The sequence below is a fragment of the Pseudarthrobacter sp. NPDC058196 genome (genome assembly GCF_042882685.1).
GTDB lineage: Bacteria > Actinomycetota > Actinomycetes > Actinomycetales > Micrococcaceae > Arthrobacter.
On record NZ_JBHVVN010000016.1, the window covers coordinates 1 to 57671 of the forward strand.

51 protein-coding genes (1 of these 51 running past the window's edge) are annotated in these 57671 nt (G+C 65.9%); 18 read left to right on the plus strand and 33 right to left on the minus strand.

The genetic code is table 11. The features are described from left to right. Positions 1-50 precede the first annotated feature (50 nt). The 21 genes from ACFVVC_RS19660 to ACFVVC_RS19760 form a co-directional block, all read right to left on the minus strand. Positions 51-1517, minus strand: a complete 1467-nt coding sequence (locus ACFVVC_RS19660; RefSeq protein WP_387457176.1) for an NAD(P)/FAD-dependent oxidoreductase — start codon at positions 1515-1517, stop codon at positions 51-53. A 34-nt stretch (positions 1518-1551) separates the two neighbouring features. Next, positions 1552-2967 carry a S8 family serine peptidase gene (locus tag ACFVVC_RS19665; protein ID WP_387457179.1) on the minus strand — a complete coding sequence of 472 codons (1416 nt, stop codon included), beginning with the start codon at positions 2965-2967 and terminating at the stop codon, positions 1552-1554. Between the two features lie 4 nt (positions 2968-2971). Next, positions 2972-3919, minus strand: a complete 948-nt coding sequence (locus tag ACFVVC_RS19670; RefSeq protein WP_387457182.1) for an exopolyphosphatase — start codon at positions 3917-3919, stop codon at positions 2972-2974. Next, positions 3916-4587 (minus strand): DUF501 domain-containing protein, encoded by a 672-nt coding sequence (locus ACFVVC_RS19675; RefSeq protein WP_387457185.1) that lies wholly within the window; start codon positions 4585-4587, stop codon positions 3916-3918. Before ACFVVC_RS19675 ends, ACFVVC_RS19670 begins: the two co-directional genes overlap by 4 nt. Positions 4588-4614: 27 nt before the next feature. Then, positions 4615-5295, minus strand: a complete 681-nt coding sequence (locus tag ACFVVC_RS19680) for a septum formation initiator family protein (RefSeq protein WP_387457188.1) — start codon at positions 5293-5295, stop codon at positions 4615-4617. Positions 5296-5432: 137 nt separating this feature from the next. Next, entirely contained in the window at positions 5433-6713 is a 1281-nt protein-coding gene (gene eno / locus ACFVVC_RS19685) for a phosphopyruvate hydratase (RefSeq protein WP_387457191.1), read from the minus strand. Positions 6714-6831: 118 nt separating this feature from the next. Then, positions 6832-7404, minus strand: a complete 573-nt coding sequence (locus tag ACFVVC_RS19690) for a MazG nucleotide pyrophosphohydrolase domain-containing protein (RefSeq protein WP_387457417.1) — start codon at positions 7402-7404, stop codon at positions 6832-6834. Positions 7405-7483: 79 nt separating this feature from the next. Next, complete coding sequence (locus ACFVVC_RS19695; RefSeq protein WP_387457194.1) at positions 7484-8620, minus strand: adenosine deaminase; 1137 nt, start codon at positions 8618-8620, stop codon at positions 7484-7486. Between the two features lie 39 nt (positions 8621-8659). Next, positions 8660-9391 (minus strand): DedA family protein, encoded by a 732-nt coding sequence (locus tag ACFVVC_RS19700; protein ID WP_387457197.1) that lies wholly within the window; start codon positions 9389-9391, stop codon positions 8660-8662. A gap of 133 nt (positions 9392-9524) precedes the next feature. Then, complete coding sequence (locus ACFVVC_RS19705) at positions 9525-10154, minus strand: DedA family protein (protein WP_387457200.1); 630 nt, start codon at positions 10152-10154, stop codon at positions 9525-9527. A 6-nt stretch (positions 10155-10160) separates the two neighbouring features. Next, positions 10161-11477: a thymidine phosphorylase gene (locus ACFVVC_RS19710; RefSeq protein WP_387457203.1), complete on the minus strand. Its 1317-nt coding sequence runs from the start codon at positions 11475-11477 to the stop codon at positions 10161-10163. Beyond that, positions 11474-11881 (minus strand): cytidine deaminase, encoded by a 408-nt coding sequence (locus ACFVVC_RS19715; protein ID WP_387457206.1) that lies wholly within the window; start codon positions 11879-11881, stop codon positions 11474-11476. The genes ACFVVC_RS19710 and ACFVVC_RS19715 overlap by 4 nt, the downstream gene beginning before the upstream one ends. 5 nt (positions 11882-11886) lie before the next feature. After that, positions 11887-13395 (minus strand): ABC transporter permease, encoded by a 1509-nt coding sequence (locus tag ACFVVC_RS19720; protein WP_387457209.1) that lies wholly within the window; start codon positions 13393-13395, stop codon positions 11887-11889. After that, positions 13392-14786 (minus strand): ABC transporter permease, encoded by a 1395-nt coding sequence (locus ACFVVC_RS19725; RefSeq protein WP_387457212.1) that lies wholly within the window; start codon positions 14784-14786, stop codon positions 13392-13394. The genes ACFVVC_RS19720 and ACFVVC_RS19725 overlap by 4 nt, the downstream gene beginning before the upstream one ends. After that, positions 14779-16374: an ABC transporter ATP-binding protein gene (locus tag ACFVVC_RS19730; protein WP_387457215.1), complete on the minus strand. Its 1596-nt coding sequence runs from the start codon at positions 16372-16374 to the stop codon at positions 14779-14781. The genes ACFVVC_RS19725 and ACFVVC_RS19730 overlap by 8 nt, the downstream gene beginning before the upstream one ends. A 227-nt stretch (positions 16375-16601) precedes the next feature. Continuing rightward, positions 16602-17714, minus strand: coding sequence for a BMP family protein (locus ACFVVC_RS19735; protein WP_387457218.1), 1113 nt, complete (start codon positions 17712-17714; stop codon positions 16602-16604). 246 nt (positions 17715-17960) lie between these two features. Beyond that, positions 17961-18995, minus strand: coding sequence for an NADP-dependent oxidoreductase (locus ACFVVC_RS19740; RefSeq protein ID WP_387457221.1), 1035 nt, complete (start codon positions 18993-18995; stop codon positions 17961-17963). Next, on the minus strand, positions 18992-19423 hold the full coding sequence (locus ACFVVC_RS19745; protein ID WP_387457224.1) for an organic hydroperoxide resistance protein: 432 nt from the start codon (positions 19421-19423) through the stop codon (positions 18992-18994). Before ACFVVC_RS19745 ends, ACFVVC_RS19740 begins: the two co-directional genes overlap by 4 nt. Positions 19424-19468: 45 nt before the next feature. Continuing rightward, on the minus strand, positions 19469-19903 hold the full coding sequence (locus ACFVVC_RS19750) for a MarR family winged helix-turn-helix transcriptional regulator (protein WP_387457227.1): 435 nt from the start codon (positions 19901-19903) through the stop codon (positions 19469-19471). A 155-nt stretch (positions 19904-20058) separates the two neighbouring features. Beyond that, the gene (locus ACFVVC_RS19755; RefSeq protein WP_387457230.1) at positions 20059-21276 is read right to left on the minus strand and encodes an amidohydrolase; all 1218 of its coding nucleotides are present in this window, start codon (positions 21274-21276) and stop codon (positions 20059-20061) included. A gap of 99 nt (positions 21277-21375) precedes the next feature. After that, positions 21376-22509, minus strand: coding sequence for a mannose-1-phosphate guanylyltransferase (locus tag ACFVVC_RS19760; protein WP_387457233.1), 1134 nt, complete (start codon positions 22507-22509; stop codon positions 21376-21378). A gap of 282 nt (positions 22510-22791) precedes the next feature. Between ACFVVC_RS19760 and sdhC the strand changes: the two genes are divergently transcribed. The 5 genes from sdhC (at position 22792) to ACFVVC_RS19785 (ending at position 27255) form a co-directional block, all read left to right on the plus strand. Beyond that, entirely contained in the window at positions 22792-23172 is a 381-nt protein-coding gene (gene sdhC, locus ACFVVC_RS19765) for a succinate dehydrogenase, cytochrome b556 subunit (RefSeq protein ID WP_387457236.1), read from the plus strand. Positions 23173-23175: 3 nt separating this feature from the next. Continuing rightward, positions 23176-23637 carry a succinate dehydrogenase hydrophobic membrane anchor subunit gene (locus ACFVVC_RS19770; protein ID WP_018761927.1) on the plus strand — a complete coding sequence of 154 codons (462 nt, stop codon included), beginning with the start codon at positions 23176-23178 and terminating at the stop codon, positions 23635-23637. A 108-nt stretch (positions 23638-23745) separates the two neighbouring features. Further along, positions 23746-25545: a succinate dehydrogenase flavoprotein subunit gene (gene sdhA / locus ACFVVC_RS19775; RefSeq protein WP_387457239.1), complete on the plus strand. Its 1800-nt coding sequence runs from the start codon at positions 23746-23748 to the stop codon at positions 25543-25545. Position 25546: 1 nt separating this feature from the next. Next, positions 25547-26329 (plus strand): succinate dehydrogenase iron-sulfur subunit, encoded by a 783-nt coding sequence (locus tag ACFVVC_RS19780; protein ID WP_018761929.1) that lies wholly within the window; start codon positions 25547-25549, stop codon positions 26327-26329. Between the two features lie 161 nt (positions 26330-26490). Then, positions 26491-27255 carry an alpha/beta hydrolase family protein gene (locus ACFVVC_RS19785; RefSeq protein WP_387457242.1) on the plus strand — a complete coding sequence of 255 codons (765 nt, stop codon included), beginning with the start codon at positions 26491-26493 and terminating at the stop codon, positions 27253-27255. A 33-nt stretch (positions 27256-27288) separates the two neighbouring features. Here the strand turns inward: ACFVVC_RS19785 and ACFVVC_RS19790 are convergent, their stop codons facing one another. Then, entirely contained in the window at positions 27289-28590 is a 1302-nt protein-coding gene (locus ACFVVC_RS19790) for an ABC transporter substrate-binding protein (RefSeq protein WP_387457245.1), read from the minus strand. 293 nt (positions 28591-28883) lie between these two features. Between ACFVVC_RS19790 and ACFVVC_RS19795 the strand changes: the two genes are divergently transcribed. Next, positions 28884-31145, plus strand: coding sequence for a hypothetical protein (locus tag ACFVVC_RS19795; RefSeq protein ID WP_387457248.1), 2262 nt, complete (start codon positions 28884-28886; stop codon positions 31143-31145). 17 nt (positions 31146-31162) lie between these two features. Here ACFVVC_RS19795 and ACFVVC_RS19800 read toward each other — a convergent pair whose 3' ends face one another. The 7 genes from ACFVVC_RS19800 to glyA all read right to left on the minus strand — a co-directional run bounded on the left by ACFVVC_RS19800 (position 31163) and on the right by glyA (position 37778). Then, on the minus strand, positions 31163-32071 hold the full coding sequence (locus ACFVVC_RS19800) for a YihY/virulence factor BrkB family protein (RefSeq protein ID WP_387457419.1): 909 nt from the start codon (positions 32069-32071) through the stop codon (positions 31163-31165). Between the two features lie 121 nt (positions 32072-32192). After that, a complete protein-coding gene (locus tag ACFVVC_RS19805; protein WP_387457251.1) occupies positions 32193-32897 on the minus strand; it encodes a 2'-5' RNA ligase family protein in 705 nt (234 codons plus the stop codon). Positions 32898-32901: 4 nt separating this feature from the next. After that, entirely contained in the window at positions 32902-33945 is a 1044-nt protein-coding gene (gene trpS, locus ACFVVC_RS19810) for a tryptophan--tRNA ligase (protein WP_387457254.1), read from the minus strand. 16 nt (positions 33946-33961) lie between these two features. Further along, positions 33962-34795 (minus strand): exodeoxyribonuclease III, encoded by an 834-nt coding sequence (locus ACFVVC_RS19815; protein ID WP_387457257.1) that lies wholly within the window; start codon positions 34793-34795, stop codon positions 33962-33964. 10 nt (positions 34796-34805) lie between these two features. Further along, positions 34806-35369 (minus strand): hypothetical protein, encoded by a 564-nt coding sequence (locus tag ACFVVC_RS19820; protein WP_387457260.1) that lies wholly within the window; start codon positions 35367-35369, stop codon positions 34806-34808. 204 nt (positions 35370-35573) lie between these two features. Then, on the minus strand, positions 35574-36476 hold the full coding sequence (locus ACFVVC_RS19825) for a bifunctional methylenetetrahydrofolate dehydrogenase/methenyltetrahydrofolate cyclohydrolase (protein WP_387457263.1): 903 nt from the start codon (positions 36474-36476) through the stop codon (positions 35574-35576). Between the two features lie 3 nt (positions 36477-36479). Next, positions 36480-37778: a serine hydroxymethyltransferase gene (gene glyA, locus ACFVVC_RS19830; RefSeq protein WP_387457266.1), complete on the minus strand. Its 1299-nt coding sequence runs from the start codon at positions 37776-37778 to the stop codon at positions 36480-36482. Between the two features lie 277 nt (positions 37779-38055). Between glyA and purU the strand changes: the two genes are divergently transcribed. Together purU and ACFVVC_RS19840 are read left to right on the plus strand one after the other, a co-directional pair. Further along, entirely contained in the window at positions 38056-38916 is an 861-nt protein-coding gene (purU, locus tag ACFVVC_RS19835; RefSeq protein WP_018761944.1) for a formyltetrahydrofolate deformylase, read from the plus strand. A gap of 82 nt (positions 38917-38998) precedes the next feature. Continuing rightward, positions 38999-39517, plus strand: coding sequence for a gamma carbonic anhydrase family protein (locus tag ACFVVC_RS19840; protein WP_387457269.1), 519 nt, complete (start codon positions 38999-39001; stop codon positions 39515-39517). 22 nt (positions 39518-39539) lie between these two features. On the opposite strand, the gene ACFVVC_RS19845 is transcribed toward ACFVVC_RS19840, so the two are convergent. Next, the gene (locus ACFVVC_RS19845; RefSeq protein ID WP_387457272.1) at positions 39540-41273 is read right to left on the minus strand and encodes a flavin monoamine oxidase family protein; all 1734 of its coding nucleotides are present in this window, start codon (positions 41271-41273) and stop codon (positions 39540-39542) included. Further along, entirely contained in the window at positions 41270-42700 is a 1431-nt protein-coding gene (locus ACFVVC_RS19850; RefSeq protein WP_387457422.1) for an amino acid permease, read from the minus strand. The genes ACFVVC_RS19845 and ACFVVC_RS19850 overlap by 4 nt, the downstream gene beginning before the upstream one ends. Positions 42701-42968: 268 nt before the next feature. Here ACFVVC_RS19850 and ACFVVC_RS19855 point away from each other — a divergent pair, with 268 nt between their 5' ends. Next, positions 42969-44585: a PucR family transcriptional regulator gene (locus tag ACFVVC_RS19855; RefSeq protein WP_387457275.1), complete on the plus strand. Its 1617-nt coding sequence runs from the start codon at positions 42969-42971 to the stop codon at positions 44583-44585. Here ACFVVC_RS19855 and ACFVVC_RS19860 read toward each other — a convergent pair. Then, positions 44582-45472 (minus strand): nitrilase-related carbon-nitrogen hydrolase, encoded by an 891-nt coding sequence (locus tag ACFVVC_RS19860; RefSeq protein ID WP_387457278.1) that lies wholly within the window; start codon positions 45470-45472, stop codon positions 44582-44584. The two genes, ACFVVC_RS19855 and ACFVVC_RS19860, sit on opposite strands and share 4 nt — an antisense overlap. Positions 45473-45708: 236 nt before the next feature. On the opposite strand from ACFVVC_RS19860, the gene ACFVVC_RS19865 reads away from it, so the two are divergent. The 4 genes from ACFVVC_RS19865 to ACFVVC_RS19880 all read left to right on the plus strand — a co-directional run bounded on the left by ACFVVC_RS19865 (position 45709) and on the right by ACFVVC_RS19880 (position 51063). Continuing rightward, positions 45709-46899, plus strand: coding sequence for an ROK family transcriptional regulator (locus tag ACFVVC_RS19865; RefSeq protein WP_285248329.1), 1191 nt, complete (start codon positions 45709-45711; stop codon positions 46897-46899). A gap of 131 nt (positions 46900-47030) precedes the next feature. Further along, on the plus strand, positions 47031-48590 hold the full coding sequence (gene mmsA, locus ACFVVC_RS19870) for a multiple monosaccharide ABC transporter ATP-binding protein (protein ID WP_387457281.1): 1560 nt from the start codon (positions 47031-47033) through the stop codon (positions 48588-48590). A 45-nt stretch (positions 48591-48635) separates the two neighbouring features. Next, positions 48636-49919, plus strand: coding sequence for a multiple monosaccharide ABC transporter permease (gene mmsB, locus ACFVVC_RS19875; RefSeq protein ID WP_018761952.1), 1284 nt, complete (start codon positions 48636-48638; stop codon positions 49917-49919). Positions 49920-49968: 49 nt separating this feature from the next. Continuing rightward, the gene (locus tag ACFVVC_RS19880) at positions 49969-51063 is read left to right on the plus strand and encodes a substrate-binding domain-containing protein (RefSeq protein WP_387457284.1); all 1095 of its coding nucleotides are present in this window, start codon (positions 49969-49971) and stop codon (positions 51061-51063) included. Between the two features lie 77 nt (positions 51064-51140). Here the strand turns inward: ACFVVC_RS19880 and ACFVVC_RS19885 are convergent, their stop codons facing one another. Then, positions 51141-52634: a polysaccharide lyase family 1 protein gene (locus ACFVVC_RS19885; protein ID WP_387457287.1), complete on the minus strand. Its 1494-nt coding sequence runs from the start codon at positions 52632-52634 to the stop codon at positions 51141-51143. 243 nt (positions 52635-52877) lie between these two features. Here ACFVVC_RS19885 and ACFVVC_RS19890 point away from each other — a divergent pair, with 243 nt between their 5' ends. From ACFVVC_RS19890 to ACFVVC_RS19910, 5 genes are all read left to right on the plus strand, one after another. Next, on the plus strand, positions 52878-54314 hold the full coding sequence (locus ACFVVC_RS19890; protein WP_387457290.1) for an ABC transporter permease: 1437 nt from the start codon (positions 52878-52880) through the stop codon (positions 54312-54314). A 2-nt stretch (positions 54315-54316) separates the two neighbouring features. Then, a complete protein-coding gene (locus tag ACFVVC_RS19895) occupies positions 54317-55024 on the plus strand; it encodes an ABC transporter ATP-binding protein (protein WP_387457293.1) in 708 nt (235 codons plus the stop codon). 120 nt (positions 55025-55144) lie between these two features. Beyond that, positions 55145-56215 (plus strand): Gfo/Idh/MocA family protein, encoded by a 1071-nt coding sequence (locus ACFVVC_RS19900; protein ID WP_387457296.1) that lies wholly within the window; start codon positions 55145-55147, stop codon positions 56213-56215. Between the two features lie 111 nt (positions 56216-56326). After that, positions 56327-57286 (plus strand): hypothetical protein, encoded by a 960-nt coding sequence (locus tag ACFVVC_RS19905; RefSeq protein WP_387457298.1) that lies wholly within the window; start codon positions 56327-56329, stop codon positions 57284-57286. A gap of 89 nt (positions 57287-57375) precedes the next feature. Further along, a protein-coding gene (locus tag ACFVVC_RS19910) for a hypothetical protein (RefSeq protein WP_387457301.1) crosses the window boundary here: on the plus strand, positions 57376-57671 show its beginning. The gene runs 721 nt beyond the window's last position; only the first 296 of its 1017 coding nucleotides appear in the window; the start codon lies at positions 57376-57378; the stop codon falls past the right edge of the window.

Consider the following 57671-nt stretch of genomic DNA (forward strand, 5'->3'; position numbering starts at 1 on the left):
CCCCGCAACGGGGCCGGCCGCCGTCGGACGTGATGAAGCGTGCGGACGCGCTACTTGGCGTTGGCCGCTACCGTTTCCTTGGGAGCGGGCGTGGCCGATGAACCGGAGCCGGCGGCCGGAACGGCTGCCGGTGCTGCCGCAGGCTTGGGGGCCGGGGTGGCCGCAGCAACGAAGGCGCCGCGCGGGTTGTCAAGGTCCAGCAGCTGCGTGGTGTCGCGGCCGGCAAAGAAGCTGATGATCCAGTTCAGGATCACGCGGAACTTGCGCTCGAAGGTGGGCATGGCCAGGCCGTGGTAGCCGCGGTGTGCCAGCCAGGCGAGACCGCCCTTGAGGCCGATCCGGCCCAGGAGGTTGATGTTGGCAACACCCTTCCATTCGCCGAAGCCGGCCACAGCACCGAGGTTCTTGTGCTTGTAGTCCCCCAACGGCTTTTCCCACCGCGAAGCCCAGAGGTTCTTCGCGAGGCGCTTGGCCTGGCGGAGGGCATGCTGGGCGTTCGGGACGCAGGTGCCGTCCGGGAGGCCCTTGCCGGTGAGGTCCGGAACAGCGGCGATGTCACCGGCTGCCCAGGCGTTCTCCACGATGCCTTCGTCGCCGGCGATGCGCAGGTCCGGCAGGACGCGGACGCGGCCGCGCGGCTCGAGGGGGAAGTCGGTGGAACGGACCATGGGGTTCGCCTGAACCCCTGCAGTCCACACCAGGGTGTCGGCTTCGAATTCCTGCGCGGGGGTCTTGTCCGGCAGGTTGATGAGCTTCAGGCTGCCCTCGGCGCTGTCCAGCGACGTGTTCAGCAGGACCTCGATGCCACGGCTGCGGAGGTGCTCCACCACCCAGTCGGCCTGCTTGGCGGTGACCTCGGGCATAATGCGGCCCATGGCTTCGACCAGGACGAAGCGGACTTCCTCCTGCTTGACGCGCGGGTTGTTACGAACGGCGGCGCGGGCGAGGTCTTCCATTTCGGTGATGCACTCGATCCCGGCGAAGCCGCCGCCAACCACCACGAAGGTGAGGGCCTTGGCGCGCGCAGCGGGGTCCGTCATGGTGGAGGCAACTTCGATGCGCTCCAACAGCTTGTTGCGCAGGGCAACGGCTTCTTCGATGGTCTTCAGGCCGATGCCCTTGTCCGCCAGGCCCTTGATGGGGAACGTGCGGGTGATGGCGCCGGCTGCCAGGACGACGTCGAAGTAGGGAATTTCAAAGTTCTCGCCGCCGTCGGCAGGTGCCACCACGGCCGTCCGGTTGACGTGGTCGATCGAGGTGACGCGGCCCTGGATCAGTTCGGTCTGCTTGAGGTGCTGGCGGTGGGAAACCACCGCGTGGCGGGCTTCAATGTTGCCGCCGGCCACTTCGGGAAGGAAGGGCTGGTAAGTCATGTAGGGCAGGGGATCAACGACGGTGACGATGCCACCGGCATTCGCGATCTTCTTCTGCAGTTTCAGTGCTACGTACAGGCCGACGTACCCGCCGCCGACGACGAGTACCCTGGGACGGTCCTGGAGCTGTGGGGTGGTTGCCATAGTTTAAGGATAGCGCAGTTTGTGAAAATCTTCACTAACTTGGTCGCCGGTCCGTAACGTGGGATTCCCGGGGCAGATTGACCCGTTCCACCACCCCGGTGTCCGGGTCTTCCCTGGCCAGGGCCGGGTTGCGGGAAGCCCTCCTGAGCTGGAAGGCGGCTGCCGCGATAATTGCCAGAAACAGGGCGGAGAAACCGATCACGACGGCGGCTCCGATGGCACTGTCGCGCTGCGAGGGAGCCTTGGCGGCGGGGACGGTTGCCTCCGGAAGGGTTGGTGCGGCGCTGGGCACCGGGGTGGCGGTGGGAACCGGGGTTGCCGGTGCTGCGTTCCCGCGCCGGTGGACCCGGATCCATTCGGCAATGGTGCCCAGCGGGTTCACCGACACTTCCGGGACGTCGGCCTTGAGCGCCGCCTCCGCGTTGAGGATTCCATAGCCGTACAGCGGATCCTTGCCGGGCGGCCCGGCATCCTTCGCCGTCGAGACAATCCTGTTGATCACCTGCTCGGCACTCATGTCCGGCCACTTGGACCGGATCAGGGCGGCCACCCCGGCAACGATCGGTGTGGAGCCGGACGTTCCGGCCCACTCCGCGTAGCTCCCGCCGGGGAGTCCGCCCACCAGGTTCTCCGCCGGCGCGGCCACACCGATGCTGATCCCCTGTGAGGATGCATCCACGCTGGCCGTGTTCTTGCGGTCCAGGCCTGCGACGGTTAGGACGCCCGGGATGGTTGCGGGGGCGCCCACCTGGGTGTTGCCGCCCACGCGGTTACCGGCGGCGGCCACGATGACCACGTCCTTTTGTTCGGCGTACAGGAATGCCGCGTCCCAGCTTTGCGGCCACTGGGGTGTTGTGCTGCCGAGCGAAATGTTGATCACCTTGGCACCGTTGTCCACTGCCCAGCGGACGGCTTCGGGAATCTGGTCCTGGTCGCTCTTGCCGGAGGGATTTGGTGAACCCAGCCAGGTGGAAACGGAGAGGAGCTGCGCTTCCGGCGCCACTCCCATGATGCCGTCCGGCGGCGTGCCCGCTGGCCCGGGGCTGGGGCTGGGGCTCGGTGAGGCAGTGGCCGGCTGGTGCCCGCGGCCTGCCAGCATGGTGGCCACCAGCGTGCCGTGTTCGGGCTTGGAGCCGACGCTCTTCTGGCCGTCTGGCTGGCCCGAGCCGGACGCGTCGTAGCCGCCGGTGACCGCACCCTTGAGGTCCGGGTGCTGGGCATCGATGCCGCTGTCGATGACGGCCACCTTGACCCCGGCGCCCTTGGAAACCTCCCAGGCCTTGGTGATGCCGGAATCTGCCAGCCAGTATTCTTTGTCGCGCCAATCGTCGGCCTTGGCTTCGGGGGCGGTAAAGAGGCCGGCACACAGGCAGCACGCTGCCAGCAGGACAGCGACGAGGGCGGCGGCGGCCCGGCGTGCAGGCGGGGTCGGAGCGGGGGTGGACTGCATGGGACTAGCCGATGCTCAGGGCGATGCCGTCAAGGATGTCGTGCTCGCTCGCGGTGGCGGAGGTGATCCTGCCGCCGGTCAGCGTCCCCATCCGTTCCAGGATGCGGCGCCACACCAGTCCCCCGGCGCCAATGACATCCACCCGACCCGGGTGCATGTAAGGCAGCTCCGCGCGTCGGGCCCGGGTCATCTCGAGCAGGTCGCCGGCAGCAGCCCTGACATCCGCGATGGGCAGCTCAACGCCGTGGATGGCGTCCGGCGAGTATTCGGGAAGGCGGAGGGCATGCGCGGTGATGGTGGTGACAGATCCGGCCACCCCGACGACGGCGGTGGCGCGTTCCAGCGGCACGTCGTGTCCGGCGCGGGCGATGGCGGCGTCGACGTCGGCTTCGGCGGCCGCCACCTGTTCGGCGGTGGGCGGATCGTCACGCAGGTGCCGCTCCGTGAGGCGAACGCAGCCGATGTCCACGGATTTGCCGGCAGTGACCCCTGAGGCGGTACCGAGGACAAATTCGGTGCTTCCGCCGCCGAGGTCGACCACGAGGACTTCGTGGCCGTCAAGGATGGGCAGCACGCTGCTGGCGCCGGCGAAGGACAAGGCCGCTTCCTCGTCGCCGGAAATGACCTCCGGTTCGACTCCCAGCAGGTCCCGGATGCCGTCCACGAAGACAGCCCGGTTGCGGGCGTCGCGGCTTGCCGACGTCGCGACGAACCGGGTCCGCTCCGCCCCGTGCTCACGGATCAGGCGGGCATAGTCAGCGGCGGCGGCAAATGTGCGTTCCAGCGCTTCCGGAGCCAGTTCGCCAGTGGCGTCCACGCCTTCACCGAGCCGGACCACGCGCATTTCCCGGACGACGTCGGTCAGGGCCGCGCCGGCGTTGCTGCGGTCGATATCCGCGATCAGGAGCCGGATGGAGTTGGTGCCGCAGTCGATGGCGGCGACGCGCGTCATTCCGCCACCCCGGCGTCGCGGGCAGGCTTTCGGACGGGCGCGGGGCGGCCAACAATGTCCGGCAGGCCCTGGGGGCCGTGGCGGCTGAGATCCCGGGACGGCGCTGCCCCGGTGCTGTCCCAGGCGCCATCGCAGTAGCACTTGTCCGCCGTCCACCACTCGCTGATCAGTCCAAGGGCCTGGTCGCCGAGCGGGTTGACGCCTGGACCGGACGCCAGGGAGTGGCCCACCAGGACGTGCAGGCACTTGACGCGTACGGGCATGCCTCCGGCCGAGACGCCGTCAATTTCCGGCACCGGGCCGATGCCGGAACGCTCGCCGATCGCATTCCGGGCGGCCAGGTATTCGTCATGGGCCAAGCGGTAGGCTGCCGCGAGTCCGGGGTCCCCGGCGAGCTGGTCATTCATCTCATTCATGACACCTGCGGCTTCCAGCCTGGAAACCGCGGAGGTGATCACCGGGTGCGTCAGGTAGAAGGTAGTGGGGAACGGGGTTCCGTTGCTGAGCCGGGGGGCGGTCGCGGCAACGAGCGGGTTGCCACAGACGCACCGCGCCGGAATTTCCACGACGTCCCGAACAGGACGTCCCAGCTGCCTGCTCAGTACGTCAAGGTCGTGTGCTGTCGGTTGGCGGGATTCGTCCCGGGCGGCTGCCGTGCTGTGTTCCATTGTCGCGGGCCGTCCTTCCTGTGCGGTTCAGTCTGTGGCCGCGCGCCTGATGGACTCCCACAGGGAATCCACCCACGGCAGATCGGCGGGGTCTTGTGCTGTTGCGCCGGCGGGGCTACTGCTTTCTCCGGCCGGCTCATCGCTGCCAAAAACCCAGTAGCCGGTTTCGCCCGGCATAACCATGTTAATGCGGTCGCGGGCCTGCTGCTTGACGTAGTTGGGGTCCTGCCACCTTGACACCTGTTGCCGAAGGGCGTCGCCTTCCGCCTGACGGGCGGCGATATCGGCGTTCAGCGCATCAATTTCGGCCTTTTTGTCGAAGAAGATCTTCACGGTCGGCGCCAGCATGATGGTGATGGCCACCATCACCACAGCCAGGGCGAGCATGCGGCCGGAGAAGGCTTTCGCGGGGACGGGATGCTGCTCGTCGTCGGGGGCGTGGGCGCTGCTGCCGTCAGCGGCACTGCTGCCCTTGCGCCCGGCGGACGTCTTGGCCGTGGTGGCCTCCCCCGGCTTCCCGCCCGCCCGGCCTGCAGTTGCGCGGCTGACGTTTCCATGCCCCGGTGACGCGCCTGTTGCGGGAGCGGCCTTGGCCGGGCGGAAATCCGCCCGGATGACCTCGGCCCCGCCGGAGGTACCGTCGTCGGCCGTATCCTTTGCCGGACGGGCGGGGGCGACCTTGGGAACTTTGGGGCGGCGGGTAGCCATGACACTCCTGAAACGCAGCCTCCCTGGGCCGCCACTATCTGTGCTGGACAAACACTGCTGGGACCATTGCTGCGGAAAACAACAGCGGTGGCTATGGTCTTCCAACCATAGCCACCGCCGCTGGGTTTAGCCGGTTACTAGCCCTTGAAACGCGGGAAGGCGCTTCGGCCGGCGTAGCGTGCGGCGTCGTCGAGTTCCTCTTCGATGCGCAGCAGCTGGTTGTACTTGGCAACGCGTTCGGAACGCGCAGGTGCGCCGGTCTTGATCTGGCCGGCGTTCGTGGCCACCGCGATGTCGGCGATGGTGGTGTCCTCGGTTTCGCCGGAGCGGTGCGAGGTGATGGTGGTGTAGCCGGCGCGCTGGGCCAGGCTGACGGCGTCCAGGGTCTCGGTCAGGGAACCGATCTGGTTGACCTTGACCAGCAGGGAGTTGGCCGTCTTGGTGTCGATGCCGCGCTGCAGGATGGACGGGTTGGTGACGAAGAGGTCGTCGCCCACCAGCTGGACCTTGTCACCGATGGCGTCGGTGAGGGTCTTCCAGCCTTCCCAGTCGTTCTCGTCCAGCGGGTCCTCGATGGACACCAGCGGGTAGTCGGCAACGAGTTCGGCGTAGTAGGCGCTCATCTCGCTGGCGGACAGGGCCTTGCCTTCGAACTGGTAGGCGCCGTCCTTGAAGAACTCGGAGGATGCGACATCCAGGGCCAGGGCGATGTCCTTGCCCGGGGTGTAGCCGGCGTTCTTGATGGCTTCCTGGATCAGGTCCAGTGCCGCGCGGTTGGACGGCAGGTTCGGGGCGAAGCCGCCCTCGTCGCCCAGGCCGGTGGACAGGCCTTTGGCCTGCAGGACGGACTTGAGGTTGTGGTACACCTCAACGCCCCAGCGCAGGCCCTCGGAAAAGGTTTCGGCGCCGATGGGGACGATCATGAATTCCTGGATGTCGACGTCTGAGTCGGCGTGGGACCCACCGTTGAGGATGTTCATCAGCGGCACGGGCAGGACGTGGGCGTTCGGGCCGCCCAGGTACTTGTAGAGGGGCAGGTCGGCGGACGCTGCGGCAGCGTTGGCGACGGCCAGGGAGACGCCCAGGATGGCGTTGGCGCCGAGCTTTCCCTTGTTGGGGGTGCCGTCCAGGTCCAGCATGGCCTGGTCGATGCTGCGCTGGTCGGTGGCGTCGAAGCCGGTCAGGGCGGGGGCGATCTGGTCGATCACGGCGTCGACGGCCTTCTGCACGCCCTTGCCGAGGTAGCGGCCCTTGTCGCCGTCGCGCAGTTCAACGGCTTCGTGCTCACCGGTGGATGCACCGGAGGGAACTGCGGCGCGGCCGATCTGGCCGTCCGACAGCAGGACTTCAACTTCAACGGTGGGGTTGCCGCGGGAATCAAGGATCTCGCGGGCGTGGATGGCATCGATAAGCGCCATGAATTTGCTCCTTATGGGCGATTAACGGGGGGAATCAGGCAGAAAACTCGACGTACTCGTCAGGGACTAGCGTAGTCGAGAGTGCTCCGGGTTACTCAAACCGGTCAAGGCCCGGACGTCATGATGCCGCTTGGTCGCCGTGGTAGCGGCGTACGGCGGTACGGAGGGCGCGCTCGGCGTCCATGCCGCGGTCCCGGGCGGAACGCACGACGGCGAGCAACAGGGTTCCCAGTTCTTCCTCGCTTTCGGGAACCGGAACCCCGTCGGGCAGTCCGAGGCCGGCCCGGGCTGCACGGTCCAGCGATTTTTGCGCCTTGGCCAGCGCCGGGAGGGCAGCAGGGATTCCCTCGAAGGCATGGCGCCGCTCCGGGCGTTCGGCCCGTTTGACCGCGTCCCACGTCTGCTCGATTTCCGCCACGGTGGCAGGGAAGCTGTCCTGCAGCGAACCGTCGGGCCGGAAGACGTGCGGGTTCCGGCGGACCATTTTGGCAGCCAGTCCGCGCGCGACGTCGTCGAACGTGAACGCCCCGCGTTCCTCCGCAAGGCGGGCGTGCAGCACCACCTGGAGGAGGACGTCACCGAGCTCGCCTTGGAGTTCGGCGTCTGGATGGCCTTCCTCGATGGTCTCAGCCACTTCGTAGGCCTCCTCGAGGAGGTACTCCACCAGCGAGGCGTGCGTCAGGGCCCCCATCCAAGGGCAGTGCACGCGCAACCGGGCAATCGTTTCCAGCAGCTCCGCGGTGGCGGAGCTGCCGGCAGGAGGATCCTGTTCAGCCAAGGTTGGCGTAGGCGTCGTTGATGTACTCCACCAGCGCTTCCTTCTCCTCCAGGGGCAGGAAGGATGCCTCGGCGGCGTTCAGGGTCAGCTCCAGCAGGTCGTCGAGGTCGTAGTCGAACGTCTCAACCAGCAGGTTGAACTCGTCCGTCAGCGTGACGCCGCTCATCAGCCGGTTGTCGGTGTTGATGGTGACGTTGAAGCCCAGCTGGTACAGCATGTCCAGCGGGTGGCTCTCGATGCCCTCGCCGAATTCGGCGATCGCTCCGGTCTGGAGGTTGGAGGACGGGCAGATTTCCAGGGCAATGCCGCGGTCACGGACCCAGCTGGAGAGGTCACCGAGGGTAACCAGTCCGACGGTGTCGCCGGCCTCGTCGTCATCGTCGAATTCCACCATGATGTCCTCGGCGATCCGGACGCCGTGTCCCAGTCGGAGCGCCCGCCCGTCCACCAGTGCGGACTGGATGCTTTCCAGCCCCGCAGCCTCGCCGGCGTGCACCGTGACGGGGAAGTTGTGCTGGGCCAGGTAGGTGAAGGCGTCCTTGAAGCGGCTGGGCAGGAAGCCGTCCTCCGCACCTGCGATGTCAAAGCCGACTGCGCCCTGGTTGCGATGGCGCACGGCGAGTTCGGCAATTTCCTGGCCGCGGTCGGCGTGGCGCATGGCGGTGATCAGCTGGCCCACCTGGATCTCCCGGCCGGTCTCCGACACGGCTTCGACGCCGGCTTCCAGGCCGTCCTGGACCGCTTCCACGGCTTCATCCAGGCTGAGCCCCTTCTGCAGGTGCTGCTCCGGCGCCCACCGGACCTCGCCGTAAACCACGCCGTCGTCCGCCAGGTCCTCGACGAACTCCTTGGCCACGCGGAACAGGCCGTCGTAGGTCTGCATCACGGCCACGGTGTGGTCGAAAGTTTCCAGGTAGCGGACCAGGGAACCGGAGTCGGCGGATTCGCGGAACCACTCGCCCAGGGCAACCGGGTCCGTCGAGGGGAGGGTGTGCCCCACGGCTTCCGCCAGTTCGATAATCGTGGCCGGACGGAGTCCCCCGTCCAAATGGTCGTGAAGGGAAACCTTGGGCAGGCTCTTCAGGTCGAAATCAATGGCAGGGGCAGCGTCAAGAATGGGCTCAGTCACGTTCCCACCTTAGGGTGGGGCGGGGTTCAAAGCCAGCCGCTACTTGGCTGCGGGACCCGCATCCGCCGATGGCACCGTAAGGGGCCGGGTCCCGGGCCGTCCTTCCTGGCCGGAGGCGTTTTCGGCCCATCCGTCCACCTCGGCGTCAGCCTCGGGCGCATCGTGGCGCCCCAGCCGTTTGTGCCACCATCGGAGGGCATGGTCGATCACGACGCCCAGGACAATCGCGAACACGACGGCGATGCCGGCGCTCAGGAGCGGGTTGTGGTGCAGCCAGGGGAACGAGCTGGCCAGCAGCCCGATGCCCAGGGAGTAGCCCACCCACGTCACGCAGGCAAAGGCGTCGAAGACGAAGAACCTGCGGTGCGAGAACCCGGTGCTGCCGGCCACATAGTTGACGGCCACCCGGCCCCAGGGGATGTAGCGGGCGGTGAAGATGAGTACCGCTCCGCGCTTTTCGAGCTCGTAACGGGCCCAGGCGAAGACTTTCCGCACCTTGGGCCGGCGCATCCACGCCCACCGGTCCAGTCCGATCTTTCGGCCGAGCATGTAGGCCATGTTGTCGCCGCAGATCGCGCCGACCAGGGCCGTCAGGCCAAGGATCCAGAGATTGGGTTCGCCGCTGTGCCGCGAGAAAGCTGCCAGTGCCACGATGAGCGTCTCACTGGGGACCACCATGGCGAAGCCGTCCACGAAGAAGAACACCAGCAGCACGGGGTAGATCCACCACTGACCCGCTGCATGGAGCACGGCCTCATTAATAAACTCCACGCGGTGTGGCTCCTGTAAAAAAATGGCACGGCCAAAGCGCCGCAGCCATAGCGGAAATCGTTCCTAAGTGTCCCATGGCGGGGACGCAGTCCGCTACGCCCCCGTGCCGGAATTATCCGTTTAAACGCGGGGCTCAGGTCCCGGGTTCCCGGATCCGTTCCACCACGTTGGGCTTACCGCGTAATTTGTTGATCACCAGGTCCACCAGGATGCCCAGGGCTACGGCACAAATGATGGCGATCGCAGCGCCCAGGACGTGGTTGTTCTCGAACCATTGGCCGAAAAACAGCCCGATCGTCACGGAGTATCCGGCCCACAGGCTTGCGGAGAGAACTGTCAGGCCAACAAACCGCAGGTGCGGATAGTGGGTAACACCGGCCGTCAGGTTGACCGCCACCCGGCCGATGGGAACGAACCGGGCCACCAGGATCAGCGAGGCCGGCCGCTTGCGCAGTTCACGGCCCGCCCAGCGGAAGGCGGCCTGCATCCGCGGTCCGCGCATCCAGGCCCAGCGGGTGGTGCCCACCCGCCGGCCCAGGAGGTAGGCAATATTGTCGCCTACGAAAGCGCCCGCGGCAGCCACCCCCGCCAGAAGCAGGGGATTGGGAACATCCGCGGTGGCGGCGACGGCGGCGAGGCCCACCACCACGGATTCGCTGGGCACGGGCGGGAAGAAGCCGTCAATGATGCAGCACGCCAGCACCAGGACCAGCACCCAGGGCTGTCCGGCTGCGGCGAGGATGAAGTCGTTGATGGCCTGCATGGGTCCCTATGCTATGCGGTCGATGATCAACTGCTGGGCGGGCCGCGAACCATCCGGTGCGACGACCACCGCGTGTTCGAGTGCTTCCCGGGCGCGGGCGAACCGGTCCGGAGTGTCCGTGAGCAGGGTCATCAAGGGCTCCCCGGCCCGGACGGTGGCACCGGGTTTGGCGTGCATCCGCACCCCCGCCCCGGCCTGGACGGCATCCTCCTTGCGGGCACGGCCTGCCCCCAGCCGCCAGGCGGCGACACCGACGGCCAGGGCGTCGAGCTCCACCAGCACCCCGTCCGCGGGGGCGTAGACGACGTCGGATTCAGTGGCCACCGGCAGGGCGGCATGCGGATCGCCTCCCTGGGCGGAGATCATCCGGTTCCAGACATCCATGGCGCGGCCATCCCTGAGCGCGGCGGCGGGGTCGGCGTCGTGCACTCCTGCAGCGGCGAGCATCTCTTCGGCGAGCCGGACGGTCAACTCCACCACGTCTTCCGGGCCGCCGCCGGCGAGGACCTCCACGGACTCCTCGACCTCGATAGCGTTGCCGGCTGTGAGGCCCAGCGGCGTGTTCATGTTGGTCAGCAGCGCCACCGTGTTGACCCCGGCGTCCTTGCCCAGGGCCACCATGGTCTCGGCCAGTTCCCGGGCCCGGGACTCATCCTTCATGAACGCTCCGCTGCCCACCTTGACATCCAGTACCAGCGAGCCCGTGCCCTCGGCGATCTTCTTGCTCATGATGGACGAGGCGATGAGCGGGATGGCTTCCACGGTGCCGGTCACGTCACGCAGCGCGTAAAGCTTCTTGTCCGCGGGGGCCAGGCCTGCACCGGCTGCGCAGATCACTGCCCCGACGTCCTGGAGCTGGGCCAGGATCTCACTGTTGGTCAGGTTGGCGCGCCACCCTGGAATCGACTCGAGCTTGTCCAGGGTGCCGCCGGTGTGGCCCAGGCCGCGGCCGGAAAGCTGCGGGACGGCGACGCCGAACACTGCCACGAGCGGGGCCAGCGGCAAGGTGATCTTGTCCCCCACGCCGCCGGTGGAGTGCTTGTCCGTGGTGTACTTCAGGCCGCCGTCCGCGCGCCTGAGGCTGGAGAAGTCCATTCGCTCCCCTGAGGCGATCATGGCGGCGGTCCAGCGGGCAATTTCCGCCCGGTCCATGCCGTTGAGCAGGATGGCCATGTTCAGTGCCGCCATCTGTTCATCGGCAATGGCTCCGCGCGTGTAGGCGTCGATGGTCCAATCGATCTGGTCGGGGCTCAGGGTGCCTTTGTCCCGCTTGATGCGGATGATATCCACGGCGTCGAATGCTTCGGCTTTGGTGTCGGTCACCGGGTCTCCTCGAGGTGTTGGGGACCAAAGGCGTCGGGCAGCACCTGGTCCATGGTTCTGATGCCTTGGCCGGTCATCAATTGCATGCCGTGGGCGCTGAATTCGTACAGCAGCTGCCGGCACCGGCCGCAGGGCATGAGGACGGTGCCCTCCCCGTCCACACAGTAGAAAGCCCTCAGCAGCCCGCCGCCGGTCATCTGCAGTTCTCCCACCAGGACGCACTCCGCGCAGAGGGTCAGCCCGTAACTGGCGTTCTCAACGTTGCAGCCGCTGACAATCCGGCCGTCATCCGTCAGGGCCGCGGCGCCCACCGGAAACTTTGAATACGGGGCGTAGGCATTCTTCATGGCGGCGGCCGCGGCGGCCTCAAGGGCTGCCCAGTCCACAGGCGGTGTATTGTCCACGGCGATCATCCCTTGACGTACGGGATGCCGTCGGCCGCGGGCGGCCTGGACCGTCCCACCAGGCCCGCCACGGCGATGACGGTCAGGGCGTAGGGCAGCATCGCCATGAACTGGCTGGGCACGGGCGAGCCAATGATCGTGATGATGCTCTGAAGGTTGTCGGCGAACCCGAAGAGCAGGGCGGCAAGGAAGGCCCCGATGGGATTCCAGCGCCCGAAGATCATGGCGGCAAGGGCGATGTAGCCGCGGCCGCCGGACATGTCCTTGCTGAACGCGTCTACCGACACCAGGGTGAAGAACGAACCGCCGATTCCGGCGATCGCGCCGCCCATCAGGACGTTGATGAAACGTGTCCGGTTCACGTTGATGCCCACGGTGTCCGCCGCCTGGGGGTGTTCGCCGACGGCACGCACCCGAAGGCCCCATTTGGTGTGGAACAGCCCGACGTAGACCACGATCACGGCCACGTACATGAGGTAGCCCACCACGGACTGCCGGAACAGGATGGGTCCGATGATCGGGATGTCGGCGAGGAACGGGATATCCACTGCCTGGAGCCGGCCGGGCTTGTTCAGGTGTTCCGGGTCCGCCGTGAGCAGGGTGGAGAACAGGAAGCTGGTGAGGCCGCTGATCAGGACGTTGAGGACCACTCCGACGATGATCTGGTTGACGAGGTACTTGATGCTCACCACGGCCAGGACCAGGGACACGAGTGCACCGGCAACGGCCGCGGAGATGAGCCCCACGTAGACATTGCCGGTCACGGTTGCGACGACGGCGGCGGAGAACGCACCAAGCAGGAGCTGGCCTTCGATGGCGATGTTGACCACGCCGGCCCGTTCGCACAGCACGCCGGACAATGAGCCGAACACCAGGGGTACGGCGAGCGTCACCGCACCTGCCATCAGGCCGCCGAGGGAAATGGAGGGTTCGGGGTCACGGCCGCCGGCGACGATCCAGATCATGAACCCAACCAGGAAGACGACGGCGAAGAGTCCGCCCAGCCATCCGGGAGTGCGCCGCCGCTGCACGGTCAGCAGGATGGCGTACCCTGCCAGGGCAAGCAGCAGGACCGCGCAGATCCAGCCGAAGACCATCGAGGGAACGGTGATCTTCTCCACCTGGGCAACGCCGAGTGCCGCGAGGCCCAGGACGACGACGACAGCGATGGTGGTTGCGGGAATCCACCGGTCCACTCCCCCGCCCTCGCGGCGCTGGCTGATCCAGCGGTAGCCGACATAGGCGGCGGCCGCCAGCGCCACGGCCAGGGTGATCCATGCTGCGGTGGAGGAGGCGTTCGGCTCCCGGGCTTCGGCGATCCGGAACCCGGCAGATTTGGTGTTGGCCAGGAACCCGAACAGCACGGTGCCCAGGATGGCGAGGAGGCCCAGGCCGACGCCGGCCTTCCAGCTCACAAGTTCCGTTGTCCCTGCCCCGCCTCCGGCACGGTTGGCTCCGGCGGCCTTCCCGGTGCCGGGTTGTTTGTTGGCAGGAGATTGTGTGGTGGCGCTCATGCTGCCGCTCCGCTCTTGACGCCGCCGGTACGCGAACCGGCGGTCCCACTTGTGGTGGTGTTCTTCTTATGGGGGTTGAGTCCGAATATCGCACGGACCAGCGGCGGTGCTGCGATGAACAGCACGATCAGGGACTGGATGACGAGCACAATATCGATGGGGGTCTGTGTCTGCGCCTGCATTGCCACACCGCCGGCGCGGAAGGCGCCGAACAGCAGGCCCGCAAAGAAGGTTCCCCACGGCGTGGAGCGTCCCAGCAGTGCGACAGTGATGGCGTCAAAACCGATGGAGGCAGCGACACCGCCGGAAAGGTACTTTTCCGTGCCGGACACCTGCGCCACGCCGGCCAGGCCGGCCAGCGCACCGGCGATCGCCATCACCAGGATGGTGCTGCGGGCTACGTTGATGCCGGCGGTACGGGCCGCGCTCGGGTTCGCCCCAACGGCGCGGAACTCAAAACCGATCGTGGAGCGGTTCAGCAGCCACCAGACGAAGGCGGTGGCCGCTATGGCGACCAGGAAGCCGGCGTGCAGGCGGAACTGTGGACCGAGCAGTTCGGGGAACAACGCGGTGGAGTCAAGGAACGGGGAGATCGGGTTGGTGGAACCCTTGCGCTGGAAAGCAGGGGTGGTGAGCAGGAAGAGCAGCAGGAAGTTGGCGATGTAGTTGAGCATGATGGTCACGATCACCTCGTGCGCGCCGGTCCGCGCCTTCAGCAGGCCCACGACGCCGCCCCAGACCGCGCCGCCAATAAGGCCGGCGAGGATGACGACCAGCAGGTGCAGGCCGATGGGCAGGTGCCATGCGAAGCCGACGTAGGCGCCGAAGAGCGCGCCGAAGATGATCTGCCCCTGGGCACCGATGTTGAACAGGCCGGCGCGGAACGCCAGCGCGACGCCGAGCCCGGCACAGACCAGCGGAGTTGCGACCGTGAGGGTCTCGGTGATCGGGTACAGCTGGGCGGCCAGGTCGGCGCCGGCCCAGTTGAAGATGGACCCCTGCACCAGGGCGGTATAGGGACGGATCACCTCGGTCAGGAGGTCTCCGGGCTGCGCGAAGAAGTAGCCGGCCGTGACGGCGACCTTGGGGTTGGTCACCGCCATCAGGATGCCGCCGAGCACGATGGCCAGCAGCACGGAGAGGAAGGAGACCATGGCGTTGCCGGTGAAGACCTGGTGCAGGACGGATCCGCCGCCGTCCCGGTGGTCCCGGCCGCGAAGCTGGGTGGCCGCCGGAACGGCGGACGGAGGCATCTGGCCGCCGGCGGTGTCCAGCACGACGTCGGAGGCGACGGCCTCGGAGGTGGTGCCGCCGGGCACCTGGGCCGGGGCGGGCTCCTGGCCGCCGTTGTGGCCTGTGGCCTGCGGTTCCGGGGTTGTCTTCTCAGACATGGGATTCTCCTTCGTGGCCGGCAGGCTCCGATACCGTCGGTGCGGCCGTTGCGCCGGAAGCATGGGCGGAGGCGTTGACTTCGGCTTCCGCGGCCGGCACACCGGCCATCATCAGGCCCAGTACGTCGCGGGAGGTGGTGGCCGGTACGATCCCCACCAGCCGGCCGCGGTAGAGCACCGCGATCCGGTCTGCCAGCTGTAGTACTTCGTCAAGTTCCGTGGACACGATCATGACCGGCGTTCCGTGGTCACGTTCGGCGATGACGCGCTTGTGGACGAATTCGATCGAGCCGACGTCAAGCCCACGCGTGGGCTGCGAAGCGATAAACAGGCGGAGCGGCCGGGAGAGCTCACGGGCCAGGACGACCTTCTGCTGGTTGCCGCCGGAGAGGGTGCCCACCGCGGCCGATACGGAAGGCGTGCGGACATCGAATTCCTCGACCTTCCTGGCGGCGTTCTCCGCGATGACGCCCGGCTTCATCCCCACGCCGCGGGCGAAGGGTGCCTTGTCGTAAAGGTCCAGGATCATGTTCTCGGAGATGGTGAATGTGCCCACCAGGCCGTCAAGGGTGCGGTCCTCGGGGACGAAGCCCACGCCCGCGCCGAGCACATGCTTGACGCTCTTGCCCAACAATTCCTCGCCGTCGAGCGTGATGGACCCGGCCACGTGCGGCTGCACGCCGAGGATCGCCTCGGTCAGCTCCGTCTGGCCGTTGCCTTGCACTCCCGCGATGGCAAGCACTTCGCCCTTGGCGATGTCGAATGACAGGTTATCGACCACGTGCTGGCCGTTGTGGTCCGTCACGGTCAGGTTGCGGACCTTGAAGGTCACCTCGCCGGTCTCCGCCGGTGCCTTGTCGAGTGTCAGGCTCACGGTGCGGCCCACCATGGCGGACGCCAGTTCGGTGGGGGAAGCACTGGGGTCCGCCTGCCCCACCACCTTGCCGCGGCGGATGACCGTGATGGTGTCGGAGATGGCTTTGACTTCACGCAGTTTGTGGGAGATGAAGACGATCGACTTACCGTCGCGCTTCAACTGCCGGATGATGTCCAGGAGTTCATCGGTCTCCTGCGGCGTCAACACGGCGGTGGGCTCGTCGAGGATGAGCACCTCGGCATCGCGAACCAGTGCCTTGATGATCTCGACCCGCTGCTGGACGCCCACCGGCAGGTCCTCCACCATGGCATCGGGGTCGACGTCGAACCCGTACTGGTCCGAGATGCGGCGGATTTTCTCTCGCGTGGCTTCCAGGTTGAGCAGGCCGGCGGCTTTGGTGGTCTCATTGCCCAGCGCCACATTCTCGGCAACGCTGAAGACCGGGATGAGCATGAAGTGCTGGTGGACCATTCCGATGCCGGCCGCCATGGCCTCGCCGGGGTCTTTGAAGACGACGGGCTTGCCATCGACCAGGATTTCACCTTCGGTCGGATCGTACAGGCCGTAGAGCACGTTCATCAGGGTGGATTTGCCTGCGCCGTTCTCTCCCAGGAGGCAGTGCACCTGCCCCGGTTCGACGACCAAATCGATGTGGTCATTGGCTACCAGGGACCCGAATCGCTTCGTGATCCCCTTCAGTTCGAGTTTCAAAACCCCAACCAATCTGTGTGTGTATGGATCTGCTCCGGCGCGCTGTCGGCGGCAAGGCAGCGGGTAGTCCCAGCCTAGTGTCACGGGTGGTTCCTGGGCAGGGCGGGCAGGCGGGAAAAAGGGCCGCCGGCATGGCGCTGGCGATCTTGCGTTGCCAGCAAAACAGAACGCGCTGCCCTCCGGCCGGGGTAACGGCGGAAGGGCAGCGCGCCCCGCGGTTCGAATGCTTACTTGGTGGGGCTGGACTTCGACTCGACCTTGACGGTGCCGGAGATAATGTCCTTCTTGAGCTGGTCCAGTTCGCTCTTCAGGTCCGCCGGCACGGCGGAATCGAGGTCGTGGAACGGAGCCAGGGCCACGCCGCCGTTTGCAAGGGTTCCGATGTAGGGCGAGGCGTCGAACTTGCCGTCCTTGTCGTCCTTGATGACCGTCTCCACGGCGGTGGACATGGTCTTCTGGACGGAGGAGAGGATCACGGACTTGTAGTCCGTGGCGGTCAGGTAGCCATCGGAGTCAACCCAGATGAGCTTGGCGTCCTTGCCCTTGGACTTGGCGTCGAGGATCGCGCTGCCCGCGCCGCCGCCGACTGGTCCGGCCACGGGGAGGACGATGTCTGCGCCCTGGTCAAGGAAGCCCTGGGTCAGGACCTTGCCCTTATCCACCTGCTTGAAGTCGCCGACGAAGGTACCGTCCTGCTTGTCCTTGTCCCAGCCGATGAGCTGGACGTTCTTACCCTTCTTCTGGTTGTAGTACTTCACGCCGTCGGCGAAGCCGTCCATGAAGATAGTGACGGTGGGAATGTTGATGCCGCCGAAGGTTGCGACCTTTCCGGTCTTGGAGGTGCCTGCTGCCAGGTAGCCGGCAAGGAATGCAGCCTGGGCCGTGTCATAGACGATCGGCTTGACGTTCTTGGGGAACGTGGGGTCGTTGTAGTCGATGATCGCGAAGTGGCTGTTCGGGTTGGCCGTCGCGATGGACTTGGTGGCATCGCCGAGCAGGAAACCGACGGTCACGGTCAGCTTGCAGCCCTGCTGGACCATGGAGCGGAGGTTGGGGTCGTAGTCGGTGTCAGCCTTGGACTGGACGTGCTTTTCCTGGATGCCGAGGTCCTTGACGGCGCCCTGCAGTCCCTCGTAGCCGGACTGGTTGAACGACTTGTCGTCGAATCCACCGGAGTCGGACACCATGCAGGCGGTGTAGTCCGAGGCGGTGGCCGAACCCGAGGGGCCGGACGCGGACGGGGCGGCCCCGCAGCCGGTCAGCAGCAAGGCGGACGCACCGAGGGTGGCCACACCGGCCATTGAACCGCGCTTGAAGCCGGCACGCAGTGATTTCTTCAATTTTCCTCCAGGGATGATGCGAGTGGCACTACGGGCTGGAATTCAATGAGTGTCCGTTTCGGCGCTGAAATTCTGTTTTCACTGAAGGCACGCAGCACTGCGCCGGAGCGCACTGATGCCACTTACTTTAGTGGCCTGCGCCACGTCCCCATAGCACGTCGGAACCTGACCCCGGAGATTGTTTACAAGTTGTTACCAAGCAGTAGGGGCGCCCCCAAAGGAGGCGCCCCTACGGCTATTGGTTCTTTAGTTGTGACCGCCGGGCAACAGCCGGACGAGCATCTTTCCGGTGTTCGCACCGTCCAGGAGATCCATGAACGCCTGCGGCGCGTTCTCCAGGCCGTCCACGATCGTCTCGTCGTAGCGCACGGTGCCGTCAGCCAGCCAGCCGGACATTTTCTCTGCGAACTCCGCCGCGTGCTGCCGCTGGCCACCTACCAGGAAGCCGCGGAGCGTCAGTTGCTTGCCGATGGCCTGCATCAGGTTGTGGGGCGCCGGCGTCGGTTCGGTGGAGTTGTACTGCGCGATGGCACCGCACATTGCCACCCGTCCGCCGACGTTAAGGACTGCCAGGGCGGCCTCGAGGTGTTCGCCGCCGACGTTGTCGAAGTAGACGTCGATGCCTGCGGGGCCTGCGGCTTTCTTCAGCTGTTCCAGCACGGGACCATCGTGGTAGTCGAAGGCTGCGTCGAAACCGAGCTCCAGGAGCCGGGCCACCTTGGCCGGCGAACCGGCGGAGCCGATCACGCGGGAGGCGCCCATGGCCTTGGCGATCTGGCCCACCAGGGAGCCCACCGCGCCGGCGGCACCGGAGACGAACACAGCGTCCCCCGGCTTGAATTCGGCGACCTTCAAGAGGCCGGAGTAGGCGGTCAGCCCGGTCATGCCCAGGGCGCCAAGGAAGGCGGAAGCCGGGGCCAGGTCCGTGCGGGCCGGGGTGGCGGCAGCGCCGTCAACCACGGCGTACTCCCGCCAGCCGAGGGAATGAACGACGACGTCGCCCTCCTTGTGTACCGACGAGCGGGAAGCGATCACCTCGCCTACCGCACCGCCGTCGAGCGCTTTGCCCACGGCAAACGGCGCGGAGTAGGACTTCACGTCATTCATCCGGCCCCGCATATAGGGGTCGACCGACATGAAGAGGTTCCGGACCAGGATCTGGCCGTCCTCGAGGGCGGGCAGCGGGGACTCGGCGAGTTCGAAGTTGTCGCTGGAGGGACGGCCCACGGGGCGCGAGGCCAGGCGGATTTCACGGGTGGTGGTGGCAAGTGCTGTGCTCATGCTGCGTACTCCAAGATCTTGATGTCGACGTTGATGTTGCCCCGGGTGGCGTTCGAGTAGGGGCACACTTCATGCGCCTTGGCCACCAGTTCCTCGGCGGTGGAAAGGTCCAGCGCCGGGAGGGCGATTTCCAGTTCGGCGGCCAGCCCGAATCCTGTTCCGCCGTCCAACTGTCCCAGGTGGACTTTCGCCGCAACGGCTGAATCGGTGAGGTCGGCACCTGCCTTGCGGCCCACCAGGCGCAGTGCTGAGTGGAAGCAGGCGGCGTACCCGGCGGCGAAAAGCTGTTCAGGGTTGGTGCCGCGGCCGCTGCCGCCCAGCTCCACGGGGCTGGCCAGGTCCACGGCCAGCTTGCCGTCGTTGCTGCGTGCGGTGCCGTCACGGCCTTCGCCGGAGGCAAGCGCCTCGGCGGTGTAGAGAGTCTTCACGAAAAATGTCCGTCCTGTTGGTGGGATGGTGCTTTGTGTCGCCGCTCAGAGCGACTGGTGCAGTGCAGCCGTGAGCTTGCCCAGGGTGGCGCGCAGTTGTTCGAGCTCTCCGTTCGAGAGCCCTGCGGCATCAGCCAGCCGCTGCGGGATGGCCCGGGCCGGGACGCTGAGGTCTCGGCCTGCCGTCGTGAGGTGAATAACAACGCGCCGCTCGTCCTCGCCTGACCGCCGGCGTTCCACGAGCCCCAGCAGTTCCAGCCGCTTGAGAAGGGGCGACAGGGTGCCTGAGTCCAGTCCCAGTTCCCCGCCAAGTTCCTTGACCCCGCGGGGCTCTTCCTCCCACAGCACCAGCATCACCAAGTACTGCGGATAAGTGAGCCCCAGCTCGTCCAGCACGGGCCGGTACACGGCGGTGGCGGCCCGGGAAGCCGAATACAAGGCAAAACACACTTGGCGGTCCAGGCGGGGAGCTTCGGTCATGACAATACAATAGCCCACAATTAAATTGTGCACAACTTACCTACCCGCAAGGCACTCACTCGTGGGCCGTCGTCGTGGTCCTGGAGCGTCACCGGCCGCGGCGCAAGCAAGCCACCGGGAAGCGGAAGCCGCGGGGTTGACTGCGCGGCGGGCGGTTACAGCGCGGCCGGCTGCTCGATGTCTCTGATGGTCCTCAACGCTGCCGCGGTGAGCACGCGGATCCCCAGGCCGAGCGATCGCTCGTCCAGGATGTAATCGCCGCGGTGGAGGTCGTAGTCCTCCCCGCCTGGCGTCTTGGTACCCAGACGCATCATGGCGCCGGGAAGCTCCGCCAGGAACCAGGCGAAGTCCTCGCCACCCATGGATTGCGGGGTCAGCACCACGGCGCTTTCGCCGATCTCTGCGCGTGCGGCGGCCTCGATAATCGCCGTTTCATGTTCGGAATTCACCACGGGCGGCACTCCCCTGGTGTGCTCCAGGTGGACGTCCACTCCGTAGGGTGCGGCCACCTGGTGGACCACTTCGTCGAGGAGTTCGCCGGCGGCGTGCCAGGCGTCACGGTCCAGGCAGCGCATGGTTCCGGCCATGTAACCCGAGCCGGGAATGGCGTTGGGCGCCGATCCGGCGGTGATCTGGCCCCACACCACGGATACCCCGCTGCGGACGTCCACCCGGCGGGACAGGACGGCCGGAACGTTGACGGCGATCTGGGCCAACGCGAAGACGAGGTCTTCGGTGAGGTGCGGGCGGGACGTGTGGCCTCCGCGGCCGGACAGTTCAATCCGGATGGTGTCCGAGGCCGACGTGATGGCGCCAATCCGGGTCCCGACCTTGCCCACCTCGATGCGGGGATCGCAGTGCAGCGCGAGGATCCTGGGGACCCCCTCGAGCACGCCCTGCTCGATGCACGCGTGCGCCCCGCCGGGCATGGTTTCCTCGGCGGGCTGGAAGATGATCCGCACCGTTGCGCCAAGGGGCGATTCCTGGTGCATGCGCTGCAACACCAGGGCAATGCCCAGCATGGTGGTGGTGTGCACGTCGTGGCCGCAGGCATGGGTGACACCGTGGTTCCTGGACGCGAATGCCAGGCCGGTTTCCTCGATGATGGGGAGGGCGTCGATGTCGCCGCGCAGCGCGGTGGCGATGGGGCCTTCGCCCACGTCCACGGTCAGGCCGGTGCCTTCGAGCCGGCGGGGGCTCAGCCCGGCGGCCTCCAGCCGCTCCGCAAGCTTGTCGGTGGTGCGGAACTCCTTGAAGGAAAGCTCCGGGTGCGCATGGAGGTCCCGCCGGAATTCGATCAGTTCCGGCAGGAGCGGTTCAAGCCACGGCGCCACCAAGGCGGTGGGCTCGGCTTCAGTAGTGTAGTTGCGCACTGTTTTACTCTAGCGATCACGGCCCGGATAAGGGCCATTCACTGACGCCCCGTTACAACGTGAACCTGCCGGCGCCGGATGCGCCGGCAGGTTGGGCGGTCAAAGGACGTCCGTGTCCCCGCTGGCTTTGAGTGCATCCACCGCTGCCTTGACCCGCTGGGAATTGGCCATGGTGGTGACCAGCAGGGCGTCCGGCGTGTCCACGATGACAACATCCTGGATGCCGATCAGGGCGATGACGCGCTTGGTGTCCGTGACCACCACACCGCTTGAGTTCTCCGTGAATACCCGCGCGCCTTCGCCCAGGACGGTGACATCGTCCACTTCCTTGGCGCTGTTGAGTCGCCCGACCGAGGCGAAGTCGCCAACGTCGTCCCAGCGGAAGGTACCGGGCACGACGGCGACGTCCCCGGCTTCGGCGGCGGGCTCGGCCACTGCGTAGTCGATGGCGATCTTGGGCAGCGTAGGCCAGATCCGGGCAGTGACTTCGTCGCGTGCGGGGGTGTCCCATGCCTGCGCGATTTCCTGCAGGCCCTTGAACAGCTCCGGCTGGTTGGCCTCGAGGTGCTTGAGCATCAGTGCCACGGGAGCAACGAACATGCCGGCGTTCCAGACGTAGTCACCGCTGTCGACGTACTGCTGGGCCACCACTTCGTCGGGTTTTTCGACGAACTCCACCACATCGTGGGCGCTCGGTGCTCCATCAATGTGCAGGGCCTTGCCGGAGCGGATGTAGCCGAACCCGGTGGACGGGTGCGTGGGCTTGATGCCGATCGTCACGATCTTGCCGGCGGCGGCGGTGTGGATTGCCTCCCGGACGGCTTCCTGGAACAGGTGGTCCGGGCTGATCACCTGGTCGGCGGCGAAGGACCCCATGATGGTGTCCGGGTCGCGCTCGTGCAGGATGGCCGCGGCAAGGCCGATCGCCGCCGCGGAGTCCTTGGGCTCCGATTCCAGGACAAGGTCCGCGTCCTGGACCTCGGGAAGCTGGCGGCACACGGCGTCCCGGTGCGCTTTTCCGGTGACCACCAGCACCCGGCTGCCCGCGAGCGGGTGGAGCCGGTCGTAGGTGGCGCGCAGCAAGGTGCTGCCCGATCCGGTGAGGTCGTGAAGGAACTTGGGAGCTGCTGCTCGTGACAGGGGCCAGAGGCGGGTCCCCACTCCGCCTGCCGGAATCACCGCAATGAAGCGGTCAAGGGGTGAGGCCGGGCTTGTCACTTTGTCTGTACTCATCACGGCTACTTTAGCTGACGGCCCGCAGCCGGCGGCTGCGCCCGGTCATGGGCCGTCCACCGCTGTGGTCCGTCATCGCAGGGCCCAAAAGACCGCATCCGTGTGGCGTTCGTCTCATTCCTGCCGAAAAACCGCTCCAGTACTGGCCTCCAAGAAACTCCTAAATTGAATAAGCTGTAAGCGAAGCCTAGATTTAGGCCTGAGCTACGAGTGCTCTCGCAGCAGGCGTTCCCCCCGCATGGATCTCATGCCAGCGCCGCTGTGTTGCAGGGAGGTTTATCAGTGCCGACAAAACCAGCTGGCACCTTGTACCGCGGCCGTGAAGGCATGTGGTCCTGGGTAGGACACCGCATTACCGGTGTAGTGATCTTTTTCTTCTTGTTGGTCCACGTCCTGGACACCTCCTTGGTGCGTGTGTCACCGGAGGCCTACACCGCAGTGATCGGCGCCTACAAGAACCCGCTGATGGCGCTGGGCGAGACCGGCCTTGTCGCCGCGATCGTGTTCCACGCCTTCAACGGCCTGCGGATCATTGCGGTCGACTTCTGGAAGAAGGGCGCCAAGTACCAGCGGCAGATGCTGTGGACAGTCCTGGCCCTCTGGATCGTGACCATGCTTGCGTTCTCCATTCGCCACCTGTCCCTCGCCTTCGGAGGTCACTAAGCCATGACTGCAACCATCGAGAGCCCCCGCAGCGGCCGGGTAGCTCCCCAGTACCGCCGGAGCGGCGGTTCGCGCGGCAACTTCGAGATGATCGCCTGGCTGTTCATGCGCCTTTCCGGCGTGGTGCTGGTGGTCCTCATCTTCGGGCACCTGTTCGTGAACCTCATGGTCGGGGAAGGCATCCACGCTATCGACTTCGGTTTCGTGGCCGGCAAGTGGGCGGATCCGTTCTGGCAGTTCTGGGACCTGGCCATGCTGTGGCTGGCAATGCTGCACGGCACCAATGGCGTGCGGACCATCATCAATGACTACGCCGAAAAGACGGGGACCCGGCGCTGGTTGAAGACCGTCCTCTACGCGGCAGCCGTGGTCATCATCCTCCTGGGCACCCTGGTGATCTTCACCTTCAACCCGTGCCCTGTAGTGGACGGCGTGGCCCTTCCGGGCGGATTCTGCCCTGCCTAGTTCAGGCACAACCCCGGGCCCGCGGGCTTACCCGCGGGCCCTGTTTTGCGGAGCAGGCGAAGCCGCCCCGTTGTTTGATAGCGAATTTTGAGAGAAAGAGCGTCTGGTATGCAGGTCCATAAGTACGACGTCGTCATCGTCGGTGCCGGTGGCGCCGGCATGCGCGCCGCGATCGAGTCCGGTCAGCGCGCGCGTACAGCAGTGCTGACCAAGCTCTACCCCACCCGCTCGCACACGGGTGCGGCCCAGGGTGGCATGTGTGCAGCCCTTGCCAATGTCGAGGAAGACAACTGGGAATGGCACACATTCGACACCGTCAAGGGCGGCGACTACCTGGTTGACCAGGACGCTGCCGAGGTCATGGCCAAGGAAGCCATCGACGCCGTGCTGGACCTCGAGAAGATGGGCCTGCCGTTCAACCGCACGCCCGAGGGACGGATCGACCAGCGGCGTTTCGGCGGCCACACCCGTGACCACGGCAAGGCTCCTGTCCGCCGTGCCTGCTACGCTGCGGACCGCACCGGCCACATGATCCTGCAGACCTTGTACCAAAACTGCGTCAAGCACAACGTTGAGTTCTACAACGAGTACTACGTCCTGGACCTGCTGACGGTCGAAGAGGATGCTGTCCGCGAGGACGGCACGCCTTTCAAGCAAAAGCGCGTGGCCGGCGTCGTGTCCTACGACCTCGCTTCCGGGGAACTGCACGTCTTCCAGGCAAAGTCGGTGGTGTTCGCTTCAGGCGGCGCCGGCAAGGTCTTCAAGACCACCTCGAACGCACACACCCTCACGGGCGACGGCATGGGCATCGCGTTCCGCCGCGGCATCCCGCTGGAGGATATGGAATTCTTCCAGTTCCACCCCACCGGCCTTGCCGGCCTGGGTATCCTCCTCTCCGAGGCAGCCCGTGGTGAAGGTGCCATCCTGCGCAACTCCGAGGGTGAGCGCTTCATGGAGCGGTACGCTCCCACCATCAAGGACCTGGCACCCCGCGACATCGTGGCCCGCTCCATGGCCAACGAGGTCCGTGAAGGCCGCGGCTGCGGTCCGAACAAGGATTACGTCCTCCTGGACCTGACCCACCTGGAGCCGGCGCACATCGACGCCAAGCTCCCGGACATCACGGAGTTCGCCCGGACCTACCTGGGCGTGGAACCGTACACCGAGCCCGTACCGGTGTTCCCCACGGCGCACTACGCCATGGGCGGCATCCCGACGAACATTCAAACCGAGGTGCTGCAGGACAACGACACCGTGGTGCCGGGCCTCTACGCCGCCGGTGAAGTGGCATGCGTGTCCGTCCACGGCTCCAACCGGCTGGGCACCAACTCCCTGCTGGACATCAACGTCTTCGGCAAGCGGGCCGGCGTGGCCGCCGCAGAGTACGCCAAGACCGCCGATTTCGTGGAGCTGCCGGAGAACCCGCTGGCCTACACCACCGAGCTGCTGGACATTGCCCGCAACGGCACCGGCGACGAGAAGGTGGCCCAGATCCGCAAGGAACTGCAGGACACCATGGACGCCAACATGCAGGTGTTCCGCACGGCCGATACCCTGAACCAGGTGCTGCGCGACATTGCCTCCTTCGAGGAGCGGTACAAGCGCATCAACGTCCAGGACAAGGGCAAGCGCTTCAACCTGGACCTGCTGGAGGCCGTTGAGCTCGGCTTCCTGCTGGAGCTGGCCAAGGTCATGACCGTGGCCGCCCTGCACCGCGAGGAATCCCGCGGCGGGCACTTCCGCGAGGACTTCCCCGAGCGTGACGACGAGAAATTCATGAAGCACTCCATGGCGTACAAGGATGACCATGCGCCGGCCGACGGATCGGCGGAATCAATCGCCGGCATCCGCCTCGCGACCAAGCCGGTTGTCTTTACCCGCTACGAGCCGATGGTGAGGAAGTACTAAGATGACCGCTGAAATCGCTGAGCCAGCCTCAAAGGTTGAACTGCCCGCCGGCGTTGGCGGCGGCGGGGAAATCCCCACGTTCGATGTCCACCTGCGGGTCCGCCGGTACAACCCGGAGGTTTCCGAGGAAGCCACCTGGGATGACTTCCACCTCACCATGTACGGCACGGACCGCGTCCTTGACGCCCTGCACAAGGTGAAGTGGGAGACGGACGGAACCCTCTCCTTCCGTCGTTCCTGCGCGCACGGCGTGTGCGGCTCCGATGCCATGCGCATTAACGGCCGCAACCGCCTCGCGTGCAAGACCCTCCTGAAGGACCTGGACACGTCCAAGCCCATCACGGTGGAGCCCATCAAGGGCCTGCCGGTGGAGAAGGACCTGATCGTGGACATGGAGCCGTTCTTCCAGTCCTACCGCGAAGTCATGCCCTTCCTGATCAACAAGGGCCACGAGCCCACCCGGGAGCGCCTGCAGTCCGCCGAGGACCGTGAACGCTTCGACGACACCACCAAGTGCATCCTGTGTGCTGCGTGCACGTCCTCCTGCCCGGTGTTCTGGACGGACGGGCAGTACTTCGGCCCCGCCGCGATCGTCAACGCCCACCGCTTCATCTTCGACTCCCGTGATGACGCCGGCGACATGCGCTTGGAGATCCTCAACGACAAGGAAGGCGTGTGGCGCTGCCGCACCACCTTCAACTGCTCCGAGGCGTGCCCCCGCGGCATCCAGGTGACCCAGGCCATCGCAGAGGTCAAGCAGGCCATCCTGGCCCGCAAGATCTAGCAGGTCCAACAACAGCAATAACGGCCGACGGCGTCACTCACCACATGTGGTGGGGGCGCCGTCGTCGTTTCTCCCCACCCGCCCCCTGACCTCGCAAGCTCGGCGAGGGAACCCGGCGGGCGTGGGCCCACAGCCATTCGTACCAAGCGAAAGGGGACAGCATGTCCCGCTCCGAAAAAGTATCCTTCGCAGGCTCAACCGGCGAGACGCTGTCCGGAATCATCGACGTCCCGGAAGGCCCCGTCAAGGGGTGGGGCGTTTTTTCGCACGGCTTCACGCTCGGCAAAGACAGCCCCTCCGCGTCCCGGATGTGCAAGGCACTGGCGGACAGCGGCATCGGCATGCTGCGGTTCGACAACCTGGGCCTGGGCGGCTCCGCCGGCGAATGGTCCGCGGGCTCGTTCAGCCACAAGGTGGCTGACACGGTGAAGGCCGCGGAGTTCATGCGGGCGGAGGGACGGGAGATCTCGCTGTTGGTGGGCCATTCGTTTGGTGGTGCGGCCGTGCTGGCGGCCGCTCGGGAGATTCCCGAGCTCGACGCCGTGGCGACGGTCGGTGCGCCCTTCTCCCCCAAGCACGTGGCGCACGTTTTTGACGCCGCCCTCGACAGGATCCTCAGCGAGGGGAGTGCCGAGGTGGACCTGGGTGGGAAGAGGGTGGAGATCCGGCGGCACTTCGTGGAGGACCTGGAGAACGCCGACCTGACTGACTGCATCCGGCAGCTGCACAAGCCGCTGATGGTGCTGCACTCCCCCACCGACAACACGGTGGGCATTGAGAACGCCAGCACGATCTTCCAGACCGCCCGGCATCCGCGCAATTTCGTCTCCCTGGAGGGAAGCGACCATCTGTTGACCGGCAAGGGCCAGGCCGCCCGCGCCGCCCGGATCATCGCGGCCTGGGCCGACCAGTACCTCGACGCCTGAAGCACACCCCGCTCCAGGCGCCAGGTCAGCCGGCTACTTGCCGATGGCGGCTCTGCTCTCGCTGATCCACTGCTCTGCCGCCTTGTCCGGCGCCAGCCGCTTGAACAGGACCTCGGTGTTGATCCGGGCCGTGATTTCGGAGACGGCGGTTGAGCCTGTGGGTCCAATGTAGGTGGGGGCGAAGTCCATCTTGCCGATTTGGTTGATGTAGGCGGCCTCCACCTTCCCCTGTGGCGTGAGCATGTCCTGGATGGCGCTGCGCATGTCGGCGTTGCTGGGAACGCCCCTGTCGCTCTGGATGATTTTGGCCGCCGACTGGTCGTTGACCAGGAAGCTGACGAGCTTCGCCGCAGCGTCCGCGTGCTTGCTCCGGGCCGAGATGGTGTAGAACTGCGAGGACTGGAGCCAGATGCCGGGCGTGGGTTTTTCACCAGGGAGCTTGAGCAGCTTGAGGTCGGCGCCGGATGCCTTGCTGAGGGCGGACAACGAGTTGCTCCAGGTCAGCATCATGCCCGCCTTGCCCATGCCCATAAGGGTTTGCTCGGTGCTGACGTTGAGCTTCTCGACGGTCTCGGAGGCGCTTGGAGCCGCCCCGGTTCCGCTCAACCTCAGCGAGTAGTCGAAGTAGTCCTGGACAGTTGCCCTGCCGAGCCCCAACTGGCCGTCCTGGGTGTACAGCGATTCACCCCGCTGGCGGGCGAAAGCGTCCAGGGAGTCGTGGGTGAGCACCGTCGCCGTTCCGTAGGTCCCCTTGGGACTGTGGGCCGTGACATCCGACGCGATCTTTGCGAAGTCGTCCCAGCTCCAGGAAGTATCGTCCGGCAGCGGAACTCCCGCGGCGGAGAACACCGCCGGATTGGCGACGATTGCCAGGGCGTTGGCGCCGGTGGACACCCCGTATTGCTTACCCTTGACCTGGCCGTTTTCCAGTGCGCCCTGGTCCATCTTGGACAGATCCAGCGGGCCCTTCACTGAGGCCAAATCCAGCAGGGCACCCCGGTTGGCGTACTCCGCCGGATAGGCGCCTCCCATGGTGATGACGTCGGGTGCATCGTTGGCGGCCACCTGGGTGGCGAGCTTGTCGAAGTATCCGCCGATGTCGCCGTACTCCGGCTTGACCTTGATGTTCGGGTTGGCCTTCTCGAATTCGGCGATGGCCTTGTTGGTCAGGTCGGCGCGGCCTGCGTTGCCCCACCAGGAAAACCGGATTTCAACAGGGCCGTTCTCAGCCTGGCTGGATGGGGTACTGGAGCACGCGGCGGTGAGGCCAACGAGTGCCAGGGCCGACAGGATGGCAGTTGATTTACGAAGGCTTCGGATAACTTTTCGCGTCATTGGGCAAGCTTCTTCCGAGATGAGAAAGCGATTTCGTGAAACGTATCAAAAGCCTGCTTCCGACGTCAAGGGCCTATTATCGAGCACATGTGCAACAGGGGCTTTCCTGACTGCTCCGATAGTTTTTGGCACCGGGGAACGCGGGCGGACGGTTGACAGCGCTCCGCCGCACACTGAGGATAATGGGTGGAAAGCGCTTTCTGAAACGCCGCCATTGCCGTTCCAGCAAGCTTCCCGGCCAAGCGCTTTCGCCAGCAACCGTGTTTCAATCCACCATCAGGAGGCCGTTCAGCGTGCACGACGAAGGCACCACCGGCCCGGTTCCGGCCGATGCGCCGTCAGGCAGCACCACGCCCATCGACAGGCGGGCCCTGGTCAAGCGGCACAATGTCAGCCAGCGAACCCTGGACCCGCAAAGCCCGGTGTCAGTGGGCAACGGCGAGTTTGCCTTCACGATGGACATCACCGGAGTGCAGACTTTTCCGGCCGAGTATCCGGTGGGTGCCCGCGATGACGCCCTCCCGCCGGGAACGCTCCTCGGTACGCAGTCCCAGTGGGGATGGCACTCCTGCCCCCCGGAGGAACCCTACGGACTCGCCGGATCCACCGTTTCCTATGATTCCCCTCGCGGGCCGGTGCCGTATGTGGACATGGTGGGAGACATCGTCAACGACCGAGAGACCGGCACCTCCGCCGCCGAAACATGGCTGCGGGCGAACCCGCACCGGCTGGATCTGGCACGCATCGGGTTCATGCTGGCAAAAGGCCCAACCGAGGGTGCCATCGGCCCAACGGACCTGGCCGGCACCGGGCAGACCCTCGACCTGTGGACAGGCACCGTCCACAGCGGTTTTACCCTTGGCGGCCGGCCGGTCAACGTCCGCACCGCGTGCCATCCCCGTCGCGATGAACTGGGCCTCCACGTGGAATCACCCGCACTCCACGAGGGGCTGGTCATCTGCATTGATTTCCCCTACGGGTCCGAGGCCTGGCACGACGCCGCCGACTGGAGCCGGCCGGAGGCCCATACCACCACCCTCGGGGAGGCTGTCGCGTCAGATGTTCATCCTGGCTCGACATCGTGGACCGTCCGCCGTGAACTGGACAACGCCCGGTACCGGGTGGTGGTCAGCGGCAGCGGAATCGTCGTGGAACAAACGGGCAGGCACCGGATCCGGATCAGCACATTGCCCGGGGGCCCCGCCGTGCTCGACGTGGCGTTGGCCTTTGTACCCGCCGGCGACGGCGACTGCATCCGGCGGACCGGGGACGACGCCTCCCCGGCGGAACTGCCGCACGGAGACGCCAAGGCCGGTGCCGCCGTCGGGCCCTGCCCCGGCACCGACGGCCCGGGCAACAGCATTGCCGCTGCCTCCGCGGACCATTGGGAGGGGTTTTGGACCACGGGTGCCGCCGTGGAACTGGATGCGGCCGCGGACGCCCGCGCCAAGGAGCTTGAGCGCCGCATTGTCCTCTCCCAGTACCTGACGGCGGTCAACTGCGCCGGTTCCCTCCCGCCCCAGGAAACCGGACTGGTCTGCAATTCGTGGCGCGGACGGTTCCATCTGGAGATGCACTGGTGGCACGCCGCGCACTTCGCCCTCTGGGGCCGTGCAGAACTCCTCCTGCCGTCCCTGCGGTGGTACGCCTCGATCCTCGAAACATCGCGGCGGACGGCGAGGGCCCAAGGGTTCGACGGCGTCCGCTGGCCCAAGCAAGTAGGCCCGGACGGGCGGGAGAGCCCCAGCCCGATCGGCACCTTCCTCGTCTGGCAGCAGCCGCACCCCATCTACCTCGCAGAACTCGCCTATCGCGCCAATCCCTGCAAGGAGGTCCTGGCGGAATTCGCCGAGATCGTGTTCGAGTCGGCCGCGTTCATGGCCAGCTTCGCGCACCCCACGGCGCGGGGATTCGAGCTGGGGCCGCCCCTCATTCCGGCCCAGGAAAGCTACGGGCCGCTCCGGGCCTCCGTCACGAATCCCACCTTTGAGCTGGCTTACTGGCAGTGGGGCCTCCGGGCCGCCGCCTCATGGCGGGACCGGCTTGGCCTGGAACCTGTGGCAGATTGGCAGGACGTTGCAGGACGACTCGTTCCGCCGCGGATCATGGACGGCGTCTACGCCGCGATCGACGTGGAGCCGTTCACCATCAGGACCGACCACCCCTCAATGCTGTGCGCGCTGGGGGTCCTGCCGCGGACGGACCTCATTGACGAAGACATCATGCGGGCCACTCTGGCAGATGTCCTGGCCGGCTGGGACTGGGACAGTACCTGGGGTTGGGACTACCCGGTCATGGCCATGGCCGCTGCCCGCCTCGGTGATCCGGAAACCGCTGTGGACGTCCTTTTGCAGGATGCGGGCAAGAACACGGTCCTGCCCAACGGGCACAACCGCCAAACCGACTCCCTGCCGCTGTACCTGCCCGGGAACGGCGGTCTCCTCGCCGCCACCGCACTGATGGCCGCCGGATGGGACAACGGCCCGGACCGGCGCTCCCCCGGTTTTCCGCCCGGCTGGACGGTGCGGTGGGAGGGACTGCTGCCGTTCCCCTAGCAGTCCCATCGCCGGGGTCAGGTCTGGGGTGTCGCGCGGCGGGCACCGAGGATCGTCTTGCGGGGCTTTCCGCCGGACCCGAGGTCCGCCTCGCGCACTGCTGACCACCCCGCGGACACGAGGTAGGCCTGGCTGACCAGATTGAACCAGATGAGCAGGCCGATGATGATGGCAAACGGTGCCAGGATGGGGTTGCGGCTGGCACCGCCCAACAGTTCCGTGCTGAAGATCTGCAGCACGGTGGTGCCCACGGCAGCAAGGATGGTGCCTTCGAGCAGGGATTGGCGGGAAAGCTTCAACCCGGCAGCCAACCGGAACATGATCAGCGCTGTGACCCAGTTCAGGACCAGTGGCACCAGGATCTTGACGGACGTGGTGAGTGGGCCGGCCAGGGCGTCGCTGAGATGCAGGAAATCGGCGACCCACCCGGCGGCGGTGCCAAACACCAGCGATGCGCCCGCACTGATCACCAGCGCCACGCCCAGCAGGAGCAGTGTCCCGGCGTCGCGCAGCTTGAGCAGGATGGGATTGACCACCAGCGGAGGCAACTCTACGACGCCCCGGAGGCCGTCCCGGAGACCGTTGATCCAGCCGAGCGATGTAACCACGGTGACCACGGCGCTGATCACGGCCGTCCAGCCCAGTCCGCTGGGATCCAGCAAGTCCTTGGGGTCCACCAGGCCATCGCCGCCGTTGACCTTCAACAGGCCGGGGGCGCTCCTGGCCACGCTGCTGATGATGGTGTCCAGCAATGCCGGCTGGCCGCGGAGCACCAGGCCGGCCACGGAAAAGCCGGTGGCCAGCAGGCCGGTGATGGAGAAGAACATGTTGAAGCCGATGCCGGCGCTCATCAACGGCCCGTAATGGAGCCCGTAATGCCTGAACGCGCGCATGGGCCGCAAGACGTTCAACCGGGCAGTGATCAACTGTACCCACGCCAGCAGCGCCGGAACTTTGCCACCGGATCGGCGCGCCTTGTGCCAGTCTGTCCGCTTCTGGATGACGTCCAGCTTCAGCCGGGCGATTTCGGTGGGCAGGGGCTGTTGGTCAGCCGGCGTCCGTTGCGGTGTCCGCGGCAGCGTCCGTGAAGGGGGTGCCGGCGTCGTTGTTAGTTTCGGTCCCAAAATCCAGCTCTTCCCTTAGCTGCCAGATGCCGTCGGCATCATGCTCATAGAGTCCCATGCTAACCACGGGGAAGGTTGCCTTATAGTTCTTCAGTGCCGTTTCGGCCTCGTCCAGGCTTTCCGGGGCGACGTCGTGCGCAATCGTGACGTGCGGATGGTAGGCGAATGGCAGCTCGCGGTGCAGGGGACCCTGCTGCAGCCTGCGGTGCAAATCCACGCAGTGCTCGAACCCGTCCTCCACCTTGATGAAGACAACAGGCGAGACAGGGCGGAACGTTCCCGTCCCGGCAATGGTGACCATGAATGGCCTCTGGCACCGGGCAACCTCGCGGACGTGCCGGCGGGTTGCCTCCCAATCCTGGGTGGGCGTGGTGGTGATCAGGGTGATGTGCGCCGGTATCACCCCGGCCATCGGATCCCCGAATGACGCCCGCCAGCGCTGCAGCTCCTCGGCAATCTCCTCCGGGAAGCCCAGGATGACGCCCACGCTGACGTCTTCGGTGCGGGCCGTGTCACCCTCCGCCACCGTATCCTGGCCCGGCTGGTCTTCGTAACGGTTACCCAGGGTCCGCTCCGCCTCGCCGGCGGAGCATGCGCCTCCCCTGGCGGTAGCGTTTTTCGAAGACATGGCGCTAGCGGACTCCAGCGAGGCTGAGGGACGGCAGGAAGCCCATGCGCTCGTACACCCGTGCGAGGGTGACCGACGCGATCTCGCGGGCCCGGTCGGCCCCCAGGGCCAGCAGCCGGTCGAGCTCGGCGGGATCAGCCATGAGCTCGTTCGTGCGGTTGCGGATCGGGGTGATGAAGTCTACCACCACCTCGGCGAGGTCCACCTTGAGATGGCCGTACATCTTCCCCTGGTATTCGGCTTCCAGCTCGGCGACCGGTTTGCCGGTGAGGGCGGAATAAATGGTCAACAGGTTGGACACGCCGGGCTTTTCCTCGGCGTCAAAACGGATCTCCGTTCCGGCGTCGGTGACAGCTGACTTGATGCGCTTGGCCGCGATCTTGGGATCTTCCAGCAATTGGATGGCGCCGTTGGGCGATTCTCCCGTCTTGGACATCTTGGCGCTGGGGTTCTGGAGATCGTAGATCTTGGCGCTTTCCTTGACGATCGTTGCCTCGGGCACCGTGAAAGTCTGGCCAAACCGGGTGTTGAAACGCTGGGCCAGGTTGCGGGTCAGTTCCAGGTGCTGGCGCTGGTCCTCACCCACAGGGACGAGGTCGCTCTGGTAGAGCAGGATGTCCGCGGCCATCAGCGTGGGGTAGGCGAACAGGCCCAGCGTGGCGGAATCTGCTCCGGACTTCTGGGTCTTGTCCTTGAACTGGGTCATCCGCGAGGCCTCGCCGAAGCCGGTAATGCAGTTCAGTGCCCAGGCGAGCTGGGCGTGCTCTGGCACATGGGACTGGACAAAGAAGATGCTCTTGTCCGGGTCGATACCGGCCGCGATGTACTGGGCCGCGACGATACGGGTCCGTTTGGCAAGTTCCCCGGGCTCGAAGTCCACCGTGATGGCGTGCAGGTCCGGGACGAAGAATACGGCGTCGTACTCCGCCTGCATGTCCACCCAGTTGCGCACGGCTCCGATGTAGTTGCCCAGGTGGAGGGAATCGGCAGTGGGCTTGGCGCCGGAGAGAATGCGCTTCTTGGCGGTCGGAGAAATCTGGCTGGTCATCGAAGAACTTTCGGGCTTAGAGCTGGTAGTCCACTACCAGCGGGGCGTGATCGGAGAAGCGGGTGTCCCACGAGGCGGCGCGGTCAACGACGGCGGAGAGGGCGCCGGCCGCCAGCCCGGGGGTGGCCAGTTGGTAGTCGATGCGCCAACCGGTGTCATTGTCGAACGCTTTTCCGCGCTGGGACCACCAAGTGTAGGGCCCGTGCATCTCGCCGGACAGGTTCCGGTGGACGTCATGCCAGCCGATTTCCCCGCCCAGGAAGCGGTCGAAGTATTCGCGTTCCGCCGGCAGGAAGCCGGCCTTCTTCACGTTGCCCTTGGCGTTCCGGATATCGAACGGCGTGTGGGCGACGTTCAGGTCTCCCACCACCAGGGCATGGTCGCTGTGCTTGGCCAGCTCCGGCAGCCGGATGCTCATGGCATCCAGGAAACGGAATTTGTCGTCCTGCTTTGGTGTCCCTACCTCGCCCGAGTGCACATAAGCGCTGGCCACGGTGAGCTGGACGGGGTTGCCGGCGGCGTCCGGGTACCGGAAGTCAGCCTCGACCCAGCGCCCGGCCGTTGCAAAGTAGTCGTCGCCGATGCCGTTCCTGGTGGCGAGGGGCTCTTGCCGGGACGCGATGGCGACGCCGGCACGGCCTTTCGCTTCCGCTTCGGCGTGGAGGATATGCCAGTCATCGCCGAGCAGCTGCCGGACGATCGCGTCAGGGGCGCGTACCTCCTGCAGGCAGAGAATGTCCACATCCCGCGGCTCAAGCCACGCCGCCATGCCGTTTTTGTAGGCAGCCCGGAGGCCGTTTACGTTGACGGATGCGATGCGAAGGTGGTCCTTGTTCAATGCCGAGCTCACCCGCTCCACTCTAGTCGATGATGGTTCCGGCGACCGGCTCTCCGCTGCCGCCGGAGGACTTGATCATGTCCCGGGCGTTGGTGGCTGTGATCTCGATGGTCTCCAGGGCGCGGTTGATGGTGTCCTGGTTGGCGGCGGCACCCTTGGCGCGCTCCTCTTCCACCACGCGGACCTGCACCTGGACGATCTTGAAGGAGTGGTCAAGCTTGAGGTCGCGCACTTCGTCCGCTTCGGAGCGTTCGTAGATGACGCGGGTTCCGCCGTGGTCGGCGGATGCGGGCGCCGGGGCACGGCCGGTGGCCGTGTTGAAGGCGCTCTGAGCCTCGGTGAGCTTTGCCCCCGCCTTCCTGGCGGCCCGTTGGATGCTGAAGACCACGAACGCGGCCAGGGCCAGCCAGAAGCCGGCGATGATGGCTACAACCCAGCCCACGACGTCGTTCTGGTTTGCCGCAAAGAGGACGGCCACGATGAACGCCGTCACCAGGACCATCAGGCCCGGCCCGCTGATGCGGAACATCGAAAAGCCGCCCTTGGCGGGTTTGGAGGATGACGGTGAGCTGCCCAAAGTTCGCATGCAGCCATTGTCTCAAATGGCGGGCAGTGCTCCGGCCGTCTTCCACCCCCGGCGAACAGGGGCCGGCTGACTCAGGAGGAGGCTTCGGAGGCGGAGGGTTGGCGCACGTGGATGTGCGCTTGCAGTTTCGTTACAACGGCCGACGGCGGCACGGCGCCTTCCGTCGAAAGGTGCCGTGCCGCCGTCGTGGGCCGGGTGGCGTGACTAGCGCGCGATGCCGGCTGCGCGTTCCGCTGCTTCCACCACGTTGGTCATCAGCAGCGCCACGGTCATGGGTCCGACGCCACCGGGGTTCGGCGAGATCCATCCGGCCACCTCGGCGGCGGCGGGATCGATGTCGCCGTAGACGCGGCTCTTGCCCGTCTCCGGATCGGTCTCGCGGGTAACCCCGACATCCAGCAAAGCCGCGCCCGGCTTGACGTCCCCTGCCTTGACGATGTGCTTGACGCCGGCGGCGCCCACGATTACGTCCGCCTGCCGGAGCAGTTCCGAAAGGTTCGTGGTGCCGGTATGGGTCAAGGTCACGGTGGCGTTGACGTCCCGGCGGGTCAGCAGCAGCCCGATGGACCGGCCGATCGTGACGCCGCGGCCCACCACCACAACATGCTTGCCCGCCAGGCTGTACCCGTTGCGCTCGAGGAGCTCGATGACGCCCCGGGGCGTGCACGGCAGCGGCGTGGTGATCTCATGGTTGACGTTAAGAACCAACCGGCCGAGGTTGGTCGGGTGCAGCCCGTCGGCGTCCTTGGCGGGATCGATGCGTTCCAGGATGGCGTCGGTGTCCAGGTGCTTGGGCAGCGGCAGCTGCACGATGTACCCGTGGCAGGCAGGGTCCGCATTGAGTTCGTCAATGAGGGCCTCCACCTGCTCCTGGGTGGCGTCCGCGGGAAGTTCGCGCTGGATGGAGTTCATCCCGATCTGCGCAGATTGCTTGTGCTTCATGGACACATACAGCTGCGAGGCCGGATCCGCCCCGACGAGCACGGTAGCGATGCCCGGAATGACGCCCTTGGCCTTGAGTGCGGCCACGCGGTCAGCCAGCTCGGCCTTGATGGCAGCGGCGGTGGCCTTGCCGTCAAGGATCTGCGCGGTGGTGGTTTCAGTCATTGGTCACCACTGCTCGTGCTGGGGGTAGAGCGGGAAATCAGCTGCCAGCTTGTCAACGCGGGACTGCAGGGCCTCGACGTCGGCGCTGTTGCCCGCCTTAAGGGCGGTGGCGATGATCTCGGCGACCTCGGTGAACTCGGTGGCGCCGAATCCGCGGGTGGCCAGCGCCGGGGTGCCGATGCGCAGGCCGGAGGTGACCATCGGCGGGCGGGGATCGAAGGGCACGGCGTTGCGGTTGACGGTGATGCCCACGGAGTGCAGGAGGTCCTCGGCCTGCTGGCCGTCCAGCTGGGAGTTGCGCAGGTCAACGAGCACCAGGTGCACGTCGGTGCCGCCGGTGAGGACGGAGACGCCTGCCTCTGCGACATCGGCCTGGTTCAGGCGGTCGGCGATGATCTTGGCACCCTCAAGGACGCGCTCCTGGCGCTCCTTGAATTCCTGCGTGCCGGCGATCTTGAAGGCAACGGCCTTGGCCGCGATGACGTGCATGAGGGGGCCGCCCTGCTGGCCCGGGAAGACGTTGGAGTTCAGCTTCTTGGCCCACTGTTCCTTCGCGAGGATCACACCTGAGCGGGGACCGGCGAGGGTCTTGTGCACGGTGGACGTGACCACGTCGGAGTGCGGGACCGGGCTGGGGTGCAGTCCGGCGGCAACCAAACCGGCGAAGTGTGCCATGTCGGTCCAGAGCAGCGCGCCCACCTCATCGGCGATGGAGCGGAATGCGGCGAAGTCGAGGTGGCGCGGGTAGGCGGACCAGCCGGCGATGATGACCTGTGGCTTCTCGGCGATGGCCTGCTCACGCAGCTTGTCCATGTCGATGCGGAAGTTGTCTTCCTCGACCTGGTACGCGGCAACCTGGTACAGCTTGCCGGAGAAGTTCAGCTTCATGCCGTGGGTCAGGTGGCCGCCGTGTGCCAGGGACAGGCCCAGGATCTTGTCGCCCGGGGTGATCATGGCGGACAGCGCAGCGGCGTTGGCCTGGGCGCCGGAGTGCGGCTGGACGTTGGCGTACTCCGCGCCGAACAGGGCCTTGACCCTGTCGATGGCCAGTTGCTCGGCAACGTCGACGTACTCGCAGCCGCCGTAGTAGCGGCGGCCCGGGTAGCCCTCGGCGTACTTGTTGGTCAGGACGGAGCCCTGGGCTTCCATCACGGCGCGGGGCGCGAAGTTCTCGGAAGCAATCATTTCCAGGGTGCCGCGCTGGCGGCCAAGCTCCTGGTCCAGGACTGCGGCGATTTCGGGGTCGAGCTCTGCCAGCGGCTGGTTGCTGACGGCTGTGGTTGAGGTGGCTGTAGTAGTCACGAAGAACTCCTGGCTAGGGATACGGGCACTGCTTAGGTCAGGCTACCGGCTGGCGCGCCCCCGCACCGCGTTGATGACAGCGCGTGGAAGCACAAGGCATGGTGCTGCTGTACTGACGCAGGCGCAGCCCCACAACCGGCAAAACATGACCCTCGGCCCAGGCGTACGATCCGTGGTCTTCGTGATTGCCGCTCCCTGGTGGTTAGCCACCCAACGCCAGTTGCGACCATTCCAGCGTACCAAAAGCACCGTCCGCCGCGCGGGTAGGCTATTACGCGTGAATGAACAGCTGCTGAACCAAGCGTACGTCGTAACCCTGTCCTGCCCGGACCGTCCCGGAATCGTCCATGCAGTGGCCGGCGCCCTCCTGGTGGCAGGCTGCAACATTACGGATTCACAGCAGTACGGCAGCCCCTCAACCGGCAACTTCTTCATGCGCGTTGAGGTCACCACACCCGCCGCCAAGTCCGAACTGCGTGCGGCCCTTGAACCGGTGGCGGAGGCCTTCTCCATGCAATGGAGCCTGAACACCGTGGGCGACAAGGTGCGCACCCTCGTGCTTGCCAGCACCGCCGCACACTGCCTCAACGACCTTCTCTTCCAGCAGCGTTCCGGGACCCTGCCCATCGAGATCCCCGCCATCGTGTCCAACCACCGGGACCTGGCCGGACTCGCGGAGTTCTACGGCATCCCGTTCCATTACATCCCGGTCACCAAGGACACCAAGGTGCAGGCGGAGGACAAGCTGCGCGGCATCATTGCCGAACACGGCATCGAACTGACGGTCCTGGCCCGCTACATGCAGATCCTCTCCGACGACCTCTGCACCGAGCTGACCGGCAAGGCCATCAACATCCACCACTCGTTCCTGCCGTCCTTCAAGGGCGCCAAGCCGTACCACCAGGCCCACGCGCGCGGCGTGAAGCTGATCGGCGCCACAGCTCACTACGTGACCGCAGCCCTTGACGAGGGGCCAATCATTGAGCAGGAAGTCATCCGGGTGGATCACGCCCGCACGGCGGAGCAGTTCGTCCAGATGGGCCGCGACGTGGAGGGGCGCACCCTGGTCCAGGCCGTGCAGTGGCATGCCGAACACCGGGTGCTGCTGGACGGCAACCGGACCGTGGTCTTCAACTAGGTCGCAGCAGATGCCGTTTTGGGGCCTCAAAACGGCATCTACTGCCAGTCAGTTGGGTGCGGGCGTGGCTTAGGGTGAAGCCATGGCTCCCCTTTACCCTTTCGGCGGCAAATCCCCGGCCGTCCATGAATCAGCATTTATCGCCCCGTCGGCGTCGATCATCGGCAACGCCACCCTGGCCGCAGACTCCAGCGCGTTCTACGGGGTTTCCGTGCGCGCCGATACCGCGGCCATCACCGTGGGTGCCGGCAGCAACCTGCAGGACAACGTGGTGCTGCACGCCGACCCCGGCTTCCCCTGCACGGTGGGCGACCGGGTCAGCGTGGGGCACGCCGCCGTCGTGCATGGCTGCACGGTGGAGGACGACTGCCTGATCGGAATGGGCGCCACGGTCCTCAACGGTGCCGTGATCGGCGCCGGCTCGCTGGTGGCGGCCGGCGCGGTCGTCCTGGAAGGAACCGTGGTTCCGCCGCGCTCCCTGGTCGCCGGGGTACCCGCCAAGGTGCGCCGCGAACTGACGGAAGAGGAGTTCGACGGCGTGCGCGCCAACGCTGCCCGGTACGTGGAGCTCGCGGCGAAACACCGCGAGATCCACCAGTAGGTTTCGACGCGCCGGGCCGGCGCTAGTCCAGGCTGATGGGCCCCAGTTCGTCGAGCAGGTCGCCCGGGCCGGGGTTGCCGGGCGCGGATGACCCGCCCAGGTGATTCACCACGCCCCACACCGCGTTCAGGCCGGTGGTCACGGCGCCTTCGGCCCACCCCGCCGTGAAGGAGACGTCGTCGCCGGCCAGGAAGATCCCGCGCTGGGATTCGGGCAGCGCGTCCTGCTTGAAGTGCGTGAACAGCCGCTGCTGGTAGCGGTAGTGGCCGGGCAGGTTGGCCTTGAAGGCACCCATGAAGTTGGGGTCCGCCTCCCAGGACACGGTAATGGGCTGCCCCACGATGTGCCCGGCAATGTCCACGCCGGGGTAGATCTGTTCCAGCGAGTGCAGCATCAGTTCCACGCGTTCGTCCGCATCCAGGGCAAGCCACTTCAGGGCGTCGTCGTTCCAGGTGTAGGACAACAGAATGACGGCCGGCTGGTCCGGGCCGTTGTCCAGCAGGTACGTGGCGCGGTTCAGCCGGTCTGTCAGGGTCATGGACAGCACCTCGCGGCCGGTGTCCGGGTCGGTGTCCTTCCAGAACGGCCGGTCCACCATGACGAACGTCTTGGACGACTGCATGTAATGCGAGCGCTCCATGGCGGTCCACAGCTCAGCCGGGAACAGTGCTTCCTCGGTGTGGATGCGGGTGGACAGCAGCCACGACTGGCACGTGCTCACCACTGCCGGGTAGCTGGCCTCGCGGCCCCAGCGTTCACGGATCCGCAGGTTCCCGTCCGGATCGCGGCTGATCTTTCCCACAGCGCCGCGGGGCGAGCCTGAGTGGAGCGAGGCAAGGGAGGTGCCGGCGGGCCAGTGGGCCAGGTCCGACGGCGCGTGCTGCCAGAGTGCCTCGGGCAGCCGTTGCGCTCCCCCGCGGATGAACCGGTGCTGGTCGTCCGCGTCGGTGTACACCACGCGGAGGATCTCCAGGATGGAGTTGGGGAAGTCCGTATCCCAGCCGCCCGTGCCGAAACCCACCTGGCCGAAAGCCTCCCGGTGCGCGAACCCTGCCTGTTTGAACGAATCGCTCGCGGCGATGAACCCGTAGAAGGTCTGCTCATCCATCAGTGGGAGCAGTTCGTTCCACAGTTCCTTGATCCTGGCCGTGTCGCGTGAGCGGATGGCGTCCTGCATTTCGACGAACTTGGCGCCGTCGTTGACAGCCGCTTTCCAGGCGTCTGCAACCTCGCGGAAGAAGGGCGGAAGGTCGCCGGGTTTTTCCGCGTAGTGCTTCTTGCCTGCCAACTCGATCACGGTGCTGGAGGTGGCCTCTGCGAGGGGGTTGGGGAACTCACAGGTTTCCAGGCCGAGCAGGTCAACGTAGTGGTAGAAGGCCTTGCCCGAGACCGGGAACCGCATGCCGCCGAGGTCCGCCACCACGCCGGGCGCCGCGGGGAAGGCGGCGGTGCGGAGCCGGCCGCCGATCTGGTCTGCCTCGTAGACCACCGGGCGCAAGCCGAGTTTCATCAGCTCATAGGCCGTTACCAGGCCGGAGAGCCCGGCTCCGATGACGGCCACTTCCGTGCCGTAGAGCTCCGGCGGGACCGAACCCATGCCGTCCGGGTGGGCCAGGTAGTGGTCGTAGCTGAACGGGAAGTCGGGGTTCAGCATGGTGATGGGCGCCCGGCCGTCAGGACCCTGCCCTGTTGCTGCGTCCGGCCCGGTGGAGGTGCTGGAGGGATCAAAGGCCGGCAGTTCGGTGGCGATGGTCATGAGTGTTCTGCTTTCACAGGTTCCTGGCGCGGGGCCTTGGCGGTCAGTTCACGGTAGTCGAGCTCGCTCAGGGCCGCTACCTTCGAGTTTCGGCGTCCATAGCCGAAGTAAATGGCAATCCCCACGAGCATCCAGGCGCCGAAGACGACCCAGGTCTCGGCGCCGAGGTTCGCCATGAGGTAGGCGCACATGAGCGTTCCCAGCACGGGCGTGACCGGATACAGGGGCACCCGGAAGCTGCGCTCCAGGTCCGGGCGGTTGCGCCGCAGGTAGATGACGGCGACGTTGACCAGGGCGAAGGCGAACAGCGTTCCGATGCTGGTGGCGTCCGCCAGCGCGCCGAGCGGCACGAGTCCTGCGGTCAGGGCGACGGCGGTGCCCACGATGAGCGTTCCGGCGGCTGGGGTGCCGGTCCGGGCGGAGACGCGTCCGAAGACCCTGGGCACCAGGCCATCCCGGGACATCGAGAGCAGGATGCGCGTCTGGCCGTACAGCACCGTGAGGACGATGCTGGCGATGGCAAGGACGGCACCGATGGAGAAGACCAGCGCAATCCATGGCTGGTGGGTGGTCTCCTCCAGGATCTGGACGAGGGCGGCCTCAGTACCGTCGAACCAGCCCCAGGGCCGGGCACCGATGGCGGCGACCGCCACGAGGACATAGACGCTGGTGACGATCACCATGGAGAGCAGGATGGCCCGGGGAAGGTCGCGTTTGGGGTTCCGGGCCTCTTCGCCGGCGGTGGAGGCGGCGTCAAAGCCGATGTAGGAGAAGAACACCCGCGAAGCAGCTGCGGAAACGCCGGCGGCTCCCATGGGCAGGAGCGGTTCGAAGTTGCCTGCGTTGAAGGCGGTAAAGGCAACGGCGCAGAAGAAGAGCAGGATGCCGATTTTGATGATCACCACAGCTGTGTTGATCCAGGCGCTTTCCCGGGCACCGCGGACCAGCAGGACCATGGCCAGGACCACGATGGCCATCGCCGGGATGTTCACCAGTCCGCCGTCTCCGGGAGGCTGGGACATTGCATCCGGCAGTACCTGCCCAAACGCCGCCAGCGCTTCATTGACGTACTGGCCGGCACCCACGGCTACTGCGGCCACGGAAACGGCGTACTCAAGGACCAGGCACCACCCGCAGATCCATGCCATGCCCTCGCCCATGGTGGCGTAGGAATAGGAATAGCTGGAGCCCGCTACCGGAACGAGGCCGGCCATTTCGGCGTACGACACCGCCGAGAGCAACGCGGCCACGCCGGCGATGACGAAGGAGATCCAGATGGCCGGGCCGGCCAGCGGCACCGACTCGCCAAGGATCACCAGGATCCCGGTCCCGAGCGTGGCGCCAACACTGATCATGGTGAGGTGGAGGACGCCGAAGCTGCGGACCAGCGCAGTGCCGCCCTCGCCGCTTCCGGCTTCGCTGACCATCTGGCCGATTGGTTTGCGGCGCAGGAGCTGGTCAGCCAGCCGCGGCCGGGAGACACCCGGCGCAATGGGTTTTTCGGTGGTCACAGGCACAGTCACCGTTGACGTCCCTTCAGAGTAGTTTTCGGTTTCCCCTCCCCAAGGTTGGCATGTGAGCCAACTCTCAGGGCGGTGCAAAATGACCTATAGTTGCCAACCATGAGACTATCTGCACACCACCACCACGGGCCAACCGCGGTCCGGGCGGGCCGCTCCACGATCGCGGTCCGCCATGCCCGCTGAGCCCGCAGCCACCGGCCGGCTCAGCTTCGTCACGCTCCAGCAGTTCCTGGACCAACTGCCGCCACTGTTGAAGACGCTCCACGACGGCGGCAGCGGCGACCGGCTGCTGCGCTGGGTGGAGCCCAGTGAGCTGGAGGACCCGACGCCCTACCTGCCGGAAGGCGAGTTCCTGTTAACCGCAGGCCTTCCCTTCCTGGGGAACGGCGGGGCGCCCGCCAGCGTGGACGCGTATGTCCGGCGGCTGGTGGACGCCAAGGTGGCAGCCCTGGGCTTCGGGATCAGGCCGTACTTCGATGCCGTCCCGGACGTGGTCATCGACGCGTGCCGGCGGCACAACCTCACCTTGTTCGAAGTACCTGAATCGCTCCCGTTCGCGGCCATCGGCCTTCAGTTCTCCCAGCTTCTGGAGTCCGACACCGCGCGGGTTTTCCGTCAGTTGGCGGAGACCAACCGACAGTTGATGCGCGCAGTCCTCTCCCCCAGGCCCGAACACGAACTGCTGGCGGCGCTGGTCCAGCGCGTGCCCGTCTGGGCAGTGATGGTGGGAGCGGACGGCCGGGTCCGGGCCCGCGGCGCCAGTGGGGGCGGCAGCCCCGCCGTCGAACTTTCCCTGCTGGAACCCATGCTCAAACGCCTGTTGTCCGGTAGCGGACCCCGGGTGGAGATGGAGGCGTTTGACCAACCCGGCTCCGCCTTGGTGGTTGGCCATCCGTTGCGCAGCACCAAGGACGCAAACCTGGGCGCATTGGTCCTGGGTTCAGATGCACCGTTGGCGCCGGCGCAGAACAACGTGGTCCAGTCCGCCGTCGGCCTCCTCGAACTGTTGGTCCGGCAGCGCACCAGCGGCTCATTGGCTCCCAGCCAGCTGGCTACGGCTGTCCTGCTGCATCCCGAAAGCCTCACCAGCGGGGGCAGCAGGCACCTGAACGCACTCCGGGATCTGATGGCGCAGAGCCTGTCCTCCACCCGGTCCGCGGGAATGCGCGTGGTGCAGGGCATCAAGATGGGCGCCCCGGAGTGGCCTGCCGGGGACAGCCCGGTCCGGGAGCTCCTGCAGTGGCGGCGACTGTTCGATACCAAGCTGGTGGAAATCACCGATTACGGATTCGCTGCAGTGACCCGGTTGAAGGTGGACGACTCCCTGCTCGCCGAGGTCGAAAAGCTCGGGTGGCGCCTGGTGGTCGGCGAATCCACCGAACTCACCGGTCTTGCCGCCGCGTACCAGGATGCGAGTTCCCTGCGCAGCCGCGTGCAGAGGAGCGGGCAAAGCGTCCGCGCCGACGAGGTTCAATGGTCGGTGGCCGGGTTGCTGGGCCGCGAAGCAGGAACCATGCTGGCGGAACGGCTCCTTCATCCGGTGCTGTCCTTGGAACCGGACCGGCGCGATCCGCTGCTGGCGGTGCTGCGCGGCTGGCTCACCGAGAACGGCAGCTGGGACGGCTCCGCCAAGCTGCTGGGACTTCACCGGAACAGCGTGCGGCGCCAGATAGGGGTCCTTGGAGATCTCCTCGGGATGGACCTGAACCAGGCGCAGGTGCGGGCAGAGCTGTGGATTGCACTGCAGTACGCGGACGCGTTGACGGGCCCGACGGCGGGCAGCAGCTAGGCCAGGTGACCCGCGGGCCGGGCCGGGCCTGGCGCAAGCCGGGCCTCCCACTCGCGGTACAGCTCCGGCCGGCGCTCCCTCAGGTACGGCACCTCGTCCCTGGCGGCGCGGACGGCCTCCGTGCCCACCGTGGCGAACAGCAGTTCCGGAGCGTTGCCCGCCGCGGCCAGCAGGCCGCCATCCGGCCCCGCCACAACACTTCCCCCGCCGAACGTGTAGGAATCCTCGGCGCCGCAGTGGTTGGCATAGGCCACGTTGAGCTGGCTTTCCAGCGCGCGGGCGCGGACAAGGACCTGGGGCACCGCCGCGTAGCCTTCGGACAAGGCCGTGGGCACCAGCAGCAGTTCCGCGCCGCGCGCGGCCGCGGCCCTCGCGGCTTCGGGGAATTCGATGTCGTAGCAGATCAGCAGGGAGGTGCGGATGCCAAGGAAGTCGACGACGGCGGGCGGCTCGTTGGCCGCAACGAACGCCTTGCGTTCCTCGTCGCCGAAGAGGTGCACCTTGGCGTACCGAAGAAGTTCCGTGCCGCCGGCATCCACCAGGGATGCGGAAATGTGCCAGCCGGGACCGCCCGCGCGGTCCATGTCCCGGGAGCCGCCGCCCCCATTGACGGCAGCGCCGGCGGCTTCCGCCGGAAGGCTGTACACGAGGCCAATTCCGTTACGGCGGGCGATTCCGGCGAGGCTTTCGCGGATGGCGGGAAGGGTCGCCGGGTCCAGCTCGCTACGCAGCCGCAGCGGGCCGTAGCCCACGGGAAACAGCTCCGGCGTCAGGAGCAGGCCGGCACCGGCGCGGGCGGCCCGGCTGGCAGCCTCATCAATGGTCCGGAGATTGGCCTCAACATCCAGGACCGCGGCGTTTGCCTGCAGGACGGACAGCAGCATCATTACCACCTTCTGTATCCCTGTCCATACCGACTGGACGGGCCGGACTGTTCACTCCCTCCAGCCTAGCCAGCCCGGCCGGGAAGGCGGTGGGTCATTTGGACCCGTTCACCCCAGCCGCGGGACGGAATGCCCGGAGGCGGCACCCGGCAGCCGTCAGCCGCGTTCATTGGACACCCGCCCGTCGTTATGCGTTAACTTCTTGACTACAAGAGGAGCGATAGGGCAGTCTTCTTAGCATGTCCGCAACCACGCGCTCAACGAGGAGCAAGCCCAAGAACCCCGGCTCGCAGTCAGCCCTGCGGCAGCTCAACCAGCAGCGGATTATTGAGGCACTTATGGGGGGTCCGTCCACGCAGGCGGAGCTCGCCCGGCAGACAGGGCTCTCCACCGCCACCGTCTCGAACATCGTCAAAATCATGCTGGACTCCGGCCTGGCCTCCACCGAACCGATCACCAGTTCCGGACGCCGGGCACTGAACGTGCGACTCAACAGCAACGGCGCCGTAGCGGTCGGCATCGACTTCGGCCGCCGGCACTTACGGGTGGTCCTTGCCTCCCTCAGCTACCACGTCATTGCCGAAGAATCCGTGATGCTCCCGCTGGGCCACCAGGCGGACGACGGCATCCAGGCGGCGGTGGAGCTGCTGGAGAAACTGCTCCGGGAAAGCGGGGTGGAACGCAGCTACATGGTGGGTGCCGGCGTCGGAATTCCTGGCCCGATCGACCGGCGGACCGGCACCGTGGCGCAGGGGGCAATCCTTCCCGAATGGGTGGGCATCAACATCCTCCAGCACCTTGAGGAAACCTTGAGAATCCCCGTGTTTGTTGACAACGACGCGAATCTTGGTGCGTGGTCGGAAGTCACCTGGGGACAGCATTCGGGGGTCAGCAACCTGCTGTTCCTGAAGATCGGCTCCGGTATCGGCGCCGGCCTGATCCTGAACGGAGCCCCCTACTACGGCAACGTGGGAATCACCGGCGAAATCGGCCATGCAACCATCCACGAGCAAGGGCTGGTGTGCCGGTGCGGGAACCGCGGATGCCTGGAAACCATCGCATCCACCACCACCATGATCGAGCTCCTGAGCCGCGGCGAGGACCGGCCGTTGACGCCCGCCGACATCGTCAGGAAAGCTTTGAACCGGGACTCCGCGACCCTCCGCGTGGTGGACGACGCAGGCCTGGCGGTGGGGCGCGCGCTGGGCAATGTGGCCAACCTGATCAACCCCGAAGTCATCGTGGTGGGCGGGCCGCTGGCAGGCCTGGGCGACATCCTGCTGGACCCTATCCGCAGGGGGCTGATCCGGCACGCGGTGCCGGTGATCGGCGAAACAACCACCTTGGCCATGTCGTCACTCGGCGACCGCGCCGAGGCCCTGGGAGCGGCCGCGTTGGTGTTCCAACATGCAGGTATCCGACGGTCGTAGACCATTTTGTTATCCGGCAATTGCGTTAAAGACTTGACGACAACAGCTGTGATCCAGTTTACTTTTGGTTCAGACGGCCCTGCGCTTTGCCGGCCGGACAAAGAAGTCATTGCATTGGAGGGTTAGGGCTCATGACGTCCCAGACCACGCATACGGATCCGATCATCCTCGAGATGCGGTCCATCACCAAGGAATTCCCCGGCGTTAAAGCCTTGTCGAACGTGAGCCTCCGGGTCAGGGCCGGCGAAATCCACGCCATCTGCGGCGAAAACGGCGCCGGCAAGTCCACCCTCATGAAGGTCCTGTCGGGCGTGTACCCCTACGGCAGCTACGACGGCGACATCGTGTACCAGGGCCAGGTCCAGCAGTTCAAGGACATCAGGGCCAGCGAGCACGCCGGCATCGTGATCATCCACCAGGAACTGGCGCTGATCCCGGAGCTGTCCATCATGGAGAACATCTTCCTGGGCAACGAACCCACCAAGCGGGGCGTCATCGACTGGGCCGAGGCCCGGCTGCGGTCCCTGGACCTGCTGGCGCGCGTGGGCCTTCGGGATGACCCGGACACTCCCATCAAGGAGATCGGTGTCGGCAAGCAGCAGCTGGTGGAAATTGCCAAAGCCCTGAACAAGTCCGTGAAGATCCTGATCCTGGACGAGCCCACTGCCGCCCTGAACGAGTCCGACTCCCAGCACCTGCTGGACCTGATGCTCGGCCTGAAGGCGAAGGGCATCACCTCGATCATCATTTCGCACAAGCTCAACGAGATTGAGCAGGTGGCCGATTCGATCACCATCATCCGCGACGGCAAGTCCATCGAGACGCTGGACGTCAAGAAGGACGGCGTGGACGAGGACCGGATCATCAAGGGCATGGTGGGCCGGACGCTGGAATCACGGTTCCCGGACCACACCCCCAAGATCGGCGAGGTGTTCTTCGAGGTCAAGGACTGGACTGTTGGCCACCCGGCCATCCAGGACCGCCTGGTCTGCAAAGGCTCGAACTTCTTCGTCCGCCGCGGCGAAATCGTCGGCTTCGCAGGGCTGATGGGCGCCGGGCGCACGGAACTGGCCCGCTCGGTCTTCGGCCGGTCCTACGGCCGCTTCATCGACGGCCACATCTACAAGGACGGCAAGGAAGTGGTCCTCAAGAACGTCCGGCATGCTATTGACGCCGGCCTGGGCTACGTCACCGAAGACCGCAAGTCACTGGGCCTGAACCTCCTGGACGACATCAAGACCACCACCGTGGCGGCAAACCTCCGCAAGATCAGCCACAACTTCGTGGTGGACGCCAACCAGGAATTCACGGTTGCGGAGCAGTACCGCAAGTCGCTGCGCACCAAGACGCCTTCCGTCGAGGAAGGCGTTGCCAAGCTCTCCGGCGGCAACCAGCAGAAGGTGGTCCTCGCCAAGTGGATGTTCACGGACCCCGACCTGCTGATCCTCGACGAGCCCACGCGCGGCATCGATGTCGGCGCCAAGTATGAGATCTACGGCATCATCCAGCAGCTCGCCAACCAGGGCAAGGGCGTCATCGTTATCTCCTCGGAGCTCCCCGAGCTCCTGGGCCTGTCCGACCGCATCTACACCATCTTCGAAGGCGCCATCACCGGTGTCCTGAACAAAGACGAGGCCAGCCAGGAAAGCCTGATGAAACTGATGACCTCCGCTACCCGAAAAGCCGCCTGACCTCCTGGCAAACCCCAGAACCTTCCGGACACAAGGACTGACACCATGAACGCCCTCAAAAAGCTGTTTGGCGGCAACACCCGCCAATTCGGCATGATTTTCGCCTTGGTTGCGCTGATCATTTTCTTCCAAATCTTCACCGACGGCCGCACCCTCACTCCCGGCAACGTCATCAACCTTTTCAACGGCAACTCCTACATCCTGATCCTGGCAATCGGCATGGTCCTGGTGATCATCGCCGGGCACATCGATCTCTCCGTGGGTTCGGTCGCGGCGTTTGTCGGGGTCAGCGTTGCCCTGGCCATCCGCGACTGGGGAATCCCCTGGTATGCGGGCGTGCTCCTGGGCCTGCTGCTCGGAGCCCTGATCGGTGCTTGGCAAGGCCTGTGGACCGCTTATGTGGGCATTCCTGCCTTCATCGTCACCTTGGCCGGCATGCTCCTGTTCCGCGGCTTCAACCAGTTCGTGGGCAAATCCAATACCATTCCCGTCCCGGAAGACTTCCAGTACCTCGGCTCCGGTTACCTTCCCGAGGTGGGACCGGACACCGGGTTCAATAACCTGACACTCCTGATGGGCATCGCCGTTGCGGTCTTCGTCGTCGTGGGCGAACTCCGCGCCCGGGCTCGCGCCAAGGCGCTGGGCGCCGGCGTCCCCGAAATGTGGGTGACCGTGGTGAAGCTGGTGCTGATCTGCGCCGCCATCCTTTACGCCACGTACCTGTTCGCCACGGGCCGGCCCGGCACGTCCTTCCCCATCCCCGGCCTGATCCTGGCCGTCCTGGTCCTGATCTACGGCTTCATCTCCTCGCGCACCGTCGTTGGCCGCCACGTCTACGCTGTTGGTGGCAACCGCCACGCAGCCGAGCTGTCCGGTGTCCAATCCAAGAAGGTCAACTTCCTGGTCATGATGAACATGTCCATCCTGGCCGGCCTGGCCGGCATGATCTTCGTGGGCCGCTCCACCGCGTCCGGCCCCTTTGACGGCGTGGGCTGGGAACTGGACGCCATCGCCGCAGTCTTCATCGGCGGCGCGGCAGTGACAGGCGGCGTGGGTACCGTGGTCGGCTCCATCATCGGTGGCCTGGTCATGGCCGTGCTCAACAACGGCCTCCAGCTCCTGGGCGTCGGCGCCGACCTCACCCAGATCATCAAGGGCCTGGTCCTCCTGATCGCGGTCGCCTTCGACGTCTACAACAAGTCGCAGGGCAAGCGGTCCATCATCGGCATGTTGACCCGGAACATGAACCGCAACACCGCCGGTCCCAGCGGCCCCATCCAGCCTGACGAAACAACCTCCACCAAGGAAGCGATCGCCAGGGAAGCCTGAAGTTTGCAGCCTGAATACTGTTCCATCACACAAAGAAAGAGAACCAACAATGCGAATGTTTGGTAAAGCAGGGAAGGCCGCAGCGGTTGCTGCCATCGCAGCACTGGCGCTGACGGGCTGTGGACGCTCGGAACCCTCCGGTGGTTCCAGCAGCGGTGCCGCAGGATTCGACCAGAACTCCTCGATCGGCGTCGCGCTTCCGCAGAAGACCAGTGAGAACTGGGTCCTGGCCGAGAAGCTGTTCAACGACGGCCTGAACGGCGCAGGGTTCAAGGCTGATGTCCAGTTCGCCAACGGCGGCGTTTCCGAGCAGCAGAACCAGATCAGCGCCATGGTTACCAAGGGTGCCAAGGTCATCATCGTGGGCGCCATCGACGGTTCCCAACTGGGTACCCAGCTCAAGCAGGCCAAGGACGCGGGCGCCACCATCATCGCCTACGACCGCCTCCTGCTGAACACTGCCAACGTTGACTACTACGTGGCGTACGACAACTTCAAGGTCGGCGTTCTCCAGGGCCAGGCCCTGCTGGACGGCCTCAAGGCCAAGAAGCCGTCCGGCCCGTACAACATTGAACTGTTCGCCGGTTCCCCGGATGATGCCAACGCCAAGGTGTTCTTCGACGGCGCCATGAGCATCCTGAAGCCCAAGATCGACGACGGCACCCTCAAGGTTGTCTCCGGACAGGCCAGCTTCGAGCAGGCCGTAACCCAGGGCTGGAAGGCTGAGAACGCCCAGCGCCGTATGGACACCCTGCTCAGCGGCAGCTACAGCAGCGCCAACGTCGACGGCGTCCTGTCCCCCAACGACACCCTGGCCCGCGCGATCCTGACCTCCGTCAAGGCCGCAGGCAAGCCGATCCCGGTGGTCACCGGCCAGGACTCCGAGGTTGAGTCGGTCAAGTCCATCCTGGCGGGCGAACAGTACTCCACCATCAACAAGGACACCCGCAAGCTCGTTGAGCACGCCATCACCATGGTCAAGGACCTGCAGGCCGGCAAGAAGCCCGAGGTCAACGACGACAAGTCCTACAACAACGGCAACAAGGTTGTTCCCGCCTACCTGCTGGAGCCGGTCATCGTGACCTCCGCCAACGTGAAGACGGCCTACACGGACGACCCCGTACTCGGCCCGATCACCAAGTAGCACCCTTGCAACAGCCGTCATAAAACCGGCTACAGGAAGCCCGGTCCCTCCGTGGGGCCGGGCTTTCCTGCGTCTGCCTAGCGCTGGACCCGGAGCACTCCCGGTCCGGTGAACTGCAGCGCGTGGTTCTTCACGGCCGCAGGGGTGGTAAATGCTTTGTAGCTGTAGGCGTCGGCGGGGTTCCAGCCCACATCCGTGGTGAAGTCCCAGCCGGTCCAGTCCGCGGCAGGAGTTCCGGTCGCTTCTGCGTCAGCAAGGGCCTGCGCACGGTGTTGGTCGAAGGAGGCACGGGCTATGGCGTTCAGGTCCGCGGCGGCCCCGTTGAACCAGGACCCGGTATCGCTGAAGCGGTTGCCGTTGTAGTTGCTGACCATGACGCTCTGGTCAGCACCGGGTCCGGTGTATTCGAACGCGTTTCGCTCTGAAAAGATTCGTGATTCATATCCGGCGCCCAGGAAGTAGCTGTGACCGCCCTGCCCCTCGCTGATCATGGGGTATCCGGGGTTGTCAGTGCTGCCGACGAAATAGTTATTGACGACATGGACTTCGCCGAAGCGCACTCGCGGTCCGCGTTGCTGGATGTTCTCGAACAGGTTGCCGATGTACGTGACATGAAGCTTGCCGCCATCTTTGTCCACGTGTTCATCGCCCGACCCCAGGAGCATGGTCTTGTCGTGGTTGGACAGCCTGCTATTCGAAACGGTGACGAAATCGGTGCCGTCCTTCAGATCCAGCAGTCCATCGTGCCGGTTCGCAGGCTTGCCCCGGAAGCCCATCGGCGCCTTCGCATCGGGGAACCTGCCGTCAGACAACTGGACGTGGTCTATCCAAACGTGGTGGGACGTCACCGAAGAGACAGCATCGAAGCGCGCATTCCAGGCTCCGTCGCCGTCGTCGGGAGACCATGTGGTGAAGAAATCCACCGGCGCTTCAATGCTGAGGTTTCGAATCACCACGTTCGAGGCGTTAAGGATCACAATGTTTGCACCTACAAAGCCGGCGGCCCCATCCGCCCCTACGAGGGTGGTGTTGCTGGGGATGCTGATTTCAATCTGCCGCTTCATGTTGTTGCTGCCGGTCTGCCGGAGTTGGCGCTGCTTTTTGCAGTAATCGAAGGTTTGGTCGCTCCACACCCGTCCCTCCGGTCCGAAGCAGGACATGTACTTGGTGATGTCGTATCCGGACGCGTAATCCTGCTCCCCGAGGATGCGGCCGTCCGAGGCCTGGTTTCCGTCGATAGTGCCGCGGACGTAAACCACCTTCGGTGCGGTCGGCTCGCCGTGGTTGGCGAGCGCAGCCTTCAGCCCGGCAAGGGTATTCACCTCGTAGGTGTTTGCGGCGGGTGCGCCGGCGCCGCCATTGGTACCGCCTCCGACGGCGGCCCAACCGGCAGTTGCTGCATCATGAGCACGGATGGTGCCGCCGCCGGTTGGTGCCGGCGTGGCCGGGGCGGGAGCCGCCACGGCAAGTCCGACGGCCAGCGCGCAGGCGACGGAGGTGGCGATCATAGCGAGGCGCGGGAGGCCCCGCTGCATGGACGGGAAAGGTCGGAGGGTGTTCAGGGACGTCATTGGCCTGGTTTCCGGCATGCCAAATAGACCACATGCCTTGGTACGTGGTGCATCGGATGGGTTGCGACTCAATTCAGAAAGCGTTTTCTGACGAGTTCCTTAATTTCTAGTACTCCTGTGACAAAGCTGTCAATAGCGCTTCACAGCGCAAACACAGGCGTGGCCGGATTCCTGCACAGCATGCCCGGCGAATGTTGATGCGAAGCCGGCCCTCCGCGCCGGCACCTGAGTCATAGGAGTAACGTGAGCGTCCTTGCCCGAAGCGTAGGCAATGCCTTCAGAAACAAGGTCCGAACCGCAGCTGTCGTCGCGGTGCTGGCCGTCGCCATTGGACTGGCCCTGGCCATGCTGGTGGCCAACCAGGCGGTCGGAGCCAAAGTCCAGGAGCTGAACGCCTCCGTTGGCACCGTCCTGACTGTCAACCCCGCAGGCGGCCAAGGCTTTGAAGGCGGCGGGGAGCCCCTCACCGCCGACCAGGCAGCGGCTGCCGCCGCCGTACCCAACGTCAGTGCCGTCGTCGGGACCTCATCACTCCGCCTCCGCAATGCCGCTGAAGCCGCAGCGCAGGCAGCAGCAGGCCAGACGGGCCAGGCCGGTCCCGGGGGCGGCCAAGGCGGACCCGGCGGTCAGTCCGCAGCCACCTTGACCACCAGCCTGACCGCTGCGGTGGACGCCGGCACGCTGGGCAACCGCAACCAGCAGGCCAACGGAACCACGGGTTCCACCGGAAGCACACAGGCCGTGAGGTCCCTGCCCATCACTGCCACGGGGATCGGCGCAGAGGTGGACAGCACCGGCAAGGCCCTGAACATCACGCAGGGCTCGGGGCTCGGCGACTACTCAACCGCGTCGACCAGCGCGCTGCTCGGCACCACACTGGCCGAAAAGAACAACCTCTCGCCCGGTTCCACCTTCACCATCAATGACCAGGCCTACACGGTGGCCGGATTGTTCGACGCAGGCACCGCATTCGGCAACAACGCCGTCTACGTGACACTGCCTACTGCCCAGACCCTGGCCGGTACGCCCAATGAGCTGTCCAGCATGATTGTCACGGTCAACTCGATGAACAATGTGGCCTCCACCAAGACGGCACTGCAGACGGCGCTCGGCTCTGACAAGGCTGACGTCACCCAGGGCCAGAACCTGCAGACGGCCGTCAGCTCCCTGGACAGCGTCAAGAACATTTCCTTGATCGCATTCATCGCCGCCCTTGGCACGGCAGGCCTGATCATCCTGCTCATTATGGTGATGCTGGTCCGCGAGCGCCGCCGCGAGATCGGTGTGCTGAAGGCCATCGGTGCACCCAACCGCACCATCGGGCTGCAGTTCGTGCTGGAAGCGCTGGTCCTCGCCGCACTGGGCAGCGCAGTGGGAGCCGGCATCGCATCATTTGCCAGCGGCGGCATTGCCTCTGCCCTGATCAGCAGCAACACCACCACGACTGCCGCCACAACCACCGGCCGCGGATTCCCGGGCGGGGCCGGCGGCTTCCCCGGCGGCCAGGGTGGTCCCTTGGGCGGCGCCTCCCAGTTGTTGAACTCCGTGACCGCCAGCGCATCGCCGGGAGTGATCGCCGGTGGTATTGCTGCCGTGTTCGGCGTCGCCATCGTCGGCGCCCTGGTTCCTGCGCTGCTCACCGCGCGTATCCGTCCGATCGAAGTCCTGCGAGGAGAATAGCCATGATTGAAGTCAAGAACCTGGTCCGTACTTTCAACTCAGGTGACCGCACCATCAAGCCCGTCAACGATGTCAGCCTTGACTTGGAGCAAGGAACCCTCGCTTCGATCGTTGGCAAGAGCGGCAGTGGCAAGAGCACCCTGCTGTCCCTCCTGGGCGCGCTGGACAAGCCCACCAGCGGAGACGTGGTGGTCAACGGGGTCAGCCTCGCCAGGATGCCCGACGCCAAACTGACCGAGTACCGCCGGCGCGATATAGGTTTCGTCTTCCAACAGTTCAACCTGATCCCCAACCTGTCGGCCGTGGATAACGTCATGCTGCCCATGGAGTTCGCCGGCATGCGCAAGGCAGCCCGGCTGCAGCGGGCCAGGGAGCTGCTGGAGCAGGTCCAACTGGACCCTTCCAAGCATGAGCGGCGTATCAACAGGCTCTCCGGTGGCGAGCAGCAGCGTGTAGCCATTGCCCGGGCGCTGGCCAACGAGCCCAAGCTCATCCTGGCGGACGAACCCACAGGGAACCTGGACGAGCAAACCGGCGACCACATTATCGAGCTCCTCAGCTCGCTGAGCCGGGACCACAACACCACCATCCTGGTGGTGACGCACGACCGCGCCTTGGCCAACAAGACCGACCGCCGTTTCCGCCTGCAGCAAGGCAAACTGACGGAGGAACCCGTCCGCGGCCGGGCTGCCGTCGCCGCCTCTGCCTGAGGCCTCGGGGCTCAAGGCGCGGGCAACGCGCCCTGGCCTTGGGCCCCTTTGTCCTGTTCCTGTCCTCCCTCCTGGCGACGCAGTCCCCCACCCCCACAGGGCTGTGACAGGATGGCAACTATGAGTGCTCCCATCGCCACGCCATGGCTGACCGGCCAGCCTGACCAGGACCCCCGGTCCGCCACCGGAGCGCCACTCCGCTGGGGAATCATCGCCACGGGCAGCATTGCCCGCGCCGTCTCGCAGGATCTCGCGTTGCTCCAGGACGCCCGGCTGTACGCGGTCAGTTCCCGGGCACAGGACTCTGCGGACGCGTTCGCCGTGGCCTACGATTTTGAGAAAGCATACGGGGACGACGACGGCGTCCCCGGCTACCAGCGGCTCCTCGCCGATGACGCCGTGGACGTCGTCTACGTCGCAACACCGCACGCCCAGCACCACGAAATAGTCCTCGCCGCCCTCCACGCCGGCAAGCACGTGCTTTGCGAAAAAGCCTTCACCATCAACGCCCGGGAAGCTGCCGAACTCATCGACGTTGCCCGAGACCGCAAGCTCTTCCTAATGGAGGCGGTCTGGAGCCGGTTCCTGCCGTCAATGCAGCGGGCTTTCGAAATAGCCGCGTCGGGTGAACTGGGCGACATCCACTGGATCAGCGCCGACCTCGGCTTTCCTGCACCGTACTCACCCACCGCCCGGCTCTGGGCGCGCGAAGACGGCGGCGGTGCACTGCTGGATCTGTCGGTCTATCCGCTCCTCTGGGCGCTTGGCACCCTCGGCTTTCCGCAGACCGTGAGCGCCACCGGATTCGTGAACGACGACGGCGTTGACGCCCAAAACGCGATCACTCTTGGCTACAGCCACGCGGCCCAGGTCCAGCTCACCTCATCCCTGCTGGCGCACGGGCCACGTACCGCCACTGTTGCCGGGAGCCTGGGATTCCTGCAGAGCGTTGGATCGATCAACAGTCCGCGTGAACTCGTCATCGCCAATGGGTGGGAGAACCGCCGGACCGAAACGTTCGACGTTGTGGGAAAGGGCTACACTTACGAACTGCGCGAAGTGATGCGGTGCGTCCAACAGGGGCTCACCGAAAGTCCGGTGATGCCACTGGAGGATTCGTTGAACACGATGAGGCTGTTCGACGGCGTTCGCGCGCAGCTGGGCGTTACCTACCCGAACGACAACCGTTAGGGTTTGGGGCGGAATTCCACGATAGTTTGCGCCCACCCCTAGACTTCTCGGAATGCCCGGTCCTACCCTGTAGGCAGCATCGATTGCGCCGGACACTGGGGGGTGGTACGCATGGCTCGAAAGGGATCGCCATGGTGTGCCCTGCGCCCGGCGCTCCTCGGCGGGGCAGCCGCAATCATGTGGCTGACCCTTTCATCCACGGCAGCATCCGCGGACGCCGGACCGGACTCGCCGTCCCTGACCGGCAGTGCCACCAGCACGGTACTATCCCTGCCCCATAGCCTTACGGATTCGGTTTCAACGCCTTCCGCCGGCTCCCCAGCGGGAGGTGCCGTTGCACCCGGGCCGGCCCAATCTGTGGCCTCCCGGATTTCCGGCCTCGCGGACAACGCCATCGCGGTTGTTCCCGCGCTGGAGCAGGCTGTTCCGCCGGGAACTGTTTCTTCAATTTCTGCTCCCTGTGTCGACGTTGCTGACGCCGTGACGGCCGTGGCTCTGCCGGTGGTTGTGGCCCCCGCAGCCGAGGCCGTTCCCGTACTGGAGCCGGTGCTCCAGCCCGTTTCTGATCTCCTGACTGGTGCCACCCCCGTGAGCCTTCCTGCTCTGCCCATCGGCGCCTTACCAGCAGGTCTTCCTGCGGTGGGCAGCGCGGATCCCGCGGTGGACCAGCAGTCGCCGGCGGAAGCGCCTGCGGCTGCCCTCGAGGAGTCCCCGGACCCGGGCCCGGCTTCCGGCGCGCTGCCCAGCGAGTTTGGGGTTGGGGACGACTTGCTGTTGCAGTCGGCAGGCAACGCGGCACCGACGGACATATCCGGAATGGAGCCTGCGTCCGCAGATCCTGCTTCCGGGCAGTCTGTCCCCGGTGACCCGGCGCACGTGCCTGGCCAGGTTCCAGGGGTCCCGGCGTCCGGTACGGGCAGCAGCGGATCATCCGCCGGTCCGTCCGGGGCGGCCGCGTGGCTAAGCGTGTTCGACATTGGTCTAGAACGGCCCGGCGCACTGCTCGCCAGCGAGCCTTCCGGGCACATCCCTGCCCCGGCCTCCTTCGACCCCGGTTCTTCACCTGACTAGTTGATGCCGCCTGCCCCGTTCGGGGCAGCACGTGGCATGACGGGCAGCGGATTGCGTGCCCGAACCTCAACTTTTCAGGAGTAATCACCATGAGTACCAACCTTCGCAGGGGGCTGCTTGGCGCCCTCTTTGCCGGCGGCCTGCTGGCCTTCGGATGCACCGCAGCAAGCGCAGCGGACACAACCAGCGGGACTGATCTCTCCGCGTCCGCCCTGATCTCGGCGGCGCCCGCCGACTCGACGTCGTTGGGCCTGCTGGGTGACCCAACGCCGTCCAGCTCGACGGGCGTCGCCGCGGCCGCCAACGTCAGCCTTGGCCTCGGCAGCAACCGCACCGGGACCACCGTCCCGGCCGCGGCAGCCAACGTCACCCTCGGCACCGGCAC

What these genes read in the sequence shown, in the direction of transcription:
- ACFVVC_RS19660 (WP_387457176.1), bottom strand. Translation starts at nt 1,517, where the DNA reads ATGGCAACCACCCCACAGCTCCAGGACCGTCCCAGGGTACTCGTCGTC.
- ACFVVC_RS19665 (WP_387457179.1), bottom strand. Translation starts at nt 2,967, where the DNA reads ATGCAGTCCACCCCCGCTCCGACCCCGCCTGCACGCCGGGCCGCCGCC.
- ACFVVC_RS19670 (WP_387457182.1), bottom strand. Translation starts at nt 3,919, where the DNA reads ATGACGCGCGTCGCCGCCATCGACTGCGGCACCAACTCCATCCGGCTC.
- ACFVVC_RS19675 (WP_387457185.1), bottom strand. Translation starts at nt 4,587, where the DNA reads ATGGAACACAGCACGGCAGCCGCCCGGGACGAATCCCGCCAACCGACA.
- ACFVVC_RS19680 (WP_387457188.1), bottom strand. Translation starts at nt 5,295, where the DNA reads ATGGCTACCCGCCGCCCCAAAGTTCCCAAGGTCGCCCCCGCCCGTCCG.
- eno (WP_387457191.1), bottom strand. Translation starts at nt 6,713, where the DNA reads ATGGCGCTTATCGATGCCATCCACGCCCGCGAGATCCTTGATTCCCGC.
- ACFVVC_RS19690 (WP_387457417.1), bottom strand. Translation starts at nt 7,404, where the DNA reads ATGGGGGCCCTGACGCACGCCTCGCTGGTGGAGTACCTCCTCGAGGAG.
- ACFVVC_RS19705 (WP_387457200.1), bottom strand. Translation starts at nt 10,154, where the DNA reads ATGCAGGCCATCAACGACTTCATCCTCGCCGCAGCCGGACAGCCCTGG.
- ACFVVC_RS19720 (WP_387457209.1), bottom strand. Translation starts at nt 13,395, where the DNA reads ATGAGCGCCACCACACAATCTCCTGCCAACAAACAACCCGGCACCGGG.
- ACFVVC_RS19725 (WP_387457212.1), bottom strand. Translation starts at nt 14,786, where the DNA reads ATGTCTGAGAAGACAACCCCGGAACCGCAGGCCACAGGCCACAACGGC.
- ACFVVC_RS19740 (WP_387457221.1), bottom strand. Translation starts at nt 18,995, where the DNA reads ATGAGCACAGCACTTGCCACCACCACCCGTGAAATCCGCCTGGCCTCG.
- ACFVVC_RS19750 (WP_387457227.1), bottom strand. Translation starts at nt 19,903, where the DNA reads ATGACCGAAGCTCCCCGCCTGGACCGCCAAGTGTGTTTTGCCTTGTAT.
- ACFVVC_RS19760 (WP_387457233.1), bottom strand. Translation starts at nt 22,509, where the DNA reads ATGAGTACAGACAAAGTGACAAGCCCGGCCTCACCCCTTGACCGCTTC.
- ACFVVC_RS19770 (WP_018761927.1), top strand. Translation starts at nt 23,176, where the DNA reads ATGACTGCAACCATCGAGAGCCCCCGCAGCGGCCGGGTAGCTCCCCAG.
- sdhA (WP_387457239.1), top strand. Translation starts at nt 23,746, where the DNA reads ATGCAGGTCCATAAGTACGACGTCGTCATCGTCGGTGCCGGTGGCGCC.
- ACFVVC_RS19780 (WP_018761929.1), top strand. Translation starts at nt 25,547, where the DNA reads ATGACCGCTGAAATCGCTGAGCCAGCCTCAAAGGTTGAACTGCCCGCC.
- ACFVVC_RS19785 (WP_387457242.1), top strand. Translation starts at nt 26,491, where the DNA reads ATGTCCCGCTCCGAAAAAGTATCCTTCGCAGGCTCAACCGGCGAGACG.
- ACFVVC_RS19790 (WP_387457245.1), bottom strand. Translation starts at nt 28,590, where the DNA reads ATGACGCGAAAAGTTATCCGAAGCCTTCGTAAATCAACTGCCATCCTG.
- ACFVVC_RS19805 (WP_387457251.1), bottom strand. Translation starts at nt 32,897, where the DNA reads ATGTCTTCGAAAAACGCTACCGCCAGGGGAGGCGCATGCTCCGCCGGC.
- trpS (WP_387457254.1), bottom strand. Translation starts at nt 33,945, where the DNA reads ATGACCAGCCAGATTTCTCCGACCGCCAAGAAGCGCATTCTCTCCGGC.
- ACFVVC_RS19820 (WP_387457260.1), bottom strand. Translation starts at nt 35,369, where the DNA reads ATGCGAACTTTGGGCAGCTCACCGTCATCCTCCAAACCCGCCAAGGGC.
- ACFVVC_RS19825 (WP_387457263.1), bottom strand. Translation starts at nt 36,476, where the DNA reads ATGACTGAAACCACCACCGCGCAGATCCTTGACGGCAAGGCCACCGCC.
- ACFVVC_RS19840 (WP_387457269.1), top strand. Translation starts at nt 38,999, where the DNA reads ATGGCTCCCCTTTACCCTTTCGGCGGCAAATCCCCGGCCGTCCATGAA.
- ACFVVC_RS19845 (WP_387457272.1), bottom strand. Translation starts at nt 41,273, where the DNA reads ATGACCATCGCCACCGAACTGCCGGCCTTTGATCCCTCCAGCACCTCC.
- ACFVVC_RS19850 (WP_387457422.1), bottom strand. Translation starts at nt 42,700, where the DNA reads ATGGTCAGCGAAGCCGGAAGCGGCGAGGGCGGCACTGCGCTGGTCCGC.
- ACFVVC_RS19855 (WP_387457275.1), top strand. Translation starts at nt 42,969, where the DNA reads ATGCCCGCTGAGCCCGCAGCCACCGGCCGGCTCAGCTTCGTCACGCTC.
- ACFVVC_RS19860 (WP_387457278.1), bottom strand. Translation starts at nt 45,472, where the DNA reads ATGATGCTGCTGTCCGTCCTGCAGGCAAACGCCGCGGTCCTGGATGTT.
- ACFVVC_RS19865 (WP_285248329.1), top strand. Translation starts at nt 45,709, where the DNA reads ATGTCCGCAACCACGCGCTCAACGAGGAGCAAGCCCAAGAACCCCGGC.
- mmsA (WP_387457281.1), top strand. Translation starts at nt 47,031, where the DNA reads ATGACGTCCCAGACCACGCATACGGATCCGATCATCCTCGAGATGCGG.
- mmsB (WP_018761952.1), top strand. Translation starts at nt 48,636, where the DNA reads ATGAACGCCCTCAAAAAGCTGTTTGGCGGCAACACCCGCCAATTCGGC.
- ACFVVC_RS19880 (WP_387457284.1), top strand. Translation starts at nt 49,969, where the DNA reads ATGCGAATGTTTGGTAAAGCAGGGAAGGCCGCAGCGGTTGCTGCCATC.
- ACFVVC_RS19885 (WP_387457287.1), bottom strand. Translation starts at nt 52,634, where the DNA reads ATGACGTCCCTGAACACCCTCCGACCTTTCCCGTCCATGCAGCGGGGC.
- ACFVVC_RS19895 (WP_387457293.1), top strand. Translation starts at nt 54,317, where the DNA reads ATGATTGAAGTCAAGAACCTGGTCCGTACTTTCAACTCAGGTGACCGC.
- ACFVVC_RS19900 (WP_387457296.1), top strand. Translation starts at nt 55,145, where the DNA reads ATGAGTGCTCCCATCGCCACGCCATGGCTGACCGGCCAGCCTGACCAG.
- ACFVVC_RS19905 (WP_387457298.1), top strand. Translation starts at nt 56,327, where the DNA reads ATGGCTCGAAAGGGATCGCCATGGTGTGCCCTGCGCCCGGCGCTCCTC.